Origin of the sequence: Crenobacter oryzisoli (assembly GCF_030385785.1) — a bacterium.
Taxonomy (GTDB): domain Bacteria; phylum Pseudomonadota; class Gammaproteobacteria; order Burkholderiales; family Chromobacteriaceae; genus Crenobacter_A; species Crenobacter_A oryzisoli.
In genome coordinates this window covers 1-57,671 of record NZ_JAUEDK010000002.1, presented here as the reverse complement: position 1 = coordinate 57,671, position 57,671 = coordinate 1, and the positions used below count along the sequence as shown (strand labels likewise).

At 61.6% G+C, this 57,671-nt stretch carries 49 protein-coding genes and 1 pseudogene (1 of these 50 running past the window's edge); 22 read left to right on the top strand and 28 right to left on the bottom strand.

Annotation, left to right across the window (positions count from 1 at the left end; genetic code table 11):
* The 4 genes in view from msrA to QU481_RS01270 are tightly spaced (at most 43 nt apart) and all read right to left on the bottom strand, a layout consistent with a single transcriptional unit that may run on beyond the window.
* Positions 1-291: the 5' portion of a peptide-methionine (S)-S-oxide reductase MsrA gene (gene msrA, locus QU481_RS01285; protein ID WP_289828058.1), read on the bottom strand. Its footprint begins 234 nt before the window's first position; 291 of the gene's 525 nt are visible here — the first part of the coding sequence; it begins with the start codon at positions 289-291; the stop codon falls past the left edge of the window.
* Positions 292-304: 13 nt separating this feature from the next.
* Complete coding sequence (locus tag QU481_RS01280) at positions 305-1,222, bottom strand: histone deacetylase family protein (RefSeq protein ID WP_289828057.1); 918 nt, start codon at positions 1,220-1,222, stop codon at positions 305-307.
* Between the two features lie 7 nt (positions 1,223-1,229).
* A complete protein-coding gene (locus tag QU481_RS01275) occupies positions 1,230-1,451 on the bottom strand; it encodes a DUF1653 domain-containing protein (protein WP_289828056.1) in 222 nt (73 codons plus the stop codon).
* Positions 1,452-1,494: 43 nt separating this feature from the next.
* Positions 1,495-2,442 carry a nucleoside hydrolase gene (locus tag QU481_RS01270; RefSeq protein WP_289828055.1) on the bottom strand — a complete coding sequence of 316 codons (948 nt, stop codon included), beginning with the start codon at positions 2,440-2,442 and terminating at the stop codon, positions 1,495-1,497.
* A 116-nt stretch (positions 2,443-2,558) separates the two neighbouring features.
* On the opposite strand from QU481_RS01270, the gene QU481_RS01265 reads away from it, so the two are divergent.
* A complete protein-coding gene (locus QU481_RS01265; protein WP_289828054.1) occupies positions 2,559-3,512 on the top strand; it encodes a tRNA dihydrouridine synthase in 954 nt (317 codons plus the stop codon).
* Positions 3,513-3,640: 128 nt separating this feature from the next.
* On the opposite strand, the gene QU481_RS01260 is transcribed toward QU481_RS01265, so the two are convergent.
* The 4 genes from QU481_RS01260 to QU481_RS01245 are packed head-to-tail and all read right to left on the bottom strand — an operon-like array spanning position 3,641 to position 8,826.
* Positions 3,641-4,750, bottom strand: coding sequence for a 2-methylaconitate cis-trans isomerase PrpF family protein (locus QU481_RS01260; protein WP_289828053.1), 1,110 nt, complete (start codon positions 4,748-4,750; stop codon positions 3,641-3,643).
* Complete coding sequence (locus tag QU481_RS01255) at positions 4,751-5,986, bottom strand: multifunctional CCA addition/repair protein (RefSeq protein ID WP_289828052.1); 1,236 nt, start codon at positions 5,984-5,986, stop codon at positions 4,751-4,753.
* On the bottom strand, positions 5,983-6,933 hold the full coding sequence (locus QU481_RS01250; RefSeq protein ID WP_289828051.1) for a complex I NDUFA9 subunit family protein: 951 nt from the start codon (positions 6,931-6,933) through the stop codon (positions 5,983-5,985). The genes QU481_RS01255 and QU481_RS01250 overlap by 4 nt, the downstream gene beginning before the upstream one ends.
* Before the next feature lie 24 nt (positions 6,934-6,957).
* The gene (locus QU481_RS01245; protein WP_289828050.1) at positions 6,958-8,826 is read right to left on the bottom strand and encodes a lytic transglycosylase domain-containing protein; all 1,869 of its coding nucleotides are present in this window, start codon (positions 8,824-8,826) and stop codon (positions 6,958-6,960) included.
* Positions 8,827-9,248: 422 nt separating this feature from the next.
* On the opposite strand from QU481_RS01245, the gene QU481_RS01240 reads away from it, so the two are divergent.
* Positions 9,249-9,980 carry a glutathione peroxidase gene (locus QU481_RS01240; protein WP_289828049.1) on the top strand — a complete coding sequence of 244 codons (732 nt, stop codon included), beginning with the start codon at positions 9,249-9,251 and terminating at the stop codon, positions 9,978-9,980.
* 173 nt (positions 9,981-10,153) lie between these two features.
* A complete protein-coding gene (locus QU481_RS01235; RefSeq protein ID WP_289828047.1) occupies positions 10,154-11,542 on the top strand; it encodes a dihydrolipoyl dehydrogenase in 1,389 nt (462 codons plus the stop codon).
* A gap of 97 nt (positions 11,543-11,639) precedes the next feature.
* Here the strand turns inward: QU481_RS01235 and QU481_RS01230 are convergent.
* Positions 11,640-12,917, bottom strand: a pseudogene (locus QU481_RS01230) (MFS transporter); the annotation flags it as partial.
* 34 nt (positions 12,918-12,951) lie between these two features.
* On the opposite strand from QU481_RS01230, the gene QU481_RS01225 reads away from it, so the two are divergent.
* The 4 genes from QU481_RS01225 (at position 12,952) to QU481_RS01210 (ending at position 15,998) form a co-directional block, all read left to right on the top strand.
* Positions 12,952-13,347, top strand: a complete 396-nt coding sequence (locus QU481_RS01225; RefSeq protein ID WP_289828046.1) for a hypothetical protein — start codon at positions 12,952-12,954, stop codon at positions 13,345-13,347.
* Between the two features lie 191 nt (positions 13,348-13,538).
* On the top strand, positions 13,539-14,015 hold the full coding sequence (locus tag QU481_RS01220; protein ID WP_289828045.1) for an Hsp20/alpha crystallin family protein: 477 nt from the start codon (positions 13,539-13,541) through the stop codon (positions 14,013-14,015).
* A 58-nt stretch (positions 14,016-14,073) separates the two neighbouring features.
* Entirely contained in the window at positions 14,074-14,913 is an 840-nt protein-coding gene (locus QU481_RS01215) for a universal stress protein (RefSeq protein WP_289828044.1), read from the top strand.
* A 98-nt stretch (positions 14,914-15,011) separates the two neighbouring features.
* A complete protein-coding gene (locus QU481_RS01210; protein WP_289828043.1) occupies positions 15,012-15,998 on the top strand; it encodes a zinc-dependent alcohol dehydrogenase family protein in 987 nt (328 codons plus the stop codon).
* Here the strand turns inward: QU481_RS01210 and QU481_RS01205 are convergent, their stop codons facing one another.
* The 5 genes from QU481_RS01205 to QU481_RS01185 are packed head-to-tail and all read right to left on the bottom strand — an operon-like array spanning position 15,999 to position 20,954.
* A complete protein-coding gene (locus QU481_RS01205; RefSeq protein WP_289828042.1) occupies positions 15,999-16,445 on the bottom strand; it encodes a universal stress protein in 447 nt (148 codons plus the stop codon).
* A gap of 2 nt (positions 16,446-16,447) precedes the next feature.
* On the bottom strand, positions 16,448-17,161 hold the full coding sequence (locus QU481_RS01200; protein WP_289828041.1) for a Clp protease ClpP: 714 nt from the start codon (positions 17,159-17,161) through the stop codon (positions 16,448-16,450).
* A gap of 10 nt (positions 17,162-17,171) precedes the next feature.
* Positions 17,172-18,080, bottom strand: coding sequence for a ribose-phosphate diphosphokinase (locus tag QU481_RS01195; protein ID WP_289828040.1), 909 nt, complete (start codon positions 18,078-18,080; stop codon positions 17,172-17,174).
* Between the two features lies 1 nt (position 18,081).
* A complete protein-coding gene (locus tag QU481_RS01190; RefSeq protein WP_289828039.1) occupies positions 18,082-19,590 on the bottom strand; it encodes a thymidine phosphorylase family protein in 1,509 nt (502 codons plus the stop codon).
* Positions 19,587-20,954: an MBL fold metallo-hydrolase RNA specificity domain-containing protein gene (locus QU481_RS01185; RefSeq protein ID WP_289828038.1), complete on the bottom strand. Its 1,368-nt coding sequence runs from the start codon at positions 20,952-20,954 to the stop codon at positions 19,587-19,589. The genes QU481_RS01190 and QU481_RS01185 overlap by 4 nt, the downstream gene beginning before the upstream one ends.
* A 607-nt stretch (positions 20,955-21,561) precedes the next feature.
* On the opposite strand from QU481_RS01185, the gene QU481_RS01180 reads away from it, so the two are divergent.
* From QU481_RS01180 to QU481_RS01170, 3 genes are all read left to right on the top strand, one after another.
* Complete coding sequence (locus tag QU481_RS01180) at positions 21,562-23,400, top strand: PHA/PHB synthase family protein (RefSeq protein WP_289828037.1); 1,839 nt, start codon at positions 21,562-21,564, stop codon at positions 23,398-23,400.
* Positions 23,401-23,623: 223 nt separating this feature from the next.
* Entirely contained in the window at positions 23,624-26,302 is a 2,679-nt protein-coding gene (locus QU481_RS01175) for a bifunctional acetate--CoA ligase family protein/GNAT family N-acetyltransferase (RefSeq protein WP_289828036.1), read from the top strand.
* A 359-nt stretch (positions 26,303-26,661) separates the two neighbouring features.
* The gene (locus tag QU481_RS01170) at positions 26,662-27,141 is read left to right on the top strand and encodes a pyridoxamine 5'-phosphate oxidase family protein (protein WP_289828035.1); all 480 of its coding nucleotides are present in this window, start codon (positions 26,662-26,664) and stop codon (positions 27,139-27,141) included.
* An 80-nt stretch (positions 27,142-27,221) separates the two neighbouring features.
* Here QU481_RS01170 and QU481_RS01165 read toward each other — a convergent pair whose 3' ends face one another.
* A complete protein-coding gene (locus QU481_RS01165; RefSeq protein ID WP_289828034.1) occupies positions 27,222-27,821 on the bottom strand; it encodes a c-type cytochrome in 600 nt (199 codons plus the stop codon).
* 11 nt (positions 27,822-27,832) lie between these two features.
* Positions 27,833-29,155, bottom strand: a complete 1,323-nt coding sequence (locus tag QU481_RS01160; protein ID WP_289828033.1) for a hypothetical protein — start codon at positions 29,153-29,155, stop codon at positions 27,833-27,835.
* 269 nt (positions 29,156-29,424) lie between these two features.
* Between QU481_RS01160 and QU481_RS01155 the strand changes: the two genes are divergently transcribed.
* The gene (locus tag QU481_RS01155; protein ID WP_289828032.1) at positions 29,425-29,607 is read left to right on the top strand and encodes a hypothetical protein; all 183 of its coding nucleotides are present in this window, start codon (positions 29,425-29,427) and stop codon (positions 29,605-29,607) included.
* A 299-nt stretch (positions 29,608-29,906) separates the two neighbouring features.
* Here the strand turns inward: QU481_RS01155 and QU481_RS01150 are convergent, their stop codons facing one another.
* From QU481_RS01150 to QU481_RS01140, 3 genes are all read right to left on the bottom strand, one after another.
* Positions 29,907-30,053 carry a hypothetical protein gene (locus QU481_RS01150; protein ID WP_289828031.1) on the bottom strand — a complete coding sequence of 49 codons (147 nt, stop codon included), beginning with the start codon at positions 30,051-30,053 and terminating at the stop codon, positions 29,907-29,909.
* A gap of 246 nt (positions 30,054-30,299) precedes the next feature.
* On the bottom strand, positions 30,300-30,482 hold the full coding sequence (ccoS, locus tag QU481_RS01145) for a cbb3-type cytochrome oxidase assembly protein CcoS (protein ID WP_289828030.1): 183 nt from the start codon (positions 30,480-30,482) through the stop codon (positions 30,300-30,302).
* Positions 30,483-30,487: 5 nt separating this feature from the next.
* A complete protein-coding gene (locus tag QU481_RS01140) occupies positions 30,488-32,914 on the bottom strand; it encodes a heavy metal translocating P-type ATPase (RefSeq protein WP_289828029.1) in 2,427 nt (808 codons plus the stop codon).
* A 55-nt stretch (positions 32,915-32,969) separates the two neighbouring features.
* Here QU481_RS01140 and QU481_RS01135 point away from each other — a divergent pair, with 55 nt between their 5' ends.
* On the top strand, positions 32,970-33,944 hold the full coding sequence (locus tag QU481_RS01135) for an NAD(P)H-quinone oxidoreductase (protein ID WP_289828028.1): 975 nt from the start codon (positions 32,970-32,972) through the stop codon (positions 33,942-33,944).
* Positions 33,945-34,131: 187 nt separating this feature from the next.
* Here the strand turns inward: QU481_RS01135 and QU481_RS01130 are convergent, their stop codons facing one another.
* Positions 34,132-35,010, bottom strand: coding sequence for a hypothetical protein (locus tag QU481_RS01130; protein ID WP_289828027.1), 879 nt, complete (start codon positions 35,008-35,010; stop codon positions 34,132-34,134).
* 144 nt (positions 35,011-35,154) lie between these two features.
* On the opposite strand from QU481_RS01130, the gene typA reads away from it, so the two are divergent.
* From typA to QU481_RS01115, 3 genes are all read left to right on the top strand, one after another.
* A complete protein-coding gene (gene typA / locus QU481_RS01125) occupies positions 35,155-36,963 on the top strand; it encodes a translational GTPase TypA (protein ID WP_289828026.1) in 1,809 nt (602 codons plus the stop codon).
* A gap of 249 nt (positions 36,964-37,212) precedes the next feature.
* Positions 37,213-38,109, top strand: a complete 897-nt coding sequence (locus QU481_RS01120; RefSeq protein ID WP_289828025.1) for a DMT family transporter — start codon at positions 37,213-37,215, stop codon at positions 38,107-38,109.
* Positions 38,075-38,833, top strand: a complete 759-nt coding sequence (locus QU481_RS01115) for a helix-turn-helix domain-containing protein (RefSeq protein WP_289828024.1) — start codon at positions 38,075-38,077, stop codon at positions 38,831-38,833. The genes QU481_RS01120 and QU481_RS01115 overlap by 35 nt, the downstream gene beginning before the upstream one ends.
* Positions 38,834-39,078: 245 nt before the next feature.
* Here the strand turns inward: QU481_RS01115 and QU481_RS01110 are convergent, their stop codons facing one another.
* The 7 genes from QU481_RS01110 to QU481_RS01080 all read right to left on the bottom strand — a co-directional run bounded on the left by QU481_RS01110 (position 39,079) and on the right by QU481_RS01080 (position 48,676).
* Positions 39,079-39,627 (bottom strand): chorismate mutase, encoded by a 549-nt coding sequence (locus QU481_RS01110; RefSeq protein ID WP_289828023.1) that lies wholly within the window; start codon positions 39,625-39,627, stop codon positions 39,079-39,081.
* Between the two features lie 128 nt (positions 39,628-39,755).
* Positions 39,756-40,964, bottom strand: a complete 1,209-nt coding sequence (locus QU481_RS01105; RefSeq protein WP_289828022.1) for a branched-chain amino acid ABC transporter substrate-binding protein — start codon at positions 40,962-40,964, stop codon at positions 39,756-39,758.
* Positions 40,965-41,199: 235 nt separating this feature from the next.
* The gene (locus QU481_RS01100) at positions 41,200-42,396 is read right to left on the bottom strand and encodes a branched-chain amino acid ABC transporter substrate-binding protein (protein WP_289828021.1); all 1,197 of its coding nucleotides are present in this window, start codon (positions 42,394-42,396) and stop codon (positions 41,200-41,202) included.
* A 205-nt stretch (positions 42,397-42,601) separates the two neighbouring features.
* Positions 42,602-43,648, bottom strand: coding sequence for a ferrochelatase (hemH, locus tag QU481_RS01095; RefSeq protein ID WP_289828198.1), 1,047 nt, complete (start codon positions 43,646-43,648; stop codon positions 42,602-42,604).
* 105 nt (positions 43,649-43,753) lie between these two features.
* Complete coding sequence (locus QU481_RS01090; protein WP_289828020.1) at positions 43,754-46,147, bottom strand: DNA translocase FtsK; 2,394 nt, start codon at positions 46,145-46,147, stop codon at positions 43,754-43,756.
* Between the two features lie 60 nt (positions 46,148-46,207).
* Positions 46,208-47,338 (bottom strand): anhydro-N-acetylmuramic acid kinase, encoded by a 1,131-nt coding sequence (locus tag QU481_RS01085; protein ID WP_289828197.1) that lies wholly within the window; start codon positions 47,336-47,338, stop codon positions 46,208-46,210.
* Positions 47,339-47,419: 81 nt separating this feature from the next.
* Positions 47,420-48,676, bottom strand: a complete 1,257-nt coding sequence (locus tag QU481_RS01080) for a M23 family metallopeptidase (protein ID WP_289828019.1) — start codon at positions 48,674-48,676, stop codon at positions 47,420-47,422.
* Between the two features lie 423 nt (positions 48,677-49,099).
* On the opposite strand from QU481_RS01080, the gene QU481_RS01075 reads away from it, so the two are divergent.
* From QU481_RS01075 to QU481_RS01045, 7 genes are all read left to right on the top strand, one after another.
* Positions 49,100-50,110 carry a hypothetical protein gene (locus QU481_RS01075; RefSeq protein WP_289828018.1) on the top strand — a complete coding sequence of 337 codons (1,011 nt, stop codon included), beginning with the start codon at positions 49,100-49,102 and terminating at the stop codon, positions 50,108-50,110.
* A 3-nt stretch (positions 50,111-50,113) separates the two neighbouring features.
* Positions 50,114-51,820, top strand: coding sequence for a single-stranded-DNA-specific exonuclease RecJ (recJ, locus tag QU481_RS01070; RefSeq protein WP_289828017.1), 1,707 nt, complete (start codon positions 50,114-50,116; stop codon positions 51,818-51,820).
* 164 nt (positions 51,821-51,984) lie between these two features.
* Positions 51,985-53,607: a DNA recombination protein RmuC gene (locus QU481_RS01065; protein WP_289828016.1), complete on the top strand. Its 1,623-nt coding sequence runs from the start codon at positions 51,985-51,987 to the stop codon at positions 53,605-53,607.
* Between the two features lie 229 nt (positions 53,608-53,836).
* A complete protein-coding gene (gene yjdN / locus QU481_RS01060; RefSeq protein WP_289828015.1) occupies positions 53,837-54,253 on the top strand; it encodes a VOC family metalloprotein YjdN in 417 nt (138 codons plus the stop codon).
* 272 nt (positions 54,254-54,525) lie between these two features.
* Positions 54,526-55,923, top strand: a complete 1,398-nt coding sequence (dnaB, locus tag QU481_RS01055) for a replicative DNA helicase (RefSeq protein WP_289828014.1) — start codon at positions 54,526-54,528, stop codon at positions 55,921-55,923.
* 41 nt (positions 55,924-55,964) lie between these two features.
* Positions 55,965-56,273 (top strand): (2Fe-2S) ferredoxin domain-containing protein, encoded by a 309-nt coding sequence (locus QU481_RS01050; RefSeq protein WP_289828013.1) that lies wholly within the window; start codon positions 55,965-55,967, stop codon positions 56,271-56,273.
* Positions 56,273-56,884 (top strand): alpha/beta hydrolase, encoded by a 612-nt coding sequence (locus QU481_RS01045; RefSeq protein ID WP_289828012.1) that lies wholly within the window; start codon positions 56,273-56,275, stop codon positions 56,882-56,884. The genes QU481_RS01050 and QU481_RS01045 overlap by 1 nt, the downstream gene beginning before the upstream one ends.
* Before the next feature lie 66 nt (positions 56,885-56,950).
* On the opposite strand, the gene rnk is transcribed toward QU481_RS01045, so the two are convergent.
* Positions 56,951-57,364: a nucleoside diphosphate kinase regulator gene (gene rnk / locus QU481_RS01040; RefSeq protein ID WP_289828011.1), complete on the bottom strand. Its 414-nt coding sequence runs from the start codon at positions 57,362-57,364 to the stop codon at positions 56,951-56,953.
* Positions 57,365-57,671 lie beyond the last annotated feature (307 nt).

The following is a 57,671-nucleotide window of genomic DNA, read 5'->3' as shown; positions in this document are numbered from 1 at the left end:
CGCCGAACGATACTGGGTGCCGACATCGTTGCCCTGTCGGTTGAGCGTGGTCGGATCGTGGATGGCGAAGAACACCTCAAGCAACTGGCGGTAGCTGACCACCGCCGGGTCAAAGCGGATCTCGACCGCTTCGGCATGGCCGGTACGGCCGCTGCAGACTTCATGGTAGGTCGGGTCGGCCAGCGTGCCGCCGGTATAGCCGGAGATGACGCTATCCACCCCGCGTAGCTTGGCAAACACCGTCTCGATGCACCAGAAACAACCGCCGGCGAAAGTGGCAATGGCAGTCATGACGAACCTCCTTTCAGAGCGAATCGGTTACAACAGGGTTAGACGAGGCGCGGCGCCACGCTTCGCGCACCGTGCCAGCGTGAATCGTGACCGTATCGGCGATCGGCTGCGCATAGCCACCAGCCATCGTCACGGCCAGCGCTGCATGGGCACGGGCGCAGGCATCGAACACCCGCGCATCGCGCGCCCACAGCCCTTCCATGCTCAGCGACAAACGGCCCAGTCGGTCGCCACGGTAGGCATCTGCGCCAGCGAGATAGAACACCAAGTCGGGGCGATGCGCTGCGAACAACGCAGGCAGTTCGGCGTCGAGCGCGGCAAGATAGTGCGCATCATCGCAGCCGTCCGGCAACTCCACGTCGCGGCTGCTTGCCACCTTGCGGAACGGGAAATTTTTTTCGCCGTGCATCGAGAAGGTAAACACCCGCTCGTCATTGGCAAAGATCGCCGCGGTGCCGTTGCCCTGATGCACGTCGAGGTCAATCACCAATACCCGTCGCACCCGGCCTTCGGCCAACATCAGCCTCGTCGCCACCGCCACGTCATTGAACACACAAAAACCACTACCCCTGTCAGCGTAGGCGTGATGTGTGCCGCCGGCCAGGTGAACTGACAGTCCATCGTGTAATGCGCTGCGGGCGGCCGCGATGGTGCCGCCGACGGAACGGCGCGAACGTTCGGCCAATTGTGGCGACCAAGGCAAGCCGATCTCGCGCTGCTCGGCCGCAGACAAGGTGCCACCGAGCACCCGCGCGACGTAATCGGGCGTATGCGCCAGAGCAAGCTCCGACTCGGTGGCGGCTTCCGGCTCGATCAGCACATCTGCCGCGAATTCGCTGACCCGCTCGGCCAACAAGGCATACTTTCCCGCCGGAAAGCGATGGCCGTCCGGCAGCGGCAGCACGAAGCGATCGGTGCGATAGATGTCCATTGCCGGCTCAGAATGCCTTTACCAACGCAAAGCGCGGAATTGGTGCGCTGTCGATGGTGACGTTCTCGGTGAACATCGCCAGCGGCCGGGTCCACAGGCCGAATTCACCATAGAGTGCGCGATACACTACCAGTGGCTCCTCGGTCTCGCTGTGGTGGGCAACCCCCAGCACTTCGTAGAGTGCTCCCTTGTAGTGGCGATAGATGCCGGCAGGCAGATTTGCATTCATGAATTAACTCCGTTGGCAGCCCCATTGGCTGCCAAAAATGAGATTAGGGCAGGGGGGCCAAAGTTCGGGTCAACAGCGCGAAAAAGCCCTCGGCGTCGATCTCGGTGATCCAGTTGACGTTGGCTGGCCCGGTCGTCGTGCCCCACCAGTCGACCACGGTGGCACCCAGCGTCAGCGGGCTCATTGTTTCTACCTGGACGTTCACTCTGCGACCACCGAACAGACCAGGCTCGAGCAGGTAGGCGATCACGCACGGGTCGTGCAGCGGGCCATCCTCGAGGCCAAACTTTTGCGTATCGAAACGAGCGTAGCTGGTTAGGATATCGGCGACCCGCTTGCCGGCGCGGTTGGGCAGGCTGCGCAGTTTGTCGATGCGCTTGCCGGTGATGCAAGCCTTGTGAGTGACGTCGAGCGGCATCATTGTGATCGGCACGCCCGAGCCGAGCACAATTGCAGCGGCATGCGGATCGACATAGATATTGAACTCGGCCGCCGGCGTGATATTGCCTGCCTCGAAGTAGGTGCCACCCATCAGCACGATCTCTTTGATGGCGGTGGAGATATCCGGCGCCTTTACCAGCGCCAGCGCGATATTGGTCAGCGGGCCGAGTGGGCCCAGTGTCACGCTCGCCGGCTTGGCGGCGCGCAGCGTGTCGATGATGAAATCGACCGCATGACCCCCCTGTTGTGGCGTCTGTGGATCATGGATCTCGAGGCCGTCGAGGCCGGTCTTGCCGTGCACCTCTTCGGCGGTGACCAGCGGACGTACCAGCGGGCGATCGCAGCCGGCGAACACTGGCACGTCGTATCGCTCGGCCCAGTCACAGATCACCCGCGCGTTGCGTGTGGTCAGCGACAGCGGCACGTTGCCAGCCACCGTGGTCAGTGCCAGCAGGTTCAGTCGCTCGCTCGCGCCGAGCGCGAACAGGATCGCGACCGCATCGTCCAGCCCCGGGTCGGTATCGAGTATGAAATCCTGGCGGTAAGTCATTACCACAGCCCCCTTGAATTAAGTATGGTCGGCCGCTCCTTGCATCGCCGTGGCAAGCGCTACCACGCTAGCTTCGGTACAATGCGGCCCTTTGTGCCGTACAGCGAACCATTTTTATGAAGGTAGTGCTTGCCCCAATGGAGGGGCTGGTCGACGACGTGATGCGAGACATCCTCACCCGCCTGGGCGGGGTCGATCTTTGCGTGTCCGAATTCATCCGCGTCACCAGCACGCTGCTGCCGGTCAAGATGTTCCGGCGCATGGTGCCCGAACTCGAGCAGGGAGCGCAAACCCACGCGGGCACGCCGGTGCGCGTGCAGCTGTTGGGCTCCGACCCGGCCTGCATGGCCGACAACGCCGCGCGCGCTGCCGAGCTGGGCGCACCGGCGATCGACCTGAACTTCGGTTGCCCGGCGCCGACCGTCAACCGTCACCGCGGCGGTGCGGTGCTACTCGACGAACCGGAGCTGATCCATGCCATCGTCGCTGCGGTACGCGCTGCGGTGCCCCGGCGCATCCCGGTCACGGCCAAGATGCGGCTTGGCTACAGCGACAAGTCACCGGCGTTCGACTGCGCGCGCGCAATCGAAGCAGCCGGCGCCGCCGAGCTCACCGTCCACGCGCGCACCAAGGTAGAGGGCTACCGCCCGCCGGCACACTGGGACTGGCTGGCACGCATACGCGAGACGGTGAGCCTGCCGTTGACCGCCAACGGTGAGGTGTGGTCGCTGGCCGACTACCACGGCATTCGGGACGTGAGCGGTTGCGACACGGTGATGATAGGCCGGGGGCTCGTCGCGATGCCCGACCTCGGCCGGCAGATTCGTGCCGCCAACCTCGGCGAGCCGGTCGCGCCAATGAGCTGGGCGGAGCTGATGCCGTGGGTTGTCGACTTCTACCGGCAGTGCTACGCCAAGGCGCCGGACAACAAGTACCCGGTGGCGCGATTGAAGCAGTGGCTGGGCCTGATGAAGCGCACTTATGCGGAGGCGGAACAGACCTTCGCGATGATCAAGACGGAAACCGACGCAGCGCGCCTTGGCGAGCGCCTGCAATTGCTTGCAGCTTGAACCTGTCCGCTTGTCGGGTGATGAAACCCGCATGAGCGAATCGGCCAACCTTGAGGTTGGCCGATTTCGTTTTACCCCCGGCGCCGTCAACAGAAGCCAGCGAGGCTGATCCTGGCAACGCGAGGTTTTCAATCGAGCGGAATGAACACCTCACCACGCATCAGCGGTCGCGCGGTGCGGGTCATGACCACCTCGTCGATGCGCCAGCCGCGCCCTTGGCGCGATACCAGTGCCTCCAGCGTCTGCCGGCCGCTGGCGTGGCTGAAGGTCAGCGGCTTGCCGCGCCACGGCTGGCCGATCGTCTCGGCGACCACCGTACCCTTGATAGCTGCGGCGGCGGCCAGCGCGATGGCGCCGGTGCCGGTGTAGGCGTGATGCAGCCTGCCCATCGACAGGATGCGACCGTTGAGCGCACAACCCTCATCGCTGGCCTCGCCGACGAAGCTGATCTTAGGTGTGGCGGGCTGCGCCGCTGCGGCCTCCAGCGAGTCGACCAAGCCCATCGCCAACGCACCAGCGGCACGTAGCGCTTCGAGACGCGTCAGCATTTCGGACGACAACTGCTCGGCCGTTTCGAAACCAGAAAGGCCCAGATCGGTCGCGCGCACGAACACGGTTGGGTTGCCCGCATCGATCAAGGTTGCGGAGAGGTGTTCGCCGTCTGGCAGCGTCAGCTCTTCGCATACCCGGCCGGTCGGAAACAGCTTGCCCGACGCGCCACCGGCCGGGTCGATGAAACGTAGCGTCACCGGTGCGCCGGGGAAGGCGACACCGTCGATGTGATATTCGCCAACCCACAGCGGCTCACCGTCGCGAACCTCGAGCGTCGCAATGATCTTCTTTCCGATATTGGCCTGCCAGATACGCACCTCAGCCAGGCCGTTCTTCACAGGGATAATCCGCTCCATCAGTGCAAACAGCGGCACCGCGGCGGTCAGGTTGCCGCAGCTGCCCGACCAGTCGACACGGGCCTCGCCGATTGCAACATGGCCGAACAGGTAGTCGATGTCGCAGTCGGGCCGGGCGGACGGGCCGATGATAGCCACCTTGCTGGTGGTGGAGATGCCGGTGCCAACGCCGTCGATCTGCTTGCCGTAGGGGTCGGGGCTGCCCAGCGCGCGGATGAAAAGACGCTCGAGCAAAGCAGGGTCGTCGGGTAGCTGATGGCTGGCGAAGAACAGGCCCTTGCTGGTGCCGCCACGCATCAGCGTCGATTTCAGTTGGAAGAGGGAAGTCATTCAGTGGGCATCACAGGTGAGATCGAGGCTGTCCTTGCAGGCAGCGATGGCGGCGACGCGGACGGCATCGACCGCCGCCGGAATCTGCCGCTTGTCTTGCTGCGCCAGCGCGATAGCGCCGGCATCGACCGCGCGGGCGGCGGTCAGCATGGCCGTAAGCCAGTCGGCCTGGGGGTAGTCGGCGTTTTCGCGGTGCAGGCGGCCGCGCACGTCGGCAACGCAAGCCAACAGCAATTGGCCGAAGCGTTCGGGGCGGCGCAGCGCGTCGGTCTCCTTGAACAGCTTTAGCACCGTCGCCGGGCGCAACTGACCGGCCTGATGGATGATGATGTGATATAGCGTGACAAGGCGTGCCAAGTCGCGACAGTCGGTCGGCACGCGCAGGCGCTCACACAGCGCCAGTACCGGCTTCTCGCCTCGCGCGTCGTGGCCGTGATGGCGCGGCAGGATGTCGGCCGGCGTCAAGGCCTTGCCGAAATCATGACACAGCGCAGCAAAACGCACCGGCAGCGGCGCGTTGAGTCTGGCGGCGGTGTCGAGCACCAGCATCACGTGTTCGAAGGTATCGATCTCGGGATGATAGTCGGCGCGTTGCGGCACGCCGGCCAGCGCGTCGAGCTCCGGGATCAGCCGCGCTAGCGCACCGCAATCGCGCAGCACACGGAACATCCGCGATGGGTTGTCCTCCATCAGGCCCTTGCCCAGTTCCTGCCAAACCCGCTCGGCCACTAGCGCGTCGACTTCGCCGGCCTCGACCATCTGTCGCATCAACGCCTGCGTCTCCGGCGCGGTCTCGAAGCCGAAGCGTGCCGCAAAGCGAGCTAGGCGCAGGATGCGCACCGGATCTTCGGCAAACGCCGGGCTGACATGGCGGAGCACACGTGCCTCGAGGTCTGCCTGGCCGTGATACGGGTCGATCACATTGCCATGCTCGTCCTCGGCCATCGCGTTGATCGTCAGATCGCGGCGCGCCAAGTCGTCATTTAGCGTCACGTCCGGCGCCGCATGAAAGCTGAAACCGTGATAGCCGGGGGCGGTCTTGCGCTCGGTGCGCGCCAGCGCGTATTCCTCCTGCGTCTTCGGGTGCAGGAACACCGGGAAATCCTTGCCGACCGGCAGGAAGCCTGCGTCGAGCATCTCCTTGGGTGTGGTGCCGACTACCACCCAGTCGTGGTCACGCACCGGCAGGCCGAGCAGTCGGTCGCGTACGGCGCCGCCGACGATGTAAGCCTTCATCGTATCCCCGCCTTCTCGCGGTAGCGGGCTAGCGTCGCGTTGAACTCGTCACCGGCCAGGTAGCCCGGTACCACCGCTTCGAGCGCGGTCGGCACAAAACCGAGCAGCTCGCTTGGAAAGGGCGAGCTGCTGACGTTGTCGACTGAGAGTGAGCGCACATTATCGCGACTCATCAGCGGCTTGCCCGGTGCAAGCTCCATCAGCGCCGCCTGCAGATAAGCGAGTGGAGCGGGTAGGCCGATGATCGGGCGCGGATGGCCGGTGAGGTGAGCGATATAGTCGACCAGCTCGGCCAATGTGTAGACCTTCGGCCCGGCCAGCTCAAGCTTCTGGCCTATTGTGGCGTCCCGCTCGAGACAGGCAACCACCGCGCGCGCAACGTCGTCGACCCATACCGGCTGGAAGCGGGTACTGGCGCCGGCAAGCGGCAGCACAGGCAACTGCTTGGCCAGACGCGCGAACATGGTCAGGAAGCTATCGCCGCGGCCGAACACGACCGAGGGGCGCAAAATGGTCCAGTCAAGGTTACTCGCCATGATCACCTGCTCGCCGTGTCCTTTGCTCTGCTGGTAGAGCGATGGCCCCTCTGGATCGGAGCCGAGCGCGCTAATGTGCACCAGGCGGCTGATGCCGTTGGTCCGGCAAGCGGTGACGATGCGATCGACCAGTTCAACATGGGCGCTCTCGAAATCACGCCGGCTACCGTGCAGGATGCCGACCATGCTGACCACTGCATCATGCCCGGTCAACAGCGCGGTCAGCGCGGCCTGGTTGGTGGTGTCGACCGGGGTGAGCTCAACCTTGGGTAGTAGAGCGAGTCGCGCCTTGCCTGCCTCGCGCCAACGAGTGGCTATGGTTAGCTCGACGTCTTTGCGAACCAGATGCTCGGCGACGTAAGTGCCGATGAAGCCGCTGCCGCCGATCACGGCGATGCGTTGTCGTCTCATTGAGTCTCCTCGTTACATGGCGGCTTACTTGGCTGGAATGATGCCGATGCGGCGCTTGAGCGACTGCGGGCCTTCACCGAAGCCGCTGGCGTAGTAGGCTGCATTGGTCATCACCTTCTGCACGTACTCGCGCGTCTCGGTGAATGGGATGGTCTCGGCGTAGACCGCCCCCTCCATCGGCACATCGGCCTGCCAAGCCTTGGCTCGGCTCGGGCCAGCGTTGTAGGCGGCGGTGGCAAGCACTTCCTGCCCGAGCTTGTCGAGCACATAGCTGAGGTACCACGTGCCCATCTGGATATTAGTGTCGATGTTGTTCACCGCATAACTGCCCAGGCCGATTTTGCCGGCTACCCACTTGGCGGTGGAGGGCATCAGCTGCATCAGGCCCGACGCTCCAACGCCGGAGCGCGCCACCGAAACAAAGCGGCTTTCCTGGCGAATCAGACCATACACCCAAGCCTCATCCACACCGATCAGGTTGGCGTAGCGATGGGTGATGTCGCGATACGGGGTCAGGTAGCGTAGGGAGTAGTCGTGCACATTGACGGTGCGGTCGGCACTGTAGATCGCCATGTCGAGGAAGCTCTGCTGCTTGGCTAGCTCCGCCGCTGCCAGTAGCTGCTGGTCGGACTTGCCGCGCATCGCCCAGCGCCATTCTCGGCGCGCGTCCTCGCGCAGCTCTGGCTTGCGATAGTTCTCGGACAGGTTGAACAGAGCGAGCGAACGCTGAACGGCCGGCTCGGCGGCCACCGCGGCGACCTCCTTGCCGGAGGCCTTCTCTGTGCGGCTATCCGAAGCCATCGAGGTGCCCAGCTCGTCGAGCGACAGCAAGGCATAGAAGTTGCGCCCCGAGTTGCTCACCTTGGCGAATAACGGACGGGCTTCGTTTTCACGCCCCTGGGCCTTCAACGAGCGGGCCTTCCAGTATTGCCAGGTGTTGCTGCTAGACAATCGGTCGGGCATCTGGGCGATCACCCGGTCGAGGGTCGGCCACTGCTGGGTACGCAACGCGGCGCGGCCCCACCATTCCCATTGTTCATCGGTCAGCTGATTGGGGTCGGCCCTGTCGAACCATTGCAGAGCCTGGCCCATTTCCAGCTTCTTGGCAGAGAACAGCGCCAACTGCCCCCAGGCAAAGGCGGTACGCTCCTTGCTCAGTTGATTCTGCACGCTCAACAGTTGGCTGGCCGCGCCATCGATGTTGCCTCCTCGCGCGCGGCTGACAATATCGTACAGCACCGCTTCCTGACCACCACTGGTCGACAGGTCGGTATAGCTGCGCGACAGCTGGGTCAGATCCACCGGCAGCAGCGTCATAGCGGCCAACTGGCGGGCTGCGGTGAGATAGTTGGCGGCCAGGAGCAGGCGCACCCGGCGCAGCACCCAGTCCTGGCTAAGCACACCCTTGTTGGCGGCGGCAACGATCAGAGTGGTACAGCCATCCGGGATCTGACGACTGGCAAGGAAGGCGTCGTAGTTAGCAGTGGACCTGCCTTGGCGCAGCGCATAGAGGTCGTTGTAGCAACGGCTTTCCTCGTCACTACCCTCGGGAGCGAGCTTGGGCCACTCACGGCTGAAAGTGACCCAATCCTCTCGTTTGCCGAGTTTTTTCAGCCACTCGTTGCGCACCCGCTCGGTCATCGCACTATCCGGCTGGCTGTTCAGGAAGGCCTGCGGCTGCACGTCGTCGTCACTGTCAACCGCCTTCAGCGCGGCCCAGTAGGCAGGGTAAGCGGACAGCGTCTGGCCCGGCGTAATGGTAGCGGCAATGCTGTTTAGGGTGGCGATGTCGTTGCGGCGCCAAGCATCGCGAGCGGCGATCACCTGGTCGTCTACCGCGGCAAACGCCGGTGCGGCCAAAGTCACTGCCATCAATGCGGGAAGAAATTGCATTCGGAAAAACGTCGACATCACAGTATCCGTATCGGTAAGTCATCACGTGCATTCATGCACGTCTGACAGCATCTGGTCGGCCGTGCATTCACGGGCCGAGGGGAGGTCGCAGGGGCGACCGGTGGCGCGTTCGCCAGCGTGCGGCATGAATAGCGGCGTGGCGCTGGCTCGGACGGCATTGTTGCCGTGGCTATCTCAAATTATACAAAAACCCAGCCGATCCCAGCAGGCTTGTGACGGGAAAAATCCGTTCGAAATGACAAAAGGTTGGAGTGGGGGGGCTATCGCTCACAATGGACAATAGCATATTGCAATCAATTTCGTTTGAACAATCAATTGGAGCTGTTTGTCTTTTGCTATCAAAATTGCTCCATCGATTGACGAATAACGTCGCCCAAATCACTACCGTGAAGGAGCAAACCATGTTGCAGAACCGTGAAGGCCAACGCGTACCGAACGTCATCTTCCACACCCGCGTCGGCAACGATTGGAAAGACATCAGCACCGGCGAATTGTTCAAAGGCAAGACCGTGGTGGTGTTCTCGCTGCCGGGCGCATTTACCCCGACCTGCTCGTCCACCCACCTGCCGCGTTACAACGAACTGGCGCCGACCTTCGCCGCCAACGGCGTCGACAGCATCTTGTGCGTGTCGGTCAACGACACCTTTGTGATGAACGAATGGGCGAAGGATCAGGAAGCGCAAAACATCACCATGGTGCCGGACGGCAACGGCGACTTCACCGAAGGCATGGGCATGTTGGTCGACAAGCTGGACTTAGGCTTCGGCCGCCGCAGCTGGCGCTATTCGATGCTGGTGAAGGACGGTGTGATTGAGAAAATGTTCATCGAGCCACAAGAGCCGGGCGACCCATTCAAGGTGTCCGATGCCGACACCATGCTCGACTACATCAACAAGGACGCGAAAAAGCCGGATCAGGTGGTGGTGTTCAGTAAGGTCGGCTGCCCACACTGCGCCCGCGCCAAGGCGCTGCTGGAAGACAAGGGCCTCGCTTACGTTGATGTGCCGCTCGACAACAAGATCCGTGGCAAGGTGCTCGGCGCCGTGTCCGGCAAGATGACTGCCCCGCAGGTGTTTATTAACGGCCAGCTGATCGGCAGCGCCGACGAGCTGGAAACCTACTTCAAGGCGTAAGCAACATCCCGTGTTCCGGCGGCTTCTACCCTGACGTCGCCGGCTGAACGGCCCCGGTGGGCCGTCCGATTGCCGGGCCGGGTAACCGGCCCGTTTTTTTTCCGCATCGAGACGAGACGTATTTTGGCAAGAGCCGTGCCGTCTCCGTGTGAACCACACAGAAAGGACACCCCATGAAGCAGTTGCATGTCGATATCGCCGTGATCGGCGCCGGCACCGCCGGTCTTGCCGCCTACCGCGCCGCCAAGGCGGCTGGCAAAACCGCCGTCGTGATCGAGGGCGGCGCCTATGGCACCACCTGCGCCCGGGTCGGTTGCATGCCGTCCAAGCTCTTGATCGCTGCGGCCGACGCCGCGCACGAGCTTCGCCACACCGCACCGTTCGGCGTGCATGTTGATGGCGAGATCCGCATCGACGGCCGCGAGGTGATGGACCGGGTGCGCCGTGAGCGCGACCGCTTCGTCGGCTTCGTGGTGCGCGGCGTGGACGGTATCCCGGCCGAGGACAAGCTGGAAGGCTACGCCCGTTTCGTCGACAACACCCTCTTGGAAGTGGACGATACCCGGGTGCACGCCAGCCGCGTGGTGATTGCCACCGGTTCCAGCCCGGCGATCCCGAGTCCGTTCAAGGCGCTGGGCGACCGGCTGATCGTCAACGACGACGTGTTCAGCTGGGAGGCGCTGCCGGAGAGTGTGGCGGTGTTCGGCCCGGGCGTGATCGGCCTGGAGCTTGGTCAGGCGCTATCCCGACTCGGCGTGCGGGTGAAGGTGTTTGGTGTGCGCGGCGGCGTCGGCCCACTGTCCGACCCGGCCATCCGTGACTACGCCCGCATTGCGTTCCAGCAGGAGTTCTACCTTGCACCGGATGCCGACGTGAAGGAGATGCGTCGTGACGGCAACAAGGCGGTGCTGCGCTTCGTGGATCTCAACGGCGAGGAGGTGACTGAGTCGTTCGACTACGTGCTGGCCGCCACCGGTCGCAGCCCGAACGTGCAGAACCTAGGCCTGGAAAATACCTCGCTGACGCGTGATGCTCGCGGCGTGCCGCTGTTCGACCCGGACACGCTGCAGTGTGGCAAGTCGCCGATCTTCATCGCCGGCGACGCCAACAATGTGCTGCCACTGCTGCACGAGGCCGCCGACGAGGGCAAGGCCGCCGGCGAGAACGCCGCGCGGTACCCTAAAGTGCTGCCGCTCAACCGTCGTGCGCCGATCGCGGTGGTGTTCTCCGACCCGCAGATCATGATGGTTGGCCAGCGCTTCGCCGACCTCAATGCCAACGAGATCGCGGTGGGCGAGGTCAGTTTCGAGGACCAGGGCCGCAGCCGCGTGATGCTGAAGAACAGGGGCTTGCTGCACGTCTACGCCGACAAGGCGACCGGCCGCTTCCTCGGAGCCGAGATGATCGGCCCGCGCGCCGAACACATCGCCCACCTCTTGGCGTGGAGCTACCAGTCGCAGCTGAGCATCGACGCGATGCTGGCGATGCCGTTCTACCACCCGGTGGTGGAAGAAGGACTGCGCACCGCGCTGCGCGATGCGGCGGCGAAGCTGGCGGTCTAAGTAGAGCGTCGCTATAAAAGCGTTCGGCCAACCCTGCAAGGTTGGCCTTTTGTTTTGGGGGGTGATGGGGGCGGCAGGCGCGCGGCCGCCCCCCCCCGCGCGAGGACCAGATTGCCGGGCCTGCCTTTAACAGGTGCAGCGTCGCCACGATGTTCAGCACTGCCACACCAAGGAACAGCACCGCGATGCTGTCGTACAGCATCAGCGCCACCGCGCTGGCGATCGCAGCGGCCACCATGTAGAAGCCGTTGATGATGTTGTTGGCCGCCACCGCCTGCGAGCGGAACGCTTCGGGGCTGGCCGTTTGCAGCCAGGTATAGAGCGGCACGGTGAAGAAACCGCCGAAAAAACCCAGCATGGTGATCGACACGATCACGCGCCAGTGGCCCGGCAGCAGCATGTATTCAGCCAAGGTATAGAGCTTGCCATGGTAGTGCGGCAACGACGATAGTGCCAGATCCAGCCCGAACACCGTCATGCCTGCGCTGCCGACCAGTACCAGGCCCAGTTGCAGCTCTCCACGCGACAGCTTGGCGCACACCACCGAACCCAGGCCGATGCCGATGGAAAACAATGCCAGCATCAGCGTGTAAACGGTGGCGTCGCCCCCTAGATGCAGGCGGGTAAAGGTTGGCAGCTGCGTCGTGTACACCGCGCCCATCAGCCAAAACCATGAAATGCCAAGGATGGCGGCACGTACATCACGGATTGCCCAAGCTTCGCGCACCAGTGTCACCGAGTCCTTTGCCACGTTGGGCGAAAGCCTGATATGCGGCGCCGGCGCCGGCGCCTTGGGCATGAAGCGGCTCGACAAATAGCCTAGCAGCGCCACCGCCAGCGTCGCACTGGCCATGGCCCATGCTCCGCCACCGGTGATCAGGCTGCCGATGATTTGGCCGATCAGGATGGCGAGGAAAGTGCCCATCTCGATCAGGCCGTTGCCACCGATCAGTTCGTGCCGGCCGAGGTATTGCGGCAGCACCGAATATTTCAACGGGCCGAAGAAGGTCGAATGCACCCCCATCATGAACAGCGCGATCAGTAGCAGCACTGCCGACTTCATGAAGAAGCCAGTGCCAGCAATCAGCATGATGCCGATCTCGACCAGCTTGATGATCCTCGCGACCCGTGCCTTGTCGAACTTCTCCGACACCTTACCGGCGGTCGCCGAAAACAGAAAATAGGGCAGGATGAACAGCCCGGCCGCCAGGTTCACCAGCTGCTCCGGCGGCATGCCGGCGGCGGTCAGACCGTGGAAGCTGATCAGCACCACGATCGCGGTCTTCAGCAGATTGTCGTTCAGCGCCCCGAGAAACTGGGTGCCGAACAGCGGGAGAAAGCGACGGGTCGCGAAGAAAGAGAAGGCGGCAGTCACCGGCGGGCGATCCAATTAAAGAGGCGGGAAGGGCATGCTAGCCGATTCCCGCCTTTTTTGTCAGCCGCTTACCGACGACAGTCTCGCTGGTCATTACCCAGAAATCGACAGCCGCAGGCTGGCAACGGCCAAAGTCATGAAGCCTGCCGACACCGCGCCGAACAAGGCACGCAGTGCCGGCCGTACCAAGCTTCGAGAAGTTCGCCAGTGCTATGGGGGCGACCATTGCCACCTGCAGCGACAGCGGCCCACGGCCTTCAGTGGACTCGTTCAGGATGATTTCCTGGTCGAACTGGCTGCCCAACATGGTAAGCAGCACCTCATTCAGGCCATTGCATTGCCGGTGATGTACGGTAAGTCAAGCGGCTTGCTGAAATCAGTGGGGATAGCCAGAAGCTCTTATTTATTTTCGATGGTTTTATTTTATTAATCAGCCTGCTGATCTCGTCCATCTTGATGCAGATCAAAACATGCGCTATGTCGGATTGTCCGCAAGAAATAGCGATGTATAAAAAAATAACTGGGTTTATATTTAATTTTAGCCTGGGCTACGTTGTTGATGTATTTTGCTTATTGGTCCCGGCATGGCAATACAATCGTTCTATTTATTGGAGGTCCGCAATGGCTAACATAACGCCCACTGAAGAAAAAGGCAAAGTCACAGAATACGACCCCTTCAAGTTTTATACAGATCTGCATAAGTTGTTTGGCAACTTTTTTTCGCAAGAACCTTGGCAACTACCGGCAAACTGGTGGCCATCCAATTTTTCGCCGATGAGGTTTGCGGTTGACCTTTCCGAGAGCGACACCAGCTATCGCATCGCAGCCGACCTGCCAGGAGTAAAGAAGGAAGACATCAAAGTTGATGTCGATGGCAACGTCGTCACAATTGCAGCTGAGATCACTGAAGAAAAGAAAAGCAAGGAGGGGGAAAGAGTCGTTCACAGCGAACGCCGACATGGCGAGTTCTTCCGTCGCTTTTCCCTCGATAAGGGCATTGATGGAGACAACGTAAAAGCCACGTACAATGACGGCGTCCTTGAGTTGATCTTGCCAAAGAAAGAAAGCAGTCAGAGTAAAAAGATCGCGATCCAGTAAACCATTACGGAGACCGGCTTCAGCGCAGGCCGATCTCCGTATCTGATGGAGACTCAAGATGAGCTACCAAAGTATTTTGGTTCATGTGGACAGCAGTCCTGACTGTATCAATAGAGTGGAGCTTGCTGCATCATTGGCCCAGCGCTTTGGGGCTCATTTGACAGGCATCTTCACCACGTGGCTGCCGACGCTCGAAGCCAGCATGGCAGAGGCCCCGCTACACGACGTCACAGCGGCAGCCGAAAAATATGCCGAGAAATATGCCAAGCAAGCGAAAGCGACCTTCGATAAGGTCATTCATGCTGTTGGTATTGACAATATCGAGTGGCGCCAGAGCATCGACAGCCCGATCGAGGCACTTTGCTTACACGCCCGTTACCATGATTTAGTCATTCTTGGCCAACGTAACCCTGACAAACATATTGATAACCTGCCGAGAGATTTTGTGCAGGCTGTCGTGCTGGGCGCAGGCCGTCCAGTATTGGTCGTACCTTATTTGGGGAGTTTCACAGAGTTCGGGAAGCGTGCCTTGGTTGGCTGGGACGCTGGAAGAGAGTCCATCCGCGCACTGACCGATGCGCTGCCGCTGCTGAAGCGAGCGCAGAAAACGTCGCTACAGACCTTCAACGCAAAGCAGTTTTTGAGTCATCAGGGAGAACTGCCAGGCAGTGACATTTCTCTGTTCCTGGCCCGCCATGGGGTCGAGGTTGAGTTGCTGGCCAACATCAATGGCGTGAATGATGTTGGTGGCTTATTGCTTTCAACAGCGGCCGATGTCGATGCCGATTTTCTGGTAATGGGTGCCTACGGTCATTCGCGTCTGGTTGAAATCATGCTCGGCGGGGCTACTAAGACCGTACTGGAGTCAATGACGGTCCCGGTCTTGATGTCGCATTAGATGCCGTTCAGCCGAGCCGGTTACCAAGCCATTTGCGGGCCCTGCCCATGAGCGGTGGGGCTTAGCGCTAGCTTGGGTACGACCAAGGAGTAATCACCATGCGGGTGATGTGCTGCTACGCCCCCAAACAGGATTTGCTATTGGAGAAATGGCCTGATCCGACTCCCCAGCGGGGGCAATTGCTCATCCAGGTACATGCGTGTGGCGTTTGTCGCACCGACTTGCATGTGATCGACGGCGAGTTGACCGGCGCCCTGTCTCCCGTGATCCCCGGTCATGAAATTGTTGGTCACATCGTCGCCTTGGGTGACGATGTGACCGGTTTCAGGCTCGGCGAGCGAGTGGGGGTACCATGGCTGGGCCATACTTGTGGTACCTGTCGGTTCTGTGAAACCAAACAGGAAAACCTCTGCGAAAATGCCCGCTTCCATGGGTTTACACTGCAAGGCGGTTATGCGGACTACGTAGTGGCGGAGGCTCGCTATTGTTTTCATTTGCCAGACCGCTATATCGACGTTGAAGCGGCACCGCTCTTGTGTGCAGGCCTGATAGGCTACCGAGCCCTGCGTTTTGCTCAAGAAGCCAATTGCCTGGGCATTTATGGATTTGGGACTGCCGCGCATCTGGTGGCGCAAATAGCATGTCACCAAGGGCGCGAGGTATATGCCTTCACTCGACCCGGGGACCGGGAGGCCCAACGATTCGCCTTGAGCATTGGCGCCCGTTGGGCAGGGGACAGCGATACGGCTCCGCCCAAGCTGCTGGACGCAGCCTTATTGTTCGCCCCGGTAGGTAGCCTGGTGCCCACAGCCCTTTCTCATCTTGTCGCTGGAGGGGTAGTGGTGTGTGCCGGCATCCATATGACTGATATCCCCGCGTTTCCCTACCGCCTCCTATGGGGCGAGCGGCAGATCCGCTCCGTGGCGAATCTGACCCGCGACGATGGGCTCGATTTTCTCCGCCTAGCCGAACAGGTGCCCCTACAGGTGCACGTTACGCCTTACCCTCTCGAGCACGCCAATCATGCACTTTTCGACCTGCGATGCGGACGGGTCCAAGGGGCTGCCGTGCTGACGACATTCTGATCAGCCAGTGGCCCGTACCAGCAGCACAGGTACAGGACTACGCCGCACCACATATTCGGCATCGCTGCCCAGCACCAAATGGCGCATTCCCTTGTGGCCATGTGTCCCCATGACAATCAGATCGGCGGACCAGAGACGCACTTCATCGAGAATGAGTTCACCTATGCTCGGCGCGGCGCATTCGAGGAGGCGAGCATCGACTTGTACGCCCGTTTCGGCAACCCGTTGCCGTGCTTCCTGCAAAAGCTTCAGGCCATCGGCACGCAATTCGAGGCGTCCCTCGTCCAGGGCGGCCTGATCGGCCATGCCGACATAGACCGCCAGCGAGTCCACTACATGAAACAGCCTGATTTTGGCGCCCAGACGGCTAGCCAGGGCAATGGCTTCTTCCAGGCCACGTTGTGCGGTTTCGCTGCCGTCAATCGGCACAAGGATGCGCTGGTACATGATCACTCTCCAGGGGAAGATGGCCCATGTTTGTCATCGGCGGTATCGACCCGTTTCGTCGAGCGCATGGTCTTGGCGCTGGTCTGATTGAGGCGGGCAAGGCGACGGCGAATCTCATCCGAATCCATCCAGATGTCGGTCCCCTGTAGCACCTTGGCGACTTCGGCCGAACTAAGAAAGGGCATGCAGATTCGCTTCATCACCTTCTCGAACCAGTTTCCCAGCGCGATCACCTGCGCTTGCTGCTCGTTTCCTTTGCCGACCAAACTACCCGAATAAGTATGGAACATCAGTTGGCAGTTATCGTGCACAATCAGTTCATCGCCAGCTAGAAACAACATCGCTGCCATTGAATAGGCACGAGCCTCCAACACCGTAACGACCCTAGCTTCCGAAGCCACCATATTATTGATGATTTGCAGGCCGGTATCGAAGTCACCTCCCGGGGAGTTGAGGTGCAAGTACACCTGATCGGCACCGCCCGCCGTCCATAGGGTATTGAACAACTCGGTGTAGGCCAACGCTTCGCGGATTTCGCCGCACAGATAATAGGAAATCTGCCGGATTGGCAATTGCCGCTCATAACGCGTCAGCCCGACGGCGGCAACCCGGTTGCCGCCTTCCTCGGGGTCCGTTTGCTCATTCATCCACTGCGGCCCATCACGTTCCACCGAGGTCAGAGGACGTGGCGAGTCGGGACAAGTCGGATGAGACATGGCCTTCTTCCTACTTATGGCAGAATGGTTTCACCGCTTCCGCAATCAACGGCATGACATCGATTGCATTGCTCGGCTGGGCGATGGTGTTGCAGCTGACCACCCTGGCAGCTCCGGCCGCCAACAGGCCGGACAGGGCATCACCGACCAGGATCGGGTGCACCGCGACGCAGACCGGGTCGGGCAGACCATGTTGCTTCAGCTGTCGCACGGCAGTGATCATGGTTTGCGCGGTGGCTAGGATGTCATCCAGTAGCACCGGGGTGTGGCCAGTCCAGCCCGCCAACTCTGGCATTAAGATCTCGACGGCACGGTCTCCGTGGCGAACCTTATCGAGGATCAGGTAAGGGGCCTCCAGTTCGGCTGCGATGGCGGCGACCCAGTGTGAACTTTCCTGATCGGGCCCGATTAGCAGCGGCTGACGCACCTCGCGGCGCATCCAATCGACGATGGCAGGCATTGCCGACACCGCATGGGCGGGAATGTGATAGAGCTCGGCCAGGGAGTGGATGCGATGCAAGTGTGGCTCGACGGTGATCAGGAAGTCGACATGGCGCTCCAGTACTGCAGCGACAGTGCGTGCACTGACTGCCTCACCGCTATGGAAACGGCTATCCTGGCGCATATAGCCGAGATAGGGCGCCACCAGACCCACTCGGCGGGCTCCTTGCTCGCGGGCGGCATCGGCGGTCAACAGTAAGGGCAGTAGTTTGCCGTCAAGATGGTCCAGCGAGCACAGCAGCAGCACGCAGCGTCCAGTCAGTTCGTTTGGCAGCCTGACCAGGGTCTCTCCATCTGGAAAGGCGTGCAGCTCGAGGCGCTGCGAAGGAACGCCCAGCTTGGCGCCCAGCTCCACACCGGCCACTGCATTGCCGGGAAAAGTCAGAAGGACAATTTGAGCATTGGTGTCTGCAGCCATTTCAATTCTCCAGTTGAATCACCTCTGGGTGGGCCAGGGCGTAGCTCAGTGCGTAATGTAATTCGCCGGGGGCCTCGGCATGGATGGCGTAGAGCGGCTGCTGCCGCTCGACTGGTTCGGCCAGCTTGACCAGTAGGTCGACCCCGGCCGCTTTCGACTGTGGCGCACCGGCCAGCTTGGCGATGCGGGCAAGGACGCGGTTGTCGATCGCCCCGACCACGCCGGCACGCGGTGCATCAACCAGGTGGCAAAGCGGCGCCTGTGGCACCGCACGCAGCCCGCCTTGGGCCGCGCAGATTGCCTGAAACTGCTTCCAGGCGAGCCCGCTCTCCAACGTGTCCCGCGCCAGCACGAGACCGCCCCCCAGTGCGACAGCATCGCCCAGCTCTAGCACATCGCCGGCCAAAGCCAAGGCCCGCTCCACCAAGTCCTGTGGCGCCTGTGGGTCGTTGTTGAGCACCTGCAGTACGTCACGTGCTTCCAGGCTCGGCCCGATGCCGCGCCCGACAGGCTGGCGCCCATCGGACTGCCGTACCTTCACCCGCAAGCCGAGCCGTGTGCCTACAGCGATCAGGCGATTCGTCAGCCGCTCGGCGGCGGCCGCGTCACGCACCTTGGCCGTTGGACCGACCGGGAGATCGATCAGCACCCGTTCGGAACCGGCAGACAGTTTCTTGGACAAGATGGAGGCGACCAGTTGGCCGTCGCTATCCAGATCCAGCGGGCGCTCGATGCGGATCAATACATCGTCGGCCGGGCTCAATTGCATGCCGCCCCCCCAGACAATGCAGCCGCCCGTTTGGTCGACCACACGGCGGATTGCGTCGGCATCGAGGTCGACCGGTGCCAGCACCTCCATCATGTCGGCGGTGCCCGCCGGGGAGGTGATGGCTCGCGACGAGGTCTTTGGCATGACCAGGCCGCAGGCGGTAACGATGGCCACCACAATCGGAGTGGTCCGGTTGCCTGGTAGACCACCCACGCAATGTTTGTCGACGACTGGGTGGCGCTGCCAATCAAGCCGCATGCCTGCGGCCACCATGGCTTCGGTGAGCTCGACGGTTTCGTCGAAGGTTAATCGTTCCCCGGCACAAGCAGTCACGAAGGCGGCCAGATGCAAATCAGACAATCGGCCGCTGACCGCATCATCCACGATGGCCTGCATCGCCGCTCGGTCGAGCGTCTGGCCGAAGACTTTGGCGCGAACATGGCTGGCCGAAGCCAGTACCGGCACATGGCTGAATTGCAGCATTACACCGGCCCGCACACCCAGCGCACACTGTGCCGAGACGCTCAACGAGGCTTCATCGATACCCAGCAGGTCGCCGCGCACTATGTTGAGCGTCGCGATCACGGTGCGCTCGTTGGCAGAAACGGCCACACGAGTCTGGGCTGCGAAACCTTCCGCACGGCAGATGTGACAACCAGCATGCATGTAGACCACGTATTCGGCCGAAGTGTCGATGCCGAGTGGCCGAAAGCGCAGAGAGGCGGGTGTCGACAGGCTCATAGCGGCAGCTCGACATGCTGCAGGTAATCGGGCACACAAACATTCCAGTGCAGCTCAGTGGCGATGCGCTTTCTGAGCGCATCAGCGGCATCGGGCTCTCCGTGCACCACAAAGGTCTGCTCCGGTGCGGTCCGAAAACCATGCAGCCAAGCTAGAATTTCGTTGGCATCGGCATGGGCGGAAAAATTCTCCAGGCTTTCCACACGGGCGCGGATCGGCACATCGTCGCCATAGATCCGTATGCTGTCGGCCCCGGCCACGATAGCGGCACCGCGGGTGCCGCCGGCCTGGAAGCCCGTAAATACAATGGCATTTCTGGGGTCAGGGGCAAAGGCTTTCAGATGGTGCAAGATGCGCCCGCCGGTAGCCATCCCGCTGGCCGCCAGAATGATCATGGGGCCCTTCTGTTCATTGAGCCAAATTGACTCCTCGGCCGACTGAATGATCTTGGCCGCACGACACATTACCTCGCACTGCTCCGGGCTGAGCCGGTGCTCGCCCTGGTGGCGCACAAAGATTTCCGTGGCATCAACGGCCATGGGGCTATTCAGGTAGATCGGCACCGCCGGGATCTCACCAGAACTCTTCAGCTGATGGATCAGGTACAGCAGGCTTTGCGCACGCCCCACAGCAAAGGTCGGGATCAGTACCACGCCTGAATGCGTGACGGTACGACGAATGATTTGACCCAGTCGGTCACGTGGGTCTGCTGGTTCGTGCAGTCGGTTTCCATAGGTGGACTCGACCAACAGCCAATCCGCCCGAGTCACATGGGCAGGCGGTTTCATTACCAGATCGGCAGGTCGTCCCAGGTCGCCGGAAAACAAGATGTGCCGGTCTCCAATGCCGATGTCGACCATCGCGGCGCCGACGATATGGCCCGCTGGCCGAAAACGTAATGTGATGCCCTGACCCAACTCGATCTCGCTGTCGAACGGGCAGGCCCGCAGCTGCGGCAAGCATCGGACGGCATCGAACTCGGTATAGAGCGGCAAAGCCGGATCATGCTTGGAAGAGTGCCGCGCATTGGCATAGCTGGCCTCCTCTTCGAGCAAATGCCCACTGTCCGGCAGCAAGATGCCGCACAGGTCGCGTGTTCCCGATGTGCAGTACACCTGGCCGGTAAACCCCTCTCGGACCAACAAAGGCAGGTAACCGGAATGATCGAGGTGTGCATGGGTCAGAATGACCGCGTCCAAGCTGGCAGGATCGATGGGGAAGGGGGACCAGTTGCGTAGGCGCAGCAGCTTCCAGCCCTGAAACAGGCCGCAATCGATCAGAAAACGTTTGCCGTTTATCTCCAGCAGGTACTTGGAGCCGGTGACTGTACCGGTGCCGCCGAGAAACAGTAGGTGCAGACCCATCGCGCTACCTCGCCAGGCAGGTGACTCAAGGCTACTCATCGGTGCTGCGCCCACCAGGGAGCCGCCACCATCTGGCTCGTTATCGATGTGACGCAATATCAGTATGGACAGGCTGGCGCATTTGATAGTTGATATGGATCAACGGCGTACTCACTCCATGTGTGCATAGTCAGCCACGGGGCTGTTTGGCGGCTGTGCCAGCAGGTCAGGGCCAGCATGACACCCAGAGTTAGTGTCAGAGCCAGACAAGCGGGGATGCCACCGCTCCTGCGTTTCTAGTCTGCTATCTATTAGGAGTATTGCCGTCTCGGACAGCGAATGCCTTCCCCTCCCGGCAGGCATGGCCATCGACGTAGCATGCGACTGCCGTGGAAAAGCCATGTGAAAGCTGTTGCGTGATTTTTAGAAGGTCACGCGGCTGCTCCGCAATCCGAGTTTGTATCCAGCAGCAGAGGAACTCATCATGCAGAGCACGTCAGTAAACGTCCTCCCGGTAGCCCCCCAGCTTCGTCGAGACGATGTATCGCCGTTGGAAAGGCGAGAGGGAAAAAACGGTGATACAACACAACCCTCCTCGGGGGCCGTCTTCCCAGACTGGCATGGTCCGATGACCGAGTGGCTCAATTATTGGCAGAGCTTTCTGCAGTCCACCCTGACCGTACCCGACACTCGAGGTGAGAGGCAGCGCAGCGGCGCGGTGCCACCCTTGGTCGAAGTCCGGGAAGAAATTGACCCTCCGTCGAGCGCCGACCGCCTGCTACATGCCACGATGGGTCAGTTCACGTGGGGCATATCCCCGGCGGCGCTCGGCCTTGCCTATGCGGACTGGGCATTTCACCTCGCGGTATCGCCCGGGAAGTGGCAGCGGCTCATGGAAAAAACCGTCCGCAAGACAGTCCGGTTCGCCGTCTACGCCATGCGGGGAGCCATCGACCCAACATGCACGCGCTGTATCGAGCCGTTGTCGCAAGACCAGCGCTTTCGTGGCGCAGCCTGGCAGCACTGGCCATTCAACCTGATCTACCAAGGCTTCCTGCTGCAGCAACAATGGTGGCACAACGCGACGACCGGCATAGGGGGCATTTCTCGGCACCACGAGCAGGTGGTGTCCTTCGTGGCACGGCAACTGCTCGATACGGTGTCTCCCGTCAATTTCATTGCAACGAATCCAGAGGTCCTTGAGACCACCGTCCGTTCCGGCGGACAGAATCTCGTGCACGGTGCTTTCAACTTAATCGCCGATTGGGAACGAGCCGTTGGCGGCAAGCCACCGGTTGGGTCCGAGGCTTTTCCCCCTGGCGGGCGAGTTGCCGTCACGCCGGGTCGCGTTGTCTATCGCAACCGCCTGATCGAATTGATTCAATATTCGCCGCAAACCGAACAGGTGTACGCCGAACCCATCCTCATCGTGCCGGCCTGGATCATGAAGTACTACATTCTCGATCTGTCACCGACCAACTCGCTGGTGCAGTATCTGGTCGAACGCGGCCACACCGTGTTCATGATCTCTTGGCACAACCCGCAAGCCGAGGATCGCGACCTTGGCATGGATGATTACTTGCGTCTTGGTGTGCTTGACGCGGTGGAAGCGGTCCGCACGATCGTGCCGGGCCACAAGGTGAATGCCGTCGGCTATTGTCTGGGCGGGACCTTGCTGTCGATCGCAGCCGCTTTCCTTGCTCGGCGGGGGGACGCAGAGCTCAATTCGGTCACCCTGCTGGCCGCCCAAACCGACTTTACGGAAGCCGGCGAGCTGTCGCTATTCATCGACGACAGCCAACTGAGCTATCTCGAAGACATTATGTGGGAGCATGGCTATCTCGACACCCGGCAGATGGCGGGGGTCTTTCAGCTGCTGCGTTCCAACGACCTCATCTGGTCGCGCGTGGTGCACGAATACCTGATGGGCCGGCGTGAGCCGATGACCGATCTTATGGCGTGGAACGCCGATGCGACGCGCATGCCGTATCAGATGCACAGCGAGTATTTGCGTCGCCTGTTTCTCAATAACGATCTGTTCGAGGGGCGCTACAAGGTCGATGGGATTCCAGTTGTCCTGAGCGATATCCGTGCCCCGATCTTTGTGGTGACTACCGAACGCGATCACGTGGCACCGTGGCGCTCGGTCTACAAGATCAATCTCATTGGCGAGACCGACGTGACATTTGTGCTGACGAATGGCGGACACAATGCCGGCATCGTCAACGAACCCGGCCATATCGGCCGGCACTTCCGCATCGCCCGTCGAGCGGCAGGCGAAAAATATATCGATCCAGATACCTGGGTAGATTCGACAACGGCCATGGCAGGATCTTGGTGGCCAGCATGGGCCGAATGGCTGGAGCAATGTTCCAGCGGACGGGCCGCCCCACCACCGCTTGGCGCCCCTGACAAAGAGTATTCCCCCTTGGGCCCGGCGCCCGGCCGTTACGTCCTCGAGCGATAGGAAAGTCAACGGCGGTGAGTCAGGGGGCACGAAACCACTTTTGTCCGTGGCTGCTTAGAGCCGCTAACCAAATCCCCTTGGCGTTGTTATGCGGCCTTGCCGTACTACTTGTACTGTTTGCGGCCGCACGACGAGCACTGCCGCTTCGCTGAGTTTTGTTAGCGGCTCTTAGTTAGCCGGCAATACAACGCCCGTCGCCATGATGGGCTGCAAGGAGGTCACGATGACCATCCGAAATCTCGACCATCTGTTCCGGCCCAGTTCGGTTGCCGTCATCGGCGCCTCCGCCAAGGCCCATAGTGTCGGTGCGACAGTACTGAGAAACCTGCTCAAAGGGCCCTTCACCGGGGCCGTCATGGCGGTTAACCCCAAATACCAGACCCTGGAAGGGATCCCGGTCTATGCAAGCGTGAAAGCGCTGCCTCAGGCTCCCGATCTTGCGGTTATCTGCACACCGCCAGGGACAGTGCCTCGCCTGATTGCCGAGCTCGGTGAGCGTGGCACGAAGGCGGCGATCGTCCTGACCGCAGGGCTCTCACGAACAGAGGACGGACGAGGCCGCACTCTCGCAACGGCAATGCTGGACGCGGCCAAGCCCTACCTGTTGCGGATTGTGGGCCCCAACTGCGTTGGGATACTGGTTCCCGGCATCGGTTTGAATGCCAGCTTTGCCCATACCCATGCGTTGCCCGGCAAGCTCGCTTTCGTCTCCCAGTCCGGAGCGCTGACAACGGCGGTGCTGGACTGGGCCACGTCCAAGGGGATCGGCTTTTCCCATTTCATCTCGATGGGAGATGGCGCGGATGTGGACTTCGGCGACGTGATTGATTATCTGGCCAGTGATGTAGGGACGAGTGCGATCTTGCTATACATCGAATCGATCCGCTCCGCGCGCAAGTTCATGTCCGCCGCGCGGGCGGCTGCGCGCAACAAGCCGGTGGTGGTAGTCAAGGCGGGGCGTGTCGCGGAGGGAGCTCGGGCCGCAGCATCCCATACCGGTGCGCTGGCCGGTGCCGATGATGTTTACGAGGCAGCGATCCGTCGTGCCGGCATGCTGCGTGTAGCCTCTACCGATGAGTTGTTCAACGCCGTCGAAACGCTTGCGCGCGCCCGTCCGGAAATGGGGGAGAACCTGGTCATCATGACCAATGGTGGTGGGGCCGGCGTGATGGCGACCGACGCACTCATACAGGGGGGCGGCAAGCTTGCATCACTGTCCGAACAGACGATAACCCGCTTGCGTGAAAGCCTTCCCGCTACTGCGTCATTGGACAACCCCGTCGACATCGTGGGTGATGCCCCGGTGGAACGCTATGTGACGGCTTTGCAGGCATTGATGGATGACCCTGGCACCGGGGCCGTGCTCTTCATCCACGCTCCCACTGCCATCGTCCCAAGTATTGAGATCGCAACGGCTGTGCTGCCTATTGTTCGCCAGTCCTCGCGTAATGTGTTCACCAGCTGGCTGGGCGGAGATAGCGTCGAACCGGCGCGCCGCCTGTTTCACGAAGCTGGTGTTCCTACCTACGATACCCCTGAGCAGGCGGTGCGCGCCTTTCTCCAAGTGGTCGATTACCGTCGTAATCAAGAGTTGCTGATGGAGACACCACCATCGGTGCCACAGCATTTCACGCCTGACACCGCAACTGCAGCGGCCGTGATCAAAGCCGCTCAGGCGGAGGGGCGTACGATATTGAACGAGCCCGAATCGAAGATAATCCTCGCAGCCTATGGTATCCCCGTCGTGGAGGCACGGATTGCGCGCACGGCGGACGAGGCCGCCTGGATCGCCACGGAACTGGGGCTGCCCGTTGCATTGAAGATCCTTTCTCCCGACATCACGCACAAATCGGACGTGGGAGGGGTGTCGCTGAATCTGGGGGCGGCGGAAGAGGTCAGGCTCGCCGCCAAGATGATGGAACAGCGTCTGCGCGCACTGCAACCCGGCTCGAGACTGAGCGGCTTCACGGTGCAAAGGATGGTGCCGCTCACCTCGGGGGCCGTTGAGCTGATCGTTGGTGCCGCCACAGATCCCGTCTTCGGCCCGGTCGTTCTTTTCGGTCATGGCGGCACGGCGGTCGAAGCCATCGCCGACCGTGCAATTGGCCTGCCGCCGCTCAACCCCAATCTGGCAAAGGAGCTGGTGTACCGCACTCGCGTGGCCCGGTTGCTGGACGGCTACCGCAATCGGCCGCCGGCCAACCGCGAAGCCATCAACATGGCACTGGTGCAGACCTCGCAACTGGTGTGCGACCTTCCCCAAGTGAGAGAGGTCGACATCAATCCTCTGTTGGCCGACGAGCACGGTGTGGTGGCGTTGGATGCCCGCATCGTCATCGCGCCGGGCGGGGGCACCGATCACGATCGCTTGGCGATCAAGCCTTACCCGCAGGAACTGGAAGAAACCGTGGTCTGGGATGGGGCCCCCGTGTTGCTGCGTCCGATCCGGCCAGAGGATGAGACGCAATACAACGCGTTCCTGATGGCACTCACCCCGCAGGACATGCACTTTCGCTTTTTCGGCACGGTCAGGCAGCTCGCGCATTCGCAACTCGCGCGTCTGACACAGATCGATTACGACCGGGAAATGGCGTTCGTTGCGATCGGTCACGATGCAGCCGGCCAGGAGCATATCCTCGGGACGGTGCAGGCAATGGGAGACCCCGACAATATCGCCGCCGAATTCGCCATCGCCGTGCGCTCGGGCATACAGGGACATGGGCTGGGGGGGGTCCTGCTGACAAAGGTCATCGACTATTGTAGGTGGCGCGGTACTGTTGAACTGGTGGGTGAGGTGCTGACGGAAAATGAGCGGATGCTAACGCTCGCCAAGGCGCTTGGCTTCAGGATTCAACACAAACAGGCCGAGAGGGGGGTGATGAGGGTTGCCCTGACTCTTTAAATTGCGATCGTAGATAGCATTGGTGACCTGTTGGAACCAAGGGCCCCCATAGTCGTGCGAGGCACCTCATGTAGATGGCAGCTTGACGTCGATATGAGCCCTTCAAATGGCGCTAAGCCTCGCAATCGGCCATCAGACACTCTACGCTCCATTTACTTGGTCAATGAACAAACGGGGTTTTACGATGACCGGGCCACAACTTGGTGGATTTCAAGCGCGTTTTTCCTGAGAAGGCGCGCTGGTCATAAAGGCCCATCGAATTACCGAAGCCTCGCCACCGATCTGTGCTTGGCCGCCAGCACGCAGACCGGTTTCCTGCCATATCTTGTTTGCCGCGATTGCCATCAAGGAGCTTCAACATGGATACGCAACTCAAGACCTTCATTCTCGAGATCATGGCAACGAGCCGCGACATGTCGTTGGCGACTCTCCGGGAAGATGGATACCCGCAGGCGAATCTCGTCAGCTACGCTAACGATGATTTCCTGATTTATTTCGCCACCGCCAGAGACAGCAGCAAGGTTCGCAATATCTCCTTCTGCGAAAAAGTGTCGCTGACTATCAATACGCCGTACAACGCCTGGCCCGAACTCAGGGCGTTGTCAATGGCTGCGACGGCCCAAATCCTGCCGGACGACTCCGCCGAATGCGCTCATGCCGTCAGTTTGCTCGCGCAAAAGTTTTCCAACGTATGGGACATGGTGCCGCAGGACCAGACAGGCCAAACGCTCGTTATCCGGCTGCAGCCGTGGCTCATCAGTGCACTCGACTACCGGCAGGGATTCGGTCACACCACACTCGTGTCCGTGCCTGGCTTTAAACCAGTGACGGGATCGTGAGCGTTTTAAAGTTTCAAACCACGAGGCACTGTTGGTCCTTGGGTGCAATCTTCCCCTGACTTGATGCAGTCTGTATGCCATCACGGCAAGGTTTGCACATAGGCCCCGAGCGCCCGCATGTCGCTCTCGCTCAAGGTCTTGATAATGGCCTGCATGGCCGTTGCCGAGGGACGCTGGCTGGTTTCGAACACATGCAGCTGCTTGACGATATAAGCAGCATGCTGGCCTGCCAAGCGCGGAGCGATCACCGACCCTTCTGCCTTGGCTCCGTGGCACGTGGCGCAGGCAGTGGTGCCGCTGTCTGCTCGCCCATTCTGATACAGCTCGTGGCCTGCACTGACGAGGGAGCTATCTACGGGATTGGGGTTGAGGCTTGGTTTTTGCGCGGCGAAGTAGGCAGCAAGACCACTGATGGTGGCATCGTCCAGTGTGCCGGCGATACCCCACATATAGTCATGGGCGGATCGGTCGCTGCGATCTTTGGCCCGAAATGCCCTTAACTGCTGCTCCAGATAGGCGGGCTGCTGCCCGGCCAGGCGAGGAAACAAGGGGGAAATACTGTTGCCATCGGCATGGTGACAATTGGCACACCATTGCCGGGCGATATCTTCGGGGCTTCCCGCGGCCAGGGCCGTCGACAACCCGAGGCCGAACACCGCCAATAAGCAAGCGATCCGCATGACACTCCCCCTTAGAAAGCGACCCAGGTATAGAGATAGGTCGTGTTGTTGTCGCGGGCATTGCGGCCGTTCCCGTCGAAGTTGGTCGTGGCCCCCAGATATTTCCAATAGCCGGTGTACTGCAGCGCCAGCCGCCAGAATGGCCGGATCATGTAGTTCAGTTCGGCGATAAAGCCGCGGGTGTCAGGGCTGTTGGTAACTGGAAAGGCTACATTGTCGTCGGAGCCATATTCATCAAAATAAGCTAGCGTCGCGCCATACTTGCGTTGGTACCAGTACGAACCCTTCAAATGGAACGAGTCGAGGTTGCTGCTCGAGTTCTGACGGTCCACCCCGAGATGGGAGGCGTCCCAGTCAGTGCTCTCATGGATCAGCGACACTTGGGCCGTGGCCGAATGCGGCTCTGACAGGTATTGGTACTGCATGTCGATGCCAATATCGCGGAAGTGGTCCGTGGGCGAGCTACTGTCGGTCGGGTCGACGTTCACCTTGGCATTCAGACCGAATGTGCCGGCCGACAACGAATGTGAGCCCCATTCGCGGTTATAGGCAAAGCGCCAATAGGGGTTGGTGTCCTTGAGCCGGTTGCTGAAATCGACGCCATGATGAAGTACTGAGAAAGCGCCGTCGGCACTGCGATAGCCACCAAGTTCGAAATACCATGATTTGTTGAGGAAAGCATAGGCGCTCAAACCCACCACCTGCTGCGCCAGCCCGCCCTCGATTAAGGTGGCCGGTGGGGCGATGCCCCACACCCCGGCGATGCGAGAAGTCTGGAATGGATAGGAGAAAGCCGGCGTCGAGTTCCACACATCCTGCACGGTCGGGTTGTTGTTGAGCGTCAGGCCGTAGATCAGATCCAGGTCCTGCTTGGCGATATGGTCGACCACGCGGATATCGTTGTTGTCGACCGTGGTATGTCCTACGAACTGGGTGGTGCCATCGGGCTGCGGTTTGGCGAAGAGGTCATTGTAGGTCCATTGCGAAAACAGCCCGAAGTGATCGGATAATTTGCCCGCAACGAACAAGCTGCCACCCTCGAAGACCAGACCGCCATTCCTCGGAAATGCCGCATCATTGCCCTGGGTATTGTTGACCTTGGTCGCAGAGCCGATGGCCATCGCTGAGAGTGGGAACAATTGGGTTGTGCCCAGTGTGTAGCCGGACAGTTTGAACAGCCGCCCGTAAGGCGTCAGCTCGGGAAAGCTGACGTGGCAGGCCTCGCATGCCTGTCCGGTCTGTCGGGCAAACGCCGGCACGGCATGTGCCAAACCAGGCAGTATGATCGCCACGAATGCCCCGACAACCCAACTCACTATCCGGTTCCAACGCATGACATCCTCCCTCAGGATCAAGCTGGAGTTGTTTACGGCATACGTAGCTGCATACATCATGTCTTAGGAATTATTCGTGCTCTTCGCAAGGCCTAGACGTGGGGCGCACCACGGCTTGGCATGGTAGGGAAGAAGACCATGCTTCCTTAGTGTCGCGCCCACCGATCGAGGAATGCTCTGTCAAGCGCCCGCCCGATTTATTCAGAAAGCGTGTTAGTAATCGTCCGGAGCTGGGCACATAGGCATGCTTTGCCCAGGCAAGCAGGGTATTGAAGATCATGGTGACAACGGCGGGCAGCCCGAAGGCGCTAGTGGCTGGGTCAAGCCTTGATGCAGTGCTCTTGGCCATCGTCGGCCCCTATCGTGCTGGTGTGGATATAGGCGACTTTGACGCCGTAATTGATCACGGCGCCAACGCCCTCGAGTACCAAATCGTTAAGGGCGACAGCTGAAATGCAGTTCGTCACCAGAGGACTGTCCGGCGCAAGGCTGAGTAATCAAGACGTTCTCAACAGCCGGAGGCAAGTTTTACCAACATAGTGCTCGCATATATTGGGTGGTCGTGTTTCTGGCAGTCTGTTGATTTAAAGCAAATTCCGCAGGAAGAAAATCATCGTGCAACGGGCTTGATGTGGGAACAGCTGTTGGCCGAAAAGGGGCTACAGGGCCAGTCGAACCTGTTGCTCGGAGTGCGTGACAAGCGAGAAGGCGAGCAGAGGAAAGGGGGGCATTGTTCGCCTGTGTTGTCCGGCTAGGCGTGGATGCGCTGATCGTCCAGATCCGCCATGATGATCTGGGCTGGTGAATAACACTGTGCCGTCAAAAGAGTGGTCAGGCCGATCGAGCCCGCTCTAACAATGGCTACCGTACCATCCTGCGCGACTTTGTCATCGAGCACGACGCACTCGAAACCGGTAGGGAAAGATGTCGCTGGGCATCATTAGCGTTTTCTCATTTTCGCCAACCGGAATAGGGTAGAGGCTCGTTTCTGCATATATTTTTGGCTTGGGTGCCGTCGATCCGGTTGTGCAGTATCCAGCTGCCGCGACGACAGTGCGAATACATCCCGCGTCGGCAGAAGTCGCACTTACCGCAGGATGAAATGCCAGATATCGGGCGACCCTGTCGCCCGGTTAGTGCCGTATCAAGCCTCCGGCTTGTCGTCCGGTTGCGTATCATGGCCGGCGCTGTCGTCGTCCATCAGGATGCGATGAGCCGGTCCTTCCAAGTCGTCGAACTGACCGTTGCGGGTCGACCACCAGAACAGCACGCCGAAGAAAAACACCAGTGCGATGCTCATCGGAATCAACAGGTACAGGCTTTCCATCAGCGTTACTTCCGAATCAAACGTAGAGCATTGGTGACGACAATCAGCGAGCTTGCCGCCATGCCTAGACTGGCGATCCACGGCGTGACATGGCCACTGATCGCCAAGGGTAGCGCCACCAGGTTGTAGCCAGCCGCCCACCAGAGGTTCTGGCGGATTACCGCCAGCGTCTTGCGCGACAGCGTCACTGCGTCGGACAGACGGGGCAGCTGGTCGTTTACCAGCACCATATCGCCGCTGGCGCGCGCCACATCGGTGCCACCGCCCATTGCCACCGACACGTCGGCACGCGCCAGCACCGGAGCGTCGTTGATGCCGTCGCCAACCATCAGGACTTGGCGCCCTTCGTTCTGCAGCGCCGCCACGTAGGCGAGCTTCGCCTCTGGCGTCGCACGGGCGCGCCAGCTGCCGATATTGAGCTGATCGGCGAGGAAGCGCACTGCTCCATCGCTGTCCCCGCTCAGGAGATGCACCTGGATTCCCTGTCCGGCTAGGGTATCGACCAGCTCCTGCGCATCGAGGCGCGCGCTGTCCGCCAGCGAAAACGCTGCGCGCCAGCCGTGCTCTCCCCCCAGGCCGACCAGAGTGGTCTCCTGCTGCCAACCCTTGAGTCGGTCCGGCACGACGCCGGCAAGCTCGCTGACAAAACTGAAACGGCCTAGCCGCCAACGCACGCCGTCGAGGGTACCTTCGACGCCCTGGCCGGGGAAGTTCTTCACTCTGGAAAACGCTGGGGCTGCCGCGCAGGCGGGGAGGGTAAACGCGCGGGCGATCGCATGTTCGGAGCTGGCTTCCAGCGCGCAGGCCAGCGCCAGCGCCGACAGTGGATCGTCTTTGGCGAGATCACGAGTCGCGGCGAGAGTGAGTCGGCCGTGGGTCAGGGTGCCGGTCTTGTCGAACACCGCGTCGCTGACGCGGGCGAGCGTCTCCAGCGCATGGCCGCGGGTGGTCAGCACACCGATGCCGGCAAGATGACCGGTCGCGGCAGTCAGTGCCGCCGGCGTCGCCAGCGACAGCGCACATGGGCAGGACACGACCAGCACCGCTACGGTGATCCACAGCGCCCGCTCCGGTGCGTAGAAGTGCCAGCCGAGATAAGTGGCCGCGGCGACGATCAGCAGGATCAGTACGAACCAGCCGGCAAAACGGTCGGCCAGCACTGCGAGGCGCGGCTTTTCGGCCAGCGCCTTGTCCAACAGGCGCACGATGCCGGCCAAGCGGGTGTCCTGGCCGGTCTGGGTGACCTTGATATAGAGCGGACTGGCGGTGTTGACGCTGCCAGCGATCACATTGTCACCGGCATTCTTGGGCAAAGGCCGGCTCTCGCCGGTGAGCAGTGCTTCATCGACAGCGCTGTCGCCATCGAGCACCACGCCGTCGGCCGGCAGCGTTTCGCCCGGCTTCACCAGTAGCACGTCGCCGATCGAGAGCTGGCTGACCGGCGCCTCATGTGCGTCGCGGCCGCTCGGCCAACCTTGTACTCGGTGCGCGAACGCAGGCACCAGCTTGATCAGGCTCTCAGTCGCCTCGCCGGCCTTGCGTCGCGCGATGCTCTCCAGATAGCGCCCGCCCAGCAGCAGGAATACGAACATCGACACCGAGTCGAAGTAGATGCCGTGCTCGACCTTATGGACCAGCGCCCACAGGCTGGCGGCGAAGGCGGTGATGATCGCGATCGTCACCGGCGTGTCCATGCCGACCCTGCGCAGTTTCAGGTCGCGCCAGGTGGCGCGGTAGAACGGCACCGCCGAATACAGCATCACCGGCAGCGTCAGCAGCAAGTTGGCCCAGTGCAGCAGCCACAGGCTGCTGTGGTCGATGTCACCGTCCTTCGCCATATAGGTCGGCACCGCGTACATCATCACCTGCATCATCGACAGCCCCGCCACCCACAGGCGGCTGAGCGCGCGCTTGCGCTCCTTGCCGGCCAGCGCTTCCTGGCGGGCGGCGTCGTATGGGTGGGCGCGGTAGCCGATCGTGCCCACCGCCTCGAGTATCTGTGACAGCTTCACCTGACGGTTGTCCCAGCGCACCCGTGCGCGATGGGTGCTGTAATTGATGTCGACCGACAGTACGCCGGGCAGGCGTTGCAGGTGGCGCTCGTTCAGCCAGACGCAGGCGGCGCAGGTAATGCCCTCGAGTATCAGCGCCGCCTCGCGCACATCGTCCTCACCGACGTGGACGAAGCTCTTCTGCAATTCGTCCGCATCGAACAGGCGAATCTGCTCCAACAGCTCATCCGGCAGCGGCTCGACCTTTTGCGAACCGTTGGTGCGGTGCGCGTAGTAGTCGGACAATCCAGCATCGACGATAGTTTGCGCTACCGCCTGGCAGCCGGCGCAACAGGCGGGCTCGGCCCTGGACTTGTAACGAATCGGGAAGTCGCTGCCGGCCGGCACCGGCAAGCCGCAGTGGAAACAGTTTTCGCTCATGGTTAGGCTATTGTAATCGAATCCCCCACCAATCCGGACCAAGGAAAGGATCGTTATGCACGCGATATTGCAGACCCAGCCGGGCGACGCCGATACCCTTTATCTCGGCAGCGTGGAACGACCGCAGGCCGGGCCGGGCCAGTTGCTGGTCAAGGTTAACGCAGCTGGCGTCAATCGCGCCGACATCGTCCAGCGCGAGGGCCGTTATCCGCCGCCGCCGGGCGCGTCGTCGATCCTCGGGCTGGAGCTCGCCGGCGTGGTGGTCGAGGCCGGTGACGGTTGCCGCTTTAGGGCGGGCGACGCGGTATTCGGACTGGTCGGTGGCGGCGCTTATGCCGAGTACGCGCTGCTCGACGACGCGCTGGCGATCGCCAAGCCCGCCTGGCTGAGCTGGGCCGAGGCGGCGAGCCTGCCCGAAGCGTGGCTGACGGCGATACTGAACCTGATCGACGTCGGCCAGCTGAAAGCGGGCGAGAGTTTTCTGGTGCACGCAGGGGCGAGCGGCGTCGGCGCGGCGGCGATCCAGCTCGCGAAGCAGTTGGGGGCACGGGTGTTCGCCAGCGCCGGCAGCGCCAGCAAGCTCGCCTACTGCCGTAGGCTAGGTGCCGACGAGGTGTTCAACTACAAGGAGCAATCGGCATTTGGCCAATGGATCAAGGAGCGCGGCGGGGTTGACCTGGTGCTCGACCCGATCGGCGCCAGCCACATCGACGAGAACATCACCGCGCTGCGTCGCGACGGCCGCCTGGTGGTGATAGGGGTGATGGGGGGTAGCAACGGCCAGCTCAATCTCGGCCAGCTATTGATGAAGCGGCTGCGCGTGCAAGGCTCGACTTTACGCAGCCAGCCGCTGGAAGTGAAGGCGCAACTCACGCAGAGGTTGTCCGAACGGCTCGACGACTTCCGCAGCGGCCGGCTGCGCTTCACGCTGGACAGCCGCTTCGATATCGCCGACGTGGCCGCCGCACACCGTCATATGGAGAGCAACGCCAACCTCGGTAAGATCGTTCTCGAATGGCCGGCGGCGTAATACATTGTTCATGCAAAGCGGCTAAAGTCAGTCTCGCTTCACTGCTTCTTTGAGTGAACGGATGGGATGATCAGGGGCGACAGGGGTGTCGCCCCTTCTTTTTTTCGTCCCATTGGCAAGACCCGGTGAGCGACCTCGCTCTTGCTCTGCCAGGTTATAAAACAAGACAGGGCAACAGCCCCGTGCCTTATTCTTTGTCGGACTCGTGGCCGCTCGACGCAGTCAATCCTTCGATCAGCGCCACTTCCTGCGCATAGCTGAGATTTTTCAGCTTCTCCAGCAGCAGGTCGCCGTCGACCTTCCACTTGCGATCGAGCTCCTCGTCGATCAGTCGTGCCTCCACCGCCAGCCACAGGCCGCGGCATGAGGCGGCGCTGTCGAAACGAATGCCATGCAGTACCTCGGCAACCAGGCGCAGCTCGGCGTCGACGAAGCGCCGGCCCAGTGCCGCTTGCTCGTGGCGAACGATCTCGGCGTAACGCTCCAGCATCTCGCGGGTGCGCGCGTCGTCATGAATAGGCGCGACGCCGCTGTCCTGCTCGCCGTTGAACCACGCGACGATGTGCGGCACCAGCTGCGGCACGGTGTCGATCCACAGGCTGCGTAGCGCCTCGCGGAAGCTGCCCGCATCGGTGAACGACAGTGAGTCGAACTCAAACGCGGGCATCAGCTGTTCGGCCAACATCCGTTTGGCCGCCCACGGCCGGCCCTGTTCGTCGAGCGTCACTGTGGCGCGCCACGCCTCGCTCTCGCCGGTGGCGATATTGTCGGCGATGATTTCGAGATAGGGCAGCGCCTGATCCTGGCCTTCATCTTCGGTGACAAAGCGTAGCGTTAGGTCGAACAGGTCGCGCTTGGCCAGTGCCAGTTGCTGCACCTGGCCGCCCTCGACCCCGACCAGGATATAGCTGGCGGCCGTCTCGTACACCGCCAGCGGTGCATCGGGGCCAGCCGGCTCGACCAGCTTCGCCGTCAGAGTGTCGGCCAGCGTGTTCACGTCGTGCACGCCAGCAAGCGGCCGCTGTTCAGCAGCATGGTCGTCCCACAACGCGGTCCAATCGTACATAAGCATCTCCTGATCATTTTCGCGGCGCAGTGTAGCGCATACCGTTTATCTTGTGGATTGTCTTCTGCTTGCAATCGAATTTGGGGGCAGGGTGGGCTTGTGCTAGAATCGCGCGATTATTTTCCGCCTCATCCGGCCAGGACCATGACCCGTCAAATTCGTAACATCGCCATTATTGCCCACGTCGACCACGGTAAAACCACCCTGGTCGACCAACTGCTGCGCCAATCCGGCACCTTCCGCGAGAACCAACAAGTCGCTGAACGCGTGATGGACAGCAACGATCTCGAAAAAGAACGCGGCATTACCATTCTCGCCAAGAACACCGCCATCGATTATGAAGGCGTGCACATCAATATCGTCGACACCCCGGGCCACGCCGACTTCGGCGGTGAAGTAGAGCGCGTGATGGGCATGGTGGACGGCGTGGTACTGCTGGTAGACGCGGTTGAAGGCCCGATGCCGCAGACCCGCTTCGTGACCAAGAAAGCCCTGGCCTTGGGCCTGCGCCCGATCGTGGTGATCAACAAGATCGACCGTCCGGGCGCGCGTCCGGACTGGGTGGTAGATCAGACCTTCGACCTGTTCGACAAGCTCGGCGCTACCGACGAGCAGCTCGACTTCCCGATCATCTACGCATCGGGCCTGTCCGGCTTCGCCAAGTACGAGCTGGAAGACGAATCCGACAACATGCGCCCGCTGTTCGAGACCGTGCTCAAGCACGTGCCGATTCCGGCCGGCGACGCTGACGCTCCGCTGCAGCTGCAGATCTCGGCGCTGGACTACTCGACCTACACTGGTCGCTTGGGTCTGGGCCGCATCCTGAATGGCCGCATCAAGCCTGGTCAGGTCGTGGTCGTGATGAACCACGAAGAGCAGACCGCTCAGGGCCGTATCAACCAGGTGCTGGGCTTTAAGGGCCTGGAGCGCGTTGAAGTAGCCGAAGCCGAAGCTGGCGACATCGTGGTGATCTCCGGTCTGGAAGACATCGGTATCGGCGTGACCATCTGTGATCGCGACGCGCCGGTTGGCCTGCCGGTACTGGGCGTGGACGAACCGACCCTGACCATGGACTTCATGGTGAACACCTCGCCGCTGGCCGGCACCGAGGGCAAGTTCGTGACCAGCCGCCAAATCCGCGACCGTCTGCAGAAAGAGCTGCTGACCAACGTGGCGCTGCGCGTTGAAGACACCGAAGACGCCGACGTGTTCCGCGTCTCGGGTCGTGGCGAACTGCACCTGACCATTCTGCTGGAGAACATGCGCCGCGAAGGCTTCGAAATGGCCGTTGGTAAGCCGCGCGTGGTGTACAAGGATGTCGACGGCGTGAAGTGCGAGCCGTACGAGAACCTGACCGTCGACCTGGAAGACAACACCCAGGGCGCGGTGATGGAAGAACTGGGTCGTCGTCGTGGCGAACTGACCAACATGGAATCGGACGGCCAGGGCCGCACCCGCCTTGAGTACCACATCCCGGCTCGCGGCCTGATCGGTTTCCAGGGCGACTTCCTGACCATGACTCGCGGTACCGGCCTGATGAGCCACGTGTTCGACGACTACGCACCGGTGAAGCCGGACATGCCGGGCCGTCACAACGGCGTGCTGATCTCGCAAGAGAACGGCGAAGCCGTTGCCTACGCACTGTGGAACCTGGAAGACCGCGGCCGCATGTTCGTGTCCCCGGGCGACAAGCTGTACGAAGGCATGATCATTGGCATCCACAGCCGAGACAACGACCTGGTGGTGAACCCGCTCAAGGGTAAGAAGCTGACCAACGTGCGCGCTTCCGGTACCGACGAAGCGGTTCGTCTGACCACCCCGATCAAGATGACCCTGGAGTCGGCGGTGGAATTCATCGACGACGACGAAATCGTCGAGATCACCCCGCAAAACATCCGCATGCGCAAGCGCTTCCTGCAAGAGCACGAGCGTCGCAAGAGCAAGAACGCCTAAGGCGTCTTGCCCGGATCGCTGATCCGGCTCTCGCGAGAGGGCCGGCATGCACGGTGAATACCATACGAAAATGCCACCTCCGGTTTGGAGGTGGCATTTTTTTTGTGTGGTTCCTGCTGCATCGCTCGGTGCCGGCTGCTGTAGGTGACATCATCTTTTCATGCTACGGCTGGCGATTGCAGTTTCAGACAAGACGCGCCGGCTCGAACGCACTAGCCTAGCGACCATGAAGCAAGAAGAGGATTGCCCATGTATGGATTGAGTGCGCTGTTTGTGGCGGTCTGGTCGACCGGATTCGTGGTCGGTCGAGCCATCGTGCCGGTCGCAAGCCCCTGCCTGTTTCTGACGGCTCGCTTTCTGTCTGCCGCCGTGCTGTTCGCCCTGCTTGCGTTAAGTGCGGGAGTGCGCTGGCCGAGCTGGCGGGAATGGCCGCGTCATCTGTTGGTTGGCGTGCTGCTCAATGGCGCCTATCTTGCTGGCGGCTACTGGGCCGTGGCGCAGGGTCTGTCGCCGGCCGTGATGGCGCTGCTCGGCGCGTTGCAGCCCCTGTTTACCGCACTGCTGGCGATGGCAACGCTGTGCGAGCGACCCGGCCGGCTATTCTGGTATGGCCTGCTGGCGGGTATGGTCGGTGTGGGCTTGGTGTTGCTGCCGGCACTGCAATCGGCCCATGGCACGATCTCGCCTTGGGTGGTCGTGGTCGGCATAATGGCGATCATCTCTCTGACCATTGGCACGGTGTTACAAAAGACCTCGATTGCACGCACCGATATTCGCGCGAGCTCGGCGCTGCAGAACCTCGGCGCGGCGTTGTTCACCGGCATGCTGGCTCTCGCACTGCAGGAGTCGCGCTGGCTGGCCGGGCCCTTGCTGTATGGGGCGCTGGCTTGGGCTGCGCTGGTGCTGTCCGGTGCCGGCGTCGGGTTGTTGCTGCTACTGGTGCGACGCGGCCAGGTGGCTCGAGTGGCCACGCTGATGTATCTGGCGCCGCCGTTGGCGGCCCTGGAGGCCTTCCTGCTTTTCGATGCGCGGCTTAGTGCCGTGCAGATGGTGGGCTTTGTTATCGCGCTACTCGGGGTGCTGTTGTGTCATTGGAGGGAAACACCGAATCATGCGGCAAGTCGAGCCAAGACGGCGGGCAGCTGATCCGCTCGTCGAGCCACGCAGCTACTGCAGCACGCCCGACTGGCACGTGCACGATTTCAGCCAAGTCCTGTTCGGCCTGCATGGCCGGGCCGAACTGGAGATGAATGGGCATCTTTATCGCACCCGGGCATTGCGCGGGGTGATCGTCCCGGCCGGATGCCGGCACGACTTTGCCGGGGATGCGGTCAACTGCCAACTGGTGGTCGATTTGCCAATCGGCTCGGTAGCCGTTCCCCAGGCATTGCTCGATAAGCCGCAGGAATTTGCCGTGCCGCCTCAGCTCGACAGGGCGCTGTGTCTTGCACTGGCGAATGGGGTGCGGCAGCAACGCCAACACGACTGGCTGCTGGCCGTCGAAGCGATCAGCGTAGTGGGACGGTTGCTGACAGACATGGCTTGCGACGCCGTCAACTTTCCAGTCCGACGGATCGAGACCTTCCTGCGCTGCCATATGGGGCACCCTGTCAGTACGGCCGAGCTGGCCGCACAGTTCGGCTGGAAGCCTCGCCGTTTTCACGATCTCTTTTGCGAAGCGTTTGGCGATACGCCCCAGCAGTACCAGTCGCGTCTGCGCCTGGATCGCGCTGTGCAACTGCTGTCCGACCAAAAGCTAGCACTGGCCGAGATTGCCGATAGGCTCGGCTATTCGGATCAACAGTCTTTTACGCACCGCTTTAGTGTGCGTTTCGGTTTGCCTCCCGGTAAATGGCGCAGTAGCTCATGAGCCGCTTTGCGCCCATCCATCCCAAGGTTCCCATTAACCATTGGGTCAGAAAGGGGGGTTGCGTGATACACACTCTCAACTCGCTGACCAGAGCTGCCTGCCCCGCTGATATGATGGTTCCGCGGAAATGTTACGCTACATTGGTGACTCTCAAGCGACCAGACCAACCGAACGCTGATCAGCCCCGTTGCCAGGCTGCTGGCCAAACATGAATCCAGCAGGGCTTAAGCTCGTTGGTCTTTATTTTATTCGCAGACGTTAATCAGGGCGCGATCGAGCGCTATCGCATACAGCGCATCACTATCGTGCTGCCGCACATAGGCCCCGGCCAACTGTGCAAAGCGCTCGCGGCAATCCGGTTGGCGGCGCAGAGCCCCCGTCTCCGTCAGTAGCTGCAACAAGTGCTGCTGTAGGCGATCCAGGCGCGGACGAATTGCACCGGCTAGGTCCGCCCGTGGCGTGGCCGGTGCTACGCCGGCGCGACGCCAGTCGGCAAGCAGCACATACTGCACCAGCTTGTTAGCCTCGATCTGATCCGCAAAGAAACGCGCAACCCGGTCCCGTTCCAAACCCAGCGTGGCCCCGCGCGCTACCGCGCCATCAATTACCTGCTGTTCTCGCGGCTTGTCTTCCACTGCCTTGCCGCTGTCCCACTTTGCAAGCGCCACTTGGTCGGCCACGCTCAATCGTTGTGCGACCGCATCCACCAGGGCAGCGCGAGGGTCGGCCGCCTGTGCCGGCAATGCAGCCAGACCGACAACGAGCGCAGCCATCATGGCTGCCAACCTATTCATCTTGTTCCAATTTGTCATGATTGCCGATGATTAAAACCCATCAAAAACACTGCCCGGCAGTGCATTGGAACGCACGGCCGGGCAGGGCATCGTTCGGCCGGAAATACCGGCCGATGATGGTAACAGGATTAGGAGGCTGCAGATGCGGCCTTGGCGGCACCACCGGCCTCGAGCACTTTCCAGTTGCCCGTCTTCAGTTGGTACAGCGTCACGGTGCCGTTCTTGATGTCGCCCTTGGTATCGAATTGGATCTTGCCGGTCACGCCGTCAAAATCGGTCTTGGCTAGTTCAGGCATGTATTTCGCCGGGTCGGCCGAACCGGCACGCTTCATCGCAGCGATCATCACACGAGTAGCGTCATAAGTGTACGGTGCGTAGGCCTGGATATCGGTCTTGAACGTTGCCTTGAACTTGTCGTTGAACGAAGCGAAACCGGGCATCTTTTCCTTGGCGGCGCCAGCGGTCGACGCATAGGTGCCTTCGGCATCGTTGCCGGCCAGCTTCGGGAACTCGGCGGTGTTCACACCATCCGCACCCATGAACGGCGTAGTCAGGCCGATCTTGCGCATCTGCTTGACCATCGGGCCGGCCTGCGCGTCCATGCCGCCGTAGAAGACCAGGTCCGGCTTCGCTCCCTTGATCGAGGTGAGGATCGCCATGAAGTCGGTCGAGCTGTTGGTGGTGTATTCACGCTTGACGATCTTGCCGCCGGCCGCCTCCACCGCCTTGGCGAAGTCGTCGGCCAGGCCCTGGCCGTAGGTGGTGCGGTCGTCGATCACCGCGATGTTCTTGGCCTTCAGGTCATCGATAGCGAATTTGGCGAGCGCCTGGCCTTGCTGCTGGTCGTTGGCGATGATGCGGAAGGTGTTCTTGTAGCCTTGCTGGGTGAAGGCCGGGCTGGTCACCGAAGCGGCGATCATCGGAATGTTGTTGTCCGAGTAGATGCGCGAGGCCGGGATCGCAGCGCCCGAGGTGAGGTGGCCGATTACACCGGCGACCTTGTCGTCAACGAAACGCTGGGCAACCTGGGTCGCCATTTTCGGGTCGGCCTGGTCGTCTTCCGATACCACCTCGAACTTTACCTTTTTGCCGTCGAGGGTGACGCCTTCGGCGTTGGCTTCCTGAACCGCCAGCTTGACGCCATCGTCGCTGTCGTGGCCCCAGTGGGCGAACGGACCGGTCAGCGGGTTGGCCGCACCGATCTTGACGACGACGTCGCCGGAAGAAGAGGTGGCAGCACCGCTGGCGTCATTGGCCGCGGCATTATCATGGGATTTGTTGCAAGCCGCGAGCGACAGAACGGCAGCGGCGATAAGCGAGAGACGAACGTACTGCATGAAGAAACCCTTAATAGAAAGAAATCAGGGTCATCACCAGTCGATGTTTTTGACATGTAAGGTTTGTGGGCAAGGCCGGGTCACGGCGGCGCCCTTGCACGCGGCTACTGGATACAGTCGCCATCGTTGACGTAAGCTGCTGTTTTATCTTCTTTGCCAAACCCCGTCAAGTCTGGGCGCGGCAAAAGAAAAACGGCACCCGAGAGTGCCGTTTGGTCTGCACGAACTTGTTCGTTTACTGAGCACCACCCGAAGTGGCCTTCTCAACCCACTTGCCATCCTTCACTTCGTAAACGGTCACTGCGCCGTTCTTGATGTCGCCCTTGTCGTCGAACTGGATCTTGCCCGTTACGCCGGTCATGTCGGTCTTGCCGACATCAGCCAGGTATTTCTTCGGATCAGTCGAGTTGGCGCGCTTCATCGCGTCGACCAGCACGTTCACTGCGTCATACTCGTACGGGGCGTAGATCTGCACATCGGTACCAAACTTGGCCTTGAACTTTTTGTCGAAAGCAGCAAAGCCCGGCATCTTTTCACGCGGCATGCCGCAGATCGACGCGTACTGGCCTTCGGCGGCATCGCCGGCAAGCTTGATGAACTCCGGCGTCTGCATGCCGTCACCACCGATCAGTTTGGCCTTGATGCCGAGCTTCTTCATCTGCTTGGCCATCGGGCCGCCTTGGGCGTCCATGCCGCCGTAGAACACCAGGTCTGGGTTGGCCGACTTGATCGAGGTAAGGATCGCACTGAAGTCGGTTGCCGAGTTGGTAGTGAACTCGCGTTTCACCACGTCGGCGCCCTTGGCTTTTACCGCTTTCTCGAACTCATCGGCCAGACCCTGGCCGTAGGCGGTGCGGTCATCGATGATCGCGATCTTCTTCGCCTTCAGGGTGTTGACGGCAAAGTCGCCGAGTGCGCCCCCCTGCTGCACGTCGTTGGCGATGACGCGGAAGGTGGTCTTGTAGCCTTGCTGGGTGTATGCCGGGTTGGTGGCCGACGGCGAGATCTGCGGCAGGCCGTTGTCGGAGTAAATCTTAGAGGCCGGGATGGTGGTGCCCGAGTTGAGGTGACCAACCACGCCGACAACGCCGGCGTCCACCAGGCGCTGCGCGACCTGGGTGCCGATCTTCGGATCGCCTTGGTCGTCTTCCGACACCAGTTGGAACTTGATCTTCTTGCCGCCGATGGTGATGCCCTCTTTGTTGAGGTCGTCGATGGCGAGCGTGGCACCGAATTCGTTGTCCTTGCCGAGGTGGGCGATCGGGCCAGTCATCGGAGACACCTGGCCGATCTTGACGACTTCTTCACCACCGGTGGCCTGAGCGCTGGCGCCTGCCGATGCCGCGCCTTCGGTTTTTTGTTCTTGTTTGCCGCAAGCGGCGAGTGCCATCACGGCAGCGGCCATGAGACTCAGACGGGCAATCTTATTCATATGGTGTTCCCCTGGTATTTCCAATGTAGACGTGTGGACCGCCCTAGCATGGCACCCTCTTAGCCACGCGTTGGGCTTAGGGCGATTATTAGAAGCGGTTTTTTGCCTTGTCAACGCGATATGACACTGGACAGGGGGATGGGGAAAATAAGTGTTACTTGTTTGCACCGGCCGATTTAGCCAAAATCGGCCGATTTGCCACAAGTTATTGAGTTTTTACGGGGATTTCCCAGCCGGCCAATTGCTGCTCGGCAATATCCAAAAGTGCGGCAATCCACACAGGCGACTCGTTCAGACAGGGAATAAATCGGTAATCGCCGCCGCCAGCCGTATGGAAGGTTTCTTTGCCTTCCATGGCGATTTCTTCAAGCGTTTCCAGACAATCGGCCACAAAACCGGGACACATCACGTCGATTCGCCCAGTGCCGGCGCGGCCAAGTTCGGCCAAGACTTCGCTGGTATACGGCGTCAGCCATTCAGCGCGTCCGAAGCGGCTCTGGAAGGTGATGCGGTAGTCGTCGTTTCCCAGCTCCAGCGCCTCGGCAAGCAACCGGCCGGTCGTCAGGCATTCGTCGCGATAGGGGTCGCCCGTGTCGACGGTGAAGCGCGGCACGCCGTGGAAACTCATCACAAGCTTGTCCGGCCGGCCGTTGCTTCGCCAGAACGCTCGCACCGATTCAGCCAGCGCCGCGATATAGCCTGGGTGGTCGTAAAAATGGCGTACGGTACGCAGCTCCGGCATATTGCGGCGGGCTTCGAGTACACGGAACACCTGATCGAGCGCGGTACCGCTCGACGAGGCGGCGTACTGCGGATAAAGCGGCAGCGCAACGATGCGTTCGACGCCGTCGGCGCGTAGTTGCTCGACCACAGAGGCAACCGACGGACTGCCGTAGCGCATGGCAAACTCGACCCGCACCTCACCGTAGCCCCGTTCAGCCAAAGCGTCGCGCAGCAGTGAGGTCTGACGCTGGGTATGCACCAAGAGCGGCGAGCCTTCTGGTGTCCAGATCGACGCGTACTTTTCGGCCGACTTGGCAGGGCGGGTATTCAGAATGATGCCGTTCAGGATTAGCCACCAGATTACGCGCGGAATCTCCACCACGCGCGGATCGGATAGAAACTCCTTCAGATAAGGGCGCACTGCCTTGGCGGTCGGTGCTTCAGGGGTGCCGAGGTTGATCAGGAGTATCGCGGTGCGGCCGCGTGATGAGTCTGGGTGAGCAGGGGGTTCTGGCAGGTAGCGTGGCATGATGTTGGGAGAGCAGGGCACGACAGAAGGCTGCGCGCGCCGGATCGCTAGGGAGTAGCGGCAAAGGTCGGTCGAAACGACTCGGCCAGCCTTTGCCGGGATGGGTCAGTCTTCGCGCGCCGGCACCAGTACGGTGCGGTTGCCGTTGGTTTCCATTGGCGACACCAGGCCTGCGGTTTCCATCTGCTCGATCAGCCGCGCGGCACGGTTGTAGCCGATGCGAAGGTGTCGCTGTACCGACGAAATCGACGCTTTGCGGGTCTTGAGCACGATGGCGACCGCCTCGTCGTACAGCGCGTCGGCCTCGCCGCCGCCTTCGCCGCCACTGGCGCCGAATTCGCCGCCACCGTCCTCGGCACCGCCGGACAGGATGCCGTCGATGTAGTCGGGCTCGCCGGTGGTCTTCAGGTATTCGACCACGTGATGCACCTCGTCGTCGGCGACAAAGGCGCCATGCACGCGCAGCGGATAACCTGTGCCCGGCGGCAGATAGAGCATGTCACCCTGACCGAGCAGTGCCTCGGCACCCATCTGGTCGAGAATGGTGCGCGAGTCGATTTTGCTCGACACCTGGAAGGCAATCCGGGTCGGGATGTTCGCCTTGATCAGGCCGGTGATTACGTCGACCGACGGGCGCTGGGTGGCGAGGATCAGGTGGATGCCGGCGGCACGGGCTTTCTGTGCCAGGCGGGCGATCAGTTCTTCGATCTTTTTGCCGGCCACCATCATCAGGTCGGCCAGTTCATCGATCACCACCACGATCAAGGGCAGCGTCTCGAGCGGCTCTGGCGTCTCCGGGGTCAGGCTGAACGGGTTGGCGATTTTCTGGCCGGCCCGCTCGGCTTCCTTGATCTTTTGGTTGTAGCCGGCGAGGTTGCGCACGCCGACCTTCGACATCAGCTTGTAGCGCTTTTCCATCTCGCCGACGCACCAGTTGAGCGCGTTGGCGGCATGCTTCATGTCGGTGACCACCGGCGCTAGCAAGTGTGGGATGCCTTCATAGATCGACAGTTCCAGCATCTTCGGGTCGACCATGATCAGGCGCACTTCATCCGGCGTTGCCTTGTACAGCAGCGACAGGATCATTGCGTTGATTGCCACTGATTTACCGGAGCCGGTGGTGCCGGCGACCAGCACGTGCGGCATCTTGGCGAGGTTGGCGACGATAGGCGTGCCAGCGATGTCCTTGCCCATCGCCATCGTCAGCTTCGAGTCGCTGTTCTGGTAGACGTCGGCACCGACAATCTCGGACAAGCGCACGATCTGGCGTTTCGGGTTGGGCAGTTCCAGGCCCATATAAGTCTTGCCCGGAATCGTTTCGACCACGCGGATCGATACCAGGCTGAGCGCGCGCGCCAAGTCTTTCATCAGGTTGACGATTTGCGCGCCCTTCACGCCAACCGCTGGCTCGATTTCGTAACGGGTGATCACCGGGCCGGGGTAGGCGGCGACCACCTTCACCTCGACGCCGAAGTCGGCGAGTTTCTTTTCGATCAGCCGCGAGGTGGCCTCGACCGTTTCCGGTGTTACTGGCAGTTGCTGCTCTTGCGGCGCTTCCAGCAGCGCCAAGCCCGGCAGGGCGTTGTCGCTCGGGTCGGCGAACAGCGAGCTTTGCACCGGTTTGGCCGGCTTCGGCGGCGCGGCCGGGACCGGAGCGGCAATGGGCGCGGCCTCGTTCAGCACCGGCTCGCGGCGCGGCGCGGCGGCGGTATCGAACGGGATGTCGTCATCGTCCAGTTCGGCCTCTTCGCTGAGCACCGGTTCGGGTGTGGTTTCGACGGGGGCCGGCTTGGCCGATGTGGCGGGCTCGGTCTTTGTTGGCTTGTCCGCCTTGCGTGGGCGGTTTTGCAAGCCGCTCTGCAGTTTCTGCCAGGCGAGCAGTCCGGTTTCTTCCAGCCAAGTGCCGGTCTTTTCCATGATGTCGAGCCACGACCAGCCGGTAAACAACGAAAAACCGATCGCGAAGAATACCGAGAGCAGCAAGGTGGCGCCGGTCGCGCCGAAGGCGTGACCCAACCCACCACCGATAAAGCGTCCGAACATGCCGCCGGCAGCTAGTGGCAAGGACAGCGCCTTGCCGTGCAGGAACAAGGCCTCGAGGCTGGCACTGCTGAGGATCAGCATCAGGAAGCCGCCGCTTGCGGCCATCGCAATCGGCGATGGCTTGAAGCCGCGATTTTCCAGGCTTAGCCGGCGATATCCCCAGGCAATCCCCGCGAGGCAAAAAGTGACCAACCACCAGGCCGAGTACCCGAACACGTACAGCAGCATGTCCGACAGCCAGGCGCCGAACGCGCCGCCAACATTGCGGATGGTCGGGTCGGACGAGCTGTGCGACCACGAGGGATCGAGCGCCGAGTAGCTGAACAGGGCGATGACGAGATACACCGCGGCCACCGCCATCAACAGCCACCAGGCTTCACGCAGCAGGGTGACGAGACGGGGAGGGAGCGGCGTCGAAGAATTCTTGACGACGGCCTTGCGTTTGAACAGTCGCATAGTCCTGCATATTGCACTTAAAGGCCGCCAATTATAGCGTGACGGCGCCATTAATAACGCTTAAACGGGATATAAAGCGCCTAAAACGCGTAAACCGGCCGCGCCGGTTACGCCCGGTAGGTTGCCCGGGTGGCGCTCGACGAACTGCCGCGCAAGCCAGGCGAACGCCGCAGCCTCGACTTGCTGGGCGCCCAGGCCCAGCGCATCGGTCGTGGCGAGACGGTGTCTAGGCATCCGCCGGCCCAGTTGCTGCATCAGGAAGCCGTTGCGCGCACCGCCGCCGCAGACATATAGCGCTACTGCGTTCGGGGCGTGCAATTCGACCGCCGACGCGATGCCTTCTACCGTCAATGCGAGCAGTGTTGCCTGCACATCGACCGGCAAGACGTCGCCCAAACGGGGCCGAAGCCGCGCCAGCAGCGCGTCCAGCCATCGCAGATCGAACAGGTCGCGACCGGTACTTTTGGGTGGCGGTGCGGCGAAGAACGGTTCGGCTAACATTGCGGTCAGAAGTTCCGGCACTACCGTCCCGCTGGCCGCCCAAGCACCATCGGCATCGAAGGTGTGGCCGTGATGGCGGTGAACCCAGGCGTCGAGCAGCATATTGCCCGGCCCGCAATCGAAGCCGATTGCCGATCCATCCGGCTCGAGTACCGACAGGTTGGCTATGCCGCCGATATTGATGACGACGCGGCCCTCGTCGTCGCTGCCAAATACGCCGAGGTGAAACGCTGGCACCAGCGGCGCGCCCTGGCCGCCGGCGGCGACGTCGCGGCTGCGGAAATCGCCGATCACGTCGATTCCGGCCCGTTCGGCAAGTCGGGCCAGGTTACCGATCTGGATCGTATAGCCGACTTCGGGGGCGTGGCGTATGGTCTGGCCATGGCAGCCGATCGCGCGGATGGCGCTTGCGTCGAAGCCGGTGGCGGCGAGCAGTCTTGCCACCGTCTCGGCGTACAGGTCGGCCAGGCGGTTGCCCAGCCGTGCGGCGCGGTCGAGTTCGTTACCGTCGACCGGTTGCAGTGCCAGCACGGCTTCGCGTACATCGGAGGGGTAGGAGAGGGTCGCTTCGCCGAGCAGGCGGGGGCGGCCGACCGCGTCGAATTCAACCAGCACCGCGTCGACACCGTCCAGGCTGGTGCCGGACATCAGGCCGATATAGCGGTCGACCGAGCCACCTGTTGGCGACAGGGAGGGGGCAGCGTCACGCTGCAGCGAGTGGCTATCCACGCGGCGATGTCCTTTTGTCAAACGTCGCCGGTGTGGGCGACGCTAGTCGAACTGCGCGACCGTGGTCGGGATGGCGCGCAGCAGTTTCAAGTCTTGCGCCAGCTTAACGCTTTGCTGGCGGAATGCTAGCTGCTCGGACTGGGTCAGCGTGCGGGTCGGCAGCGCCGACGTGGCCGGATCGACTGCCTGGCCGTTGACGCGCACCTCGAAGTGTAGATGAGGGCCGGTCGAACGGCCGGTGGTGCCGATATAGCCGATCACGTCGCCGGCCTTCACCGCCTCGCCCGCCTTCAGCCCAGCAGCAAACCGGCTCATATGAGCATATAGCGTGGTCATTTTAGCGTTGTGACGCAAAGTCACAACATTGCCATAGCCATTCTCACGCTGGGCGCTCATCACCACGCCATCCGCTGGAGCGATGATGGGGGTGCCGATGGCGGCTGCGAAGTCGATGCCAGCATGCAAGCGCAGCGCATGCAGGATCGGGTGGTAGCGCAGTCCGAACGGTGAGCTGACGCGGGCGTTAGCCACCGGCTGGCGGCTGAAGCCCTGTTTGAACGGATGGCCGTTTTCATCGTAGTACGCGCCAGAATCGTCACCCTGAGCAAAATAGAATGCACCGTAGTGCTTGCCCTGACTGTCGATCTCGGCCGCCAGTACGTTGCCGGTCGTGATCGGAGCGCCCTGATACAGATAGGTCTCGTACACCAGCTGCAGCCTATCGCCGGCCCTGAGCTTCGCCACATCCAGCTTGTCGGCGAAGATGTCGCTCAGCTGCGCGAGCACTTCAGCGGGCACCTCGGCCTGCGTCAGCGCGCTGGCGACGTTGTTTCGCACCGTTACCGAGCGTACTGTCGGTACCATCTGGGTATCGACCGGGTCGGCGCTGGTCTGCCACTTGCCGTCATTGGCCTTTTCGATCGCTACCAGCTGCTTCTCGCCGTTGTCGTCGTCGTTCAGAAACTGCATCGCAAACAGCTTGCCGTCGTCGTTGGTCTTCACCGACACGGTTTGCCCGGGCTTGAGCTTCAGCAGGTCGCGGGCCTTTGAGTTGGACGCAAGGAAACCGTTGGCATCTCCGTCGTTGATGCCCAGTCGGTGCAAGAGGGCGGCGATGGTATCGCCACGCCGGATCGGTTCCTCACGCCAGTAGCGGGTGTTGCTACTCGACTCGGTGAGCGGGGGCAGCGCCAGCGCCAGCGTTTCAGTGACCTGCTGTACCTTTACCGCTGCTGTCTCCGCCTCGTCGGCAGTGATAGCGTACGCGGTTACCATGCCGAACAACGGCAGGCTGGCCACCAGCCCGATCCAGCGAAAATGATGATTCGCCAGGAGGCTGGCGCAGTTTTGCGGTAAGTGGAGCAGTTTGCGATAATTCATCGACGAAAAACGGGACTATGGCGGCGTAATCAAGACCGACCGTGGTTTACACACTACAGACGCTGGTTGAGCCAAACGCTGCCTATAAAAATTATTCGCATTGAGGCCGGCAGGCTGAATGGAAGTTCTAGGGCCGACCGCGAAAGCGGAACATGGTAGCAAGCCTCTTTCAGTTAAAAAATACATTTCTTCAATAGAATCATCACATTACCCTATATGCATCGGTGTATTTAGACCGGTAGCAAAAGACCATTCGCCGCGCATGACAAACACTGAACCCACGCTGCCGGCCCTTAGCAGCACTGCCCGCATCCACTCACGCCCCGCCCTGGAGGTTGAGCGATGATGCTGACTCTGCACCTGCCGGGCCTGGCCTGGCTCGACGCCCACGACGCCGATGAAGTCGCCAAAGGGCTGGAGCTGCCGGCGCTTGCCACACTGCTAGGCCGAGGCCGGGTTGTACCCGCCGCCCAATCGCTTAGCAGCCAGACCGCCCAGGCGTTCGCGCTCGCCGACACTGCACCGGCGCGCAGCCTGGCGCAGGCAGACGGCCTCTCGGTCGGCAACGGCCACTGGCTGGTCGCCGACCCGGTCCACGTGCGTATCGACCGCGATCGCGCCTTGCTGGCCGACATCGGCATTCTGACGCTGGCGCAGCACGAGGCCGACCGGCTGACCGCTGCCCTCAACCAGCATTTCGCCGAGGACGGCCTGCGCTTTCACGCCCCGCAGCCGGGGCGCTGGTATGTCGAATCGGCCGAAGCGCCGCGCGCCGAGTTCACCGCGCTGGCCGACGTTGTCGGCGAGGATGTCAACGCGCACCTGCCCAAGGGGCAGGATGGCTTGATCTGGAGCCGCTTCCTCAACGAGCTGCAGATGCTGCTCTACACTCACCCGGCCAACGACGAGCGGGAGGCACGCGGCGAGCCGGCGGTGAACAGCGTCTGGCTATGGGGCAACGGCGAGGCCGGTCAGCCGGCCTGTTCGGCCAAGCTGGTCCTCGCCGATGACCCGCTCTGGCAGCACTACGCCACACTCGCCGGCGTGCCCCACGACGCCGTGCCCTATGCGTACGACGGACTGCAAGCCGCCGCCGGCAAGGCCGACTCGGTACTGCTGCGCGATGACAGCCTGCTTGGGCCCGCTCAGTACCGGGACGCCTGGGGCTGGCGCGAGGGGCTCGGCCAACTGGAAGAACGCTGGTTCGCGCCGCTGCTGACCGCGCTGAAGGCTCGCCGGCTGACAGAACTGACGCTCGTCTGCCACGGCGACGCCGGCTTCACGCTCACCGTGCGTTCGGGCGACCTTTGGAAATTCTGGCGACGTCCGCGCACGCTCGCCTCACTCGTTTGAACTATGTCCCAGATCGTAGTACGCCCCATTCCTGACGCCGCCCGCGAGCGGTTGACCGTCGACGGCATCGACCCCTTGCTTGCTCGGCTGTGCGCCGCGCGCGGCATCGAAAGCGCCGACGAACTCGACTGCAGCCTGGCGATGCTGATTCCGTTCGGCCTGCTGAAGAACGCAGAAGCGATGGCGATGCGGCTTGCCGATGCGATCGCCGCGCGCCAGCGCATGCTGATCGTCGCCGACTATGATGCTGACGGCGCCACCGCCTGTTCGGTGGCGATGAAGGGGCTGTCCGCGCTCGGCGCGGTGGTCGACTTCATCGTGCCCAACCGCTTCGAGTACGGTTACGGCCTGACGCCTGAAATCGTCGAGCTGGCGTCGACCAAGTCGCCCGACATCATCATCACCGTCGACAACGGCATTGCCAGCGTCGCCGGCGTGGCCGAGGCACGTGCACGCGGCATCGAGGTGCTGGTTACCGACCACCACTTGCCGGGTGACACCTTGCCCGACGCGTTGATCGTCAACCCGAACCAGCCCGGCTGCGACTTCCCGTCGAAGAACCTCGCCGGCGTCGGTGTGATGTTCTACGTGCTAATGGCATTGCGTGCCGAATTGCGCAAGCGCGGCGCGTTTACCGCCGGGCGCGATTCGGCTAGGCCAGAGCCGAACCTCGGCGAGCTGCTCGACCTGGTGGCGCTCGGTACCGTCGCCGACGTGGTGCGGCTTGACCAGAACAACCGCATCCTGGTCGAACAGGGGCTGCGCCGCATGCGCGCCGGGCGGATGCGCCCGGGCATCGCCGCGCTGTTCCGCGTGGCCGGCCGCGCCGCGCACAAGGCCAACACCTTCGACCTTGGCTTCACACTCGGGCCGCGCCTGAACGCCGCCGGCCGCCTCGACGACATGAGCCTCGGCATAGCCTGCCTGCTGGCCGACAGCGAGGAGGTGGCGATGGGGCTCGCGCAGGAGCTCGACCGCCTCAACCGCGAGCGGCGCAGCATCGAGTCGGGCATGCAGGAAGAGGCGCTGGCGGTGCTGTCGACCATCGACCCAGCCGATCGCTACAGCCTCTCGCTGTATCGCGACGACTGGCACCAGGGCGTGGTCGGCATCGTCGCCTCACGACTGAAGGAACGCTTCCACCGCCCGGCCATCGTGTTCGCGCCGGGCGACGAGGGCGAGATCAAGGGGTCCGGCCGCTCGATTCCCGGCTTTCACCTGCGCGATGCACTCGATCTGGTCTACAAGCGCCATCCGGGCCTGATCGCCAAGTTCGGCGGCCACGCGATGGCGGCTGGCCTGACCATTGCCGAGGCCGATTTCACGGACTTCACCGCCGCGTTCGAACAGGTGGCGCGCGAGTTGATCGACGAGAGCCGGCTGACTCGCACCTTCGAGACCGACGGCAGCCTGAGCCGACGTGAGTTGACGCTGGATACTGCCGAGACCCTGGCCGCACAGGTGTGGGGGCAGGGCTTTCCGGGGCCGACCTTCACCGACCGCTTCATCGTAGTCAGCCAGCGACTGGTCGGCGACAAGCATCTGAAGCTGCGCTTGGCTAAAGAGGGCGCCGAATTCGACGCGATGCTGTTCAACCACAACGACTGGCTGCCCGACAGCGTCGATGCGGTTTATCAGGTCGTCGCCAACGAGTGGCGGGGCAATAAGGAGTTGCAGCTCTATATCGATCACTGGCGCAGCGCCGAGTAAAAAACTGCCCTCAAAGCTACTACGCCGGCGTGATCTCGGGTTGGCGGTCGGTCGGCGTGCAAATCTGTTGATTCGCTCAACCTCATGTACTCCGTGTACATTCCGTTGCTTGCGCTCCGCCCGCCCCTCGCTGCACTTTGAGGCCAGTTTCTTAAGGAAAAACAATGATCGAAATTATCGTGACTGGCCTTGCCAGCCTGTTGCTCGGCGCTGCATTCGTCTGGCTACTGCTGCGCGGCAAGGGCGACATCGCCTACGAGCAGGGACGGGGCGAGGGCCTCGCCGAGGCCGCCATTCTGCAAACCCGCCTCGCCGGTGCTGAGGCCACGTTGGCCGAACAGCGCGAGCGACTGCAGCTCAGCGATGAGCGCTTGCGCCTCGGCCAGAACGAGCTGGCGCAGGCTCAGCAATTGCTCGCCGCGAGCAGTGCCCGCGCCGATCGCGTGCCGTTGCTGGAGCAGGCTGTGGCCGAGCGTGACGGCGCGCTGGCGCGTCTGGGCGAGGAGCTGCGCAAGTCCGGCGCCGAGTTGGCCGCGCGGGTCGAGCAAGGCAAGCGTATTGTCCAGCTCGAGGAGGAGCTGGCCGCGGTGCGCCAGGACGGCGCACGGCTCGGCGAGGAGATCACCAGGCTAACCGCGCGCGAGCAGGAACTCGCAACCACGCTCCAAAAGGAACAGGAACTTGCCCTCGAAAAGATCGCACTGCTGATCCAGGCACGCGATGCGCTCTCCAACCAGTTCAAGGCGCTTGCCAACGAGATCTTTGAGGAAAAATCCAAGCGCTTCACAGAACAGAACAAGGAAAACCTCGGTGGACTGCTGAATCCCTTGCACGAACGCATCCAGGCGTTCGGCAAGCTGGTGCAGGACACCTACGACAAGGACTCGAAGGAGCGGCTGACGCTGGAAAACGAGCTGCGCAATCTGCAGAAGCTCAACACCCAGCTCGGCCAGGACGCGATCGCGCTGACTAACGCCTTGACCGGCGCCAACAACAAGGCGCAGGGTAATTGGGGTGAGATGGTGTTGGAGAGCGTACTGGAAACCTCCGGCCTGACGCGTGGCCGTGAGTACGAGGTACAGGTGTCCGATGTGGTCGAGACCGAGGAGGGCGGCTACAAACGCTACCAGCCTGACGTGGTGATCCACCTGCCTGAAGGCAAGCAGCTGGTGGTCGATTCCAAGGTGTCGCTCAACGCCTATGTGCGGTACACTGCCGCCACCGACGAGATCGAGCGCGAGGCCGAGCTGAAGGCACACGTGGCCGCGCTGCGCCAGCATATCCGCACGCTGGCCGAAAAGCGCTACCAGGACCTCTACAAGCTCAACACGCTCGACTTCGTGTTCATGTTCGTACCGGTCGAGCCGGCCTATCTCTTGGCGGTACAGCAGGACATGGGCTTGTTCAACGAGGCGTTTGAGCGGCGCATCATGATTGTCGGCCCGAGCACCTTGCTCGCCACGCTGCGTACTGTCGCCAGCATCTGGCGCTACGAATACCAGAACCAGAACGCGCTGGAGATCGCCCGGCAAAGTGGCGCGATGTACGACAAGTTCGTCGGCTTCGCCGACACGCTGGAGAAGCTCGGCAAGCAGCTTGCCACTACGCAGGATACTTACGGCATTGCGATGAAGCAGCTCACCACCGGCAGTGGCAACCTGACCAGCCGTGCAGAGAAGCTGCGCAAGCTCGGCGTCAAGGCCAACAAGCAGTTGCCGTCGCACCTGCTCGGCAGCGAAGCCGACGAACCGGACGGCGAGGGCGAACTAGGCGCCTTGACTGAATAGGCACTGCATTGAACACAGGCGGCTTCGGCCGCCTTTTTTTGTCCCCGATGCAGGGTGCCGTTGGCCGACAGGCGCGCCTCTGATTGGATCTGCGCCGGCCTCTCTGCTCGGCGCCGACCACCGCCCATGCCATCGATCTGGCCACCGGCGGCAAAACACGCTATGACATCAGGGCAGTCTGCGCACTTGCCGACGACGTTCGGTCAATCCCATTCTTCAGGAGCCCATTATGCAGGTTCAGCCTTATCTGAATTTCTACGGCCGCTGTGAAGAAGCACTCGAGTTCTACAGCCAGAAGCTTGGCGCCAAGACCACTTTTCAGATGCGCTTCAAGGAAGCGCCGGAAGTAGACAAGACCCCAGCCGAGTGGCAAGACAAGATCATGCACGTCAGCTTCACTATCGGCGACAGCGCGCTGATGGCATCGGATGGCATGTGCGCCCCCGCCGCCGGTCATCATGGCTACAGCCTTTCGCTCGACCCGAAAAGCTCCGAGGAGGGCAAGCGCCTGTTCGATGCGCTGGCCGACGGCGGAACGGTCACCATGCCATACGGCCCGACCTTCTGGGCCGACGGCTTCGGTATGGTCACCGACCGTTTCGGCGTGCACTGGATGATCAATGTGATGAAGCCCCAACAGTCGTAGCCGGCAGTCCTCCGAAAAGGCCCCGCTCGTGCGGGGCCTATTGTTTGTGTTACGCCATGTCAGCCAGTATCGCTAATCATCGCCAAGAACAACGCATTGGACCGGTCGTGGCAACAGCCACTGCGCTGTTGCCATCGGAAACGCAATGCCACTCAGCTAAGTAGCATGAGATACGTTGTATCGCTCAGCGGCCTGAGCCGCTTCAGTGATAAAATCACGGTCTCTCGAATCGCGCAGCCGCACAACAGGCGGTGTGCCAACCTGTTTTCCTGATGAACGATTTTGACCAGACAAGCGACAGCGCCATGGTGGCGCTGCGCACTCCGCCACACTCCATCGAGGCCGAACAGTCGGTGCTCGGCGGCCTGATGCTGGAAAACCAAGCATGGGACAAGATTGCCGACGTGGTCAGCGAAGGCGACTTTTATCGCCACGATCATCGGCTGATCTACCGCAGCATTGCCCGGCTCGTCGAGCAAGCACGCCCTGCCGACGTGGTCACCGTGTCCGAACACCTCGACCAGAACGGCGAACTCGGCAACATCGGCGGCCTGGCCTACCTGGCCACGCTGGCGCAGAACACCCCGTCGGCCGCCAATATCCGCCGGTACGCCGAGATCGTGCGCGAGCGCTCGGTGATGCGCCAGCTCGCGCAGGTGGGCACCGAGATCAGCGAGTCGGCCTACAACCCGCAGGGGCGTGACGCTGCCCAGTTGCTCGACGAGGCCGAGAACAAGGTGTTCCAGATCGCCGAGAGCACCGCCAAGTCCAAGCAGGGTTTCCTGGAAATGCCAGGGCTGCTCAAGGAAGTGGTCGACCGCATCGACATGCTGTATAGCCGAGACAACCCAGACGAGGTAACGGGGGTGCCGACCGGTTTCACAGACCTGGACGCCAAGACCTCCGGCATGCAGCCAGGCGACCTGATTATCGTCGCAGGGCGCCCGTCGATGGGTAAGACCGCATTCTCGATGAACATCGCCGAGCATGTGGCGGTGGAGGCAGGCCTACCGGTGGCAGTGTTCTCGATGGAAATGGGTGGCGCCCAGCTGGTGATGCGTATGCTTGGCTCGGTGGGCATGCTCGACCAGCACGTACTGCGTACCGGTCGCCTGCAGGATGAGGACTGGAGCAAGCTGACTACCGCGATCGGCAAGCTTTCCGAAGCGCCGATGTACATCGATGAGACGCCAGCATTGACCGCGCTGGAACTCCGCGCTCGCGCACGGCGCTTGGCACGCCAGTTCGGCGGCAAGCTTGGCCTGATCGTGATCGACTACATGCAGCTGATGAGTGGCTCCGGGCGTAGCGACAACCGCGCCTCCGAACTAGGGGAGATTTCGCGTGGTCTGAAGGGCTTGGCCAAAGAGCTGCAGGTGCCGGTGATCGCACTGTCGCAGCTGTCGCGTAGCGTGGAGCAGCGTCCGGACAAGCGGCCGATGATGTCCGACCTGCGCGAATCGGGTGCCATCGAGCAGGATGCTGACCTGATCATCTTCATGTATCGCGATGAGTACTACAACCGCGACAACCCCGACAACAAGGGGTTGGCTGAGGCCATCATCGGTAAACACCGTAACGGCCCGACCGGTCGCGTCAACCTGACCTTCATCGGCCAGTACGCCAAGTTTGGCAATGCCGCCCACTCGGGCTGGGCCGACAACGAGTAAACGTTGGCCAAACGCCTTCATAGGAACACTGCGGATCAAAAATGAGCTTCTTTGAAAATCACGTGTTTGTCTGCTGCAACCAGCGAGCTCCCGGCGAGGGATGCTGTGCCGATTTCGGTTCGGCCGAGATGCTCGGCCATCTGAAAGACCGGGTAAAAGCGCTCGGACTAAACGGCCCGGGCAAGGTTCGGGTGAGCAAGGCCGGCTGTCTGGGGCGTTGCGACGATGGTCCGGTGCTGGTGATCTACCCGCAGGGCACTTGGTACACCTTCGTCGATAAAGACGACATCGACGAGATTATCGACGAGCACCTGGTTAATGGCCGAGAGGTGGAAAGGCTGAAAGTCTGATGCTTAAACAGCCAGAAAAAATCACCATCGCCGGCCCGGTCGGAGCGCTGGAAACCATCGTGGTGCCGCCGCAAAGCGACATGGTCGGCATTGCGGTGATCTGCCACCCGAACCCAACCCAGGGTGGCACCAACACCAACAAGGTGGTGCAGACCACGGCCAAGGCGCTGTCGCAACTGGGTTACCATTGCTACTGCCCGAACCTGCGCGGTGTCGGCGAAAGTGAAGGCACGCACGATTATGGCAATGGCGAGGTCGACGACGTCATTGCGGTGGTCGAACACGCCCGTCGCGAACACGGCGCCGAAGCACCGCTGGTGCTGGCCGGCTTCTCGTTCGGCGGCTTCGTCGCCGCACGTACCCGCGCCCGCATCGAGGCCGACAAGTTGCTGCTGATGGGCGTGGCAGTGGGCAAATACGTCATCCCGACCCCGCACGTACCGGCCGACACACTGGTGATCCACGGCGAGGAAGACGAGGTGATCCCGCTGTCCGCAGTGCTCGACTGGGCACGGCCACAGGGGCTGCCGGTGGTGGTCTTCCCCGGAACCAGCCACTTCTTCCACGGGAAGTTGGTGCCGCTGGCACAAATGATCCAGCGCTGCTTGTAATCTGCCTCAAAACGATTCGGCCAACCCCAGGGTTGGCCGAATGCTTATCGGCCGGCGCACCGGCCATTAGCGGTGCAGATCACCGGCGGCTTCGGGCTGATAATGGATCGCCAGCACGGTAAGTCGGGTTTCCTTGCCATCAGGCAATGGCCACACGATGCTCTGACCGATGGACAGGCCAAGCAGAGCACTACCTACCGGCGCCAGAATGGAGAGACGTCCTTGCTCGAAATCCGCTTCACGCGGGTAGACCAACGTCAGTTCACGCTCCTCACCATTTGTAGCATCACACACCAGCACCCGGCTGTTCATCGTCACCACATCGGCAGGCATGGAATCAGGCTCGACAATCTCGGCCCGCTCCAACTCGCGCTCCAGCGCAACCACTCCCGGCACATCGCGAACCGACACCGACTCGAGGAGGGCGGACAGGCGATCGTAATCAAGACTGGAAACGGTAATCGGCGGCAGGGTCGACATCACTCACTCCTCATTCAACATTCAAGCGCAGGCGTTAAAAAAGTAGGCCGTGATGTGATAAGCAGCACGGCCGTACTCTTATGATAACCAACTCGTAGCGCATTCGAAATACTCGCCAAAAGCATTTTTCGTAGACAGACTGCGGATTCCGGCGAATCTGGACAGCCATTCCGCCGCAAACTGGACAGTCATTCCAGCTCAATCTGGACACTACGAGCGTAGCGTCGCGAGGTAGGACGACGTTTTACTCCTGAGCCGCCTCCACCGTCAAACAGCTGCGCTTCTTGCGCAGTGAATCGCCCTTGAG

Bases quoted from the DNA above. Each gene is read 5' to 3' on its own strand.
- QU481_RS01280 (WP_289828057.1), bottom strand. From the start codon at position 1,222: ATGGACATCTATCGCACCGATCGCTTCGTGCTGCCGCTGCCGGACGGC.
- QU481_RS01275 (WP_289828056.1), bottom strand. From the start codon at position 1,451: ATGAATGCAAATCTGCCTGCCGGCATCTATCGCCACTACAAGGGAGCA.
- QU481_RS01270 (WP_289828055.1), bottom strand. From the start codon at position 2,442: ATGACTTACCGCCAGGATTTCATACTCGATACCGACCCGGGGCTGGAC.
- QU481_RS01265 (WP_289828054.1), top strand. From the start codon at position 2,559: ATGAAGGTAGTGCTTGCCCCAATGGAGGGGCTGGTCGACGACGTGATG.
- QU481_RS01260 (WP_289828053.1), bottom strand. From the start codon at position 4,750: ATGACTTCCCTCTTCCAACTGAAATCGACGCTGATGCGTGGCGGCACC.
- QU481_RS01255 (WP_289828052.1), bottom strand. From the start codon at position 5,986: ATGAAGGCTTACATCGTCGGCGGCGCCGTACGCGACCGACTGCTCGGC.
- QU481_RS01250 (WP_289828051.1), bottom strand. From the start codon at position 6,933: ATGAGACGACAACGCATCGCCGTGATCGGCGGCAGCGGCTTCATCGGC.
- QU481_RS01245 (WP_289828050.1), bottom strand. From the start codon at position 8,826: ATGCAATTTCTTCCCGCATTGATGGCAGTGACTTTGGCCGCACCGGCG.
- QU481_RS01240 (WP_289828049.1), top strand. From the start codon at position 9,249: ATGTTGCAGAACCGTGAAGGCCAACGCGTACCGAACGTCATCTTCCAC.
- QU481_RS01235 (WP_289828047.1), top strand. From the start codon at position 10,154: ATGAAGCAGTTGCATGTCGATATCGCCGTGATCGGCGCCGGCACCGCC.
- QU481_RS01225 (WP_289828046.1), top strand. From the start codon at position 12,952: ATGCTAGCCGATTCCCGCCTTTTTTGTCAGCCGCTTACCGACGACAGT.
- QU481_RS01220 (WP_289828045.1), top strand. From the start codon at position 13,539: ATGGCTAACATAACGCCCACTGAAGAAAAAGGCAAAGTCACAGAATAC.
- QU481_RS01215 (WP_289828044.1), top strand. From the start codon at position 14,074: ATGAGCTACCAAAGTATTTTGGTTCATGTGGACAGCAGTCCTGACTGT.
- QU481_RS01210 (WP_289828043.1), top strand. From the start codon at position 15,012: ATGCGGGTGATGTGCTGCTACGCCCCCAAACAGGATTTGCTATTGGAG.
- QU481_RS01205 (WP_289828042.1), bottom strand. From the start codon at position 16,445: ATGTACCAGCGCATCCTTGTGCCGATTGACGGCAGCGAAACCGCACAA.
- QU481_RS01200 (WP_289828041.1), bottom strand. From the start codon at position 17,161: ATGTCTCATCCGACTTGTCCCGACTCGCCACGTCCTCTGACCTCGGTG.
- QU481_RS01195 (WP_289828040.1), bottom strand. From the start codon at position 18,080: ATGGCTGCAGACACCAATGCTCAAATTGTCCTTCTGACTTTTCCCGGC.
- QU481_RS01190 (WP_289828039.1), bottom strand. From the start codon at position 19,590: ATGAGCCTGTCGACACCCGCCTCTCTGCGCTTTCGGCCACTCGGCATC.
- QU481_RS01185 (WP_289828038.1), bottom strand. From the start codon at position 20,954: ATGGGTCTGCACCTACTGTTTCTCGGCGGCACCGGTACAGTCACCGGC.
- QU481_RS01180 (WP_289828037.1), top strand. From the start codon at position 21,562: ATGACCGAGTGGCTCAATTATTGGCAGAGCTTTCTGCAGTCCACCCTG.
- QU481_RS01175 (WP_289828036.1), top strand. From the start codon at position 23,624: ATGACCATCCGAAATCTCGACCATCTGTTCCGGCCCAGTTCGGTTGCC.
- QU481_RS01170 (WP_289828035.1), top strand. From the start codon at position 26,662: ATGGATACGCAACTCAAGACCTTCATTCTCGAGATCATGGCAACGAGC.
- QU481_RS01165 (WP_289828034.1), bottom strand. From the start codon at position 27,821: ATGCGGATCGCTTGCTTATTGGCGGTGTTCGGCCTCGGGTTGTCGACG.
- QU481_RS01160 (WP_289828033.1), bottom strand. From the start codon at position 29,155: ATGCGTTGGAACCGGATAGTGAGTTGGGTTGTCGGGGCATTCGTGGCG.
- ccoS (WP_289828030.1), bottom strand. From the start codon at position 30,482: ATGGAAAGCCTGTACCTGTTGATTCCGATGAGCATCGCACTGGTGTTT.
- QU481_RS01140 (WP_289828029.1), bottom strand. From the start codon at position 32,914: ATGAGCGAAAACTGTTTCCACTGCGGCTTGCCGGTGCCGGCCGGCAGC.
- QU481_RS01135 (WP_289828028.1), top strand. From the start codon at position 32,970: ATGCACGCGATATTGCAGACCCAGCCGGGCGACGCCGATACCCTTTAT.
- QU481_RS01130 (WP_289828027.1), bottom strand. From the start codon at position 35,010: ATGTACGATTGGACCGCGTTGTGGGACGACCATGCTGCTGAACAGCGG.
- typA (WP_289828026.1), top strand. From the start codon at position 35,155: ATGACCCGTCAAATTCGTAACATCGCCATTATTGCCCACGTCGACCAC.
- QU481_RS01120 (WP_289828025.1), top strand. From the start codon at position 37,213: ATGTATGGATTGAGTGCGCTGTTTGTGGCGGTCTGGTCGACCGGATTC.
- QU481_RS01115 (WP_289828024.1), top strand. From the start codon at position 38,075: ATGCGGCAAGTCGAGCCAAGACGGCGGGCAGCTGATCCGCTCGTCGAG.
- QU481_RS01110 (WP_289828023.1), bottom strand. From the start codon at position 39,627: ATGAATAGGTTGGCAGCCATGATGGCTGCGCTCGTTGTCGGTCTGGCT.
- QU481_RS01105 (WP_289828022.1), bottom strand. From the start codon at position 40,964: ATGCAGTACGTTCGTCTCTCGCTTATCGCCGCTGCCGTTCTGTCGCTC.
- QU481_RS01100 (WP_289828021.1), bottom strand. From the start codon at position 42,396: ATGAATAAGATTGCCCGTCTGAGTCTCATGGCCGCTGCCGTGATGGCA.
- hemH (WP_289828198.1), bottom strand. From the start codon at position 43,648: ATGCCACGCTACCTGCCAGAACCCCCTGCTCACCCAGACTCATCACGC.
- QU481_RS01090 (WP_289828020.1), bottom strand. From the start codon at position 46,147: ATGCGACTGTTCAAACGCAAGGCCGTCGTCAAGAATTCTTCGACGCCG.
- QU481_RS01075 (WP_289828018.1), top strand. From the start codon at position 49,100: ATGATGCTGACTCTGCACCTGCCGGGCCTGGCCTGGCTCGACGCCCAC.
- recJ (WP_289828017.1), top strand. From the start codon at position 50,114: ATGTCCCAGATCGTAGTACGCCCCATTCCTGACGCCGCCCGCGAGCGG.
- QU481_RS01065 (WP_289828016.1), top strand. From the start codon at position 51,985: ATGATCGAAATTATCGTGACTGGCCTTGCCAGCCTGTTGCTCGGCGCT.
- yjdN (WP_289828015.1), top strand. From the start codon at position 53,837: ATGCAGGTTCAGCCTTATCTGAATTTCTACGGCCGCTGTGAAGAAGCA.
- dnaB (WP_289828014.1), top strand. From the start codon at position 54,526: ATGAACGATTTTGACCAGACAAGCGACAGCGCCATGGTGGCGCTGCGC.
- QU481_RS01050 (WP_289828013.1), top strand. From the start codon at position 55,965: ATGAGCTTCTTTGAAAATCACGTGTTTGTCTGCTGCAACCAGCGAGCT.
- QU481_RS01045 (WP_289828012.1), top strand. From the start codon at position 56,273: ATGCTTAAACAGCCAGAAAAAATCACCATCGCCGGCCCGGTCGGAGCG.
- rnk (WP_289828011.1), bottom strand. From the start codon at position 57,364: ATGTCGACCCTGCCGCCGATTACCGTTTCCAGTCTTGATTACGATCGC.